Genomic DNA, 57671 nt, shown 5'->3' with positions numbered 1-57671 from the left:
GGGGGGAATGAGAAAACGCGCCGTTAAAAATCCGCCCAACGCCAATAGGACCGTCAGACAGATCACCACCGCCGCCTTGGGGCGGAGGTACTCTATGCACTTCCAAAAATCCAGTTTTATGGACTTTTTCTCATCCATAATGCAGATTCGTCCCCTTAAATCACAGGCAATGCCTTCGGCCCCAGCGGGCTGCGCCGGACAAGTGCCTGTCTCATTTTGCCGAATAAACGAAAGATTTTACGGTCTAATTATAACATATAAGAATAAGTTTACCAGCATTTCCTATATACCTGTTTGTAGATTTTTGTTGCGCTTTTTCGGCAATATACCGAAAAATAAGGGGGATTTATGTGGAATCAATCGTAATTTTTGCAATTCTCCTATTATCGAAATATACGGAAATTTAACACCGGCTAAAAAATCTGCCCCTGTTGCACAGGGGCGGACAGTGTAAGGGAAAAGGTGAATTTGTATAACCTCCTCTTTATTTTTGCAACCATTGTAGCAGGAGAATTAGCAGAAAGCGAATGTGCGGATAGTAAAAAAGCGCCGTCTCGGGATCACTTCCAAGACGGCGTTTTTCTGTTGCGGATCAGAGCGAACATTTCACGGCGAAACCACCGCTGAAGAAATAGGTGTTCGTCCGAACCTTGTTTGTGGTAGGACTATAAAATAGATTTTTTCGCCTTTTTGGGGGTAGTATTTGTTCCCTTATGAAAAATCTTGAGCTTTCAAGGTTAGGGGCAGCGGTGAGCCGCTGTCATTTGGTCAGCGGCTGCACCGATTTGAGACCGCCTTTGAATATTGCGGTAATCTGTTCTTTTGAGTCCACCACTACACATTCGAGCAGTTGGCGGACGATTCGGTCATCGTATTCCATCGGGCGGTTCTTTATGCCGTCGAGTATTGTGTGATTGCTCACAGGTTTTGCTGCCCGTGCGCACTCCTGTATATCGCAAGGAAAGGAATGTATGCAAGGGAAACCTTAGTCGGGTTTCCCTTGCATGTTAAATCGCCCGCCCGCAGGCGACCACTTTTGCGGAGCAAAAGTGCTGCTCCAAAAAGAAAGACACCCCTGCGGGTGTCTTTCTTTTTGGAGCGGGCGACGAGGCTCGCTGGCGGCCCTGCCGGGCCGCCACACGCACACGGGCACCAAAACATGCCACCGGCATGTTTTTCTCGCTGCGCTCGTGCCCTTTCGAGTCTCTGCCCGACATGACCAAAAAGAAACACCATCCTGACGGATGGTGTTTCTTTTTGGAGCGGGCGACGAGGCTCGAACTCGCTACCTCGACCTTGGCAAGGTCGCGCTCTACCAGATGAGCTACGCCCGCACAACAATGGTTATTATAAGGCATAGAAGGGCTGTTGTCAAGCCCTTTTTCTGCTCCTGCCGATTTTTTTCACCGTTAAGATCATCGTAAAACACAGAAACCGCCACTCTGCCAAGTGACGGTTTCGAGGCTTTGCTTTGAAAATCTAACTTGATAGGGCTAACCGCTTGTCGCAGCACTTTACTATCTTTAGTACACCCATTTTCCCGCCGGTGTCAGGCCTCCGGAGTGGCGGAGTCCAAAATGATTTCCACGATGCCCACGGTGTCAGTGTCCGGGTAAAACTGCACCTGCCAGGGCCGGTCAGCGAGGTGCAGATCAGCCTGAACGGCGTTCACCGTGTCCAGCACCGCCTGACGGGTGCTGCCGGAGGTGCCCATCTGCACCACCAGCTCCTTGCCTCCGTTCTGGGCCGCCGCCCGGAGCAGGTCCGTCAGGGCCGCGCCGCCGGTGGCGTGAACGATGCTCTGTATCTGCTGGAGGGTGCGGCGGTATCCGGCGGTGAAGCGGAGCTGGGTGTAGCCCCGGCCCCCGTCGTCCACGGTGTAGGTGAGATAGTCCAGGGCGTAGGCCCCCAGGGGCGTCTCCTGCTGCACCTCGGCGCAGGCCCGCTGGGCCTCCTGGGACAGGTCGGTCTCCTCCTCTGCGTAGTACCACACGGTGCCCTCCTCCGCGTGGGCGGCCACCAGGAGCAGCAGGTCATTGACCAGATCCTGGTAGCTCTCCGCCCGGAGCACATCCCGCCGGTCGCCCTCGTAATAGGTGGCGCTGTGTGGCTCTGTGCGGGAGTATTCCCGCCGCAGCAGCCCGCATCCGGACAAAAGCAGCGCCCCGCACAGAAGCAGGGGGAGAATTCTTTTTTTCATGGAGCGCTCCTTTCTTCGAGCTCATTTTTTATAAAGGATGTGTAAATCTCCGTCCACAAAGCCGACGCCCACAGCGCGGTATTTTTTCAGCGCCGAAGCATACTTCCCGCCGTCAAGATATTTTTCCAGCAGGGAAACGAACAGGCTCTCCACGGTTTTCCAGTTACTCTCTTTCATGAGGACAAACGGCATATCCCGGGTGGTGTAGACCTCGTGGCAGGCCCAGTCGGAGCTACTTTCGTCAAAGGCGGAGGTGCCCGCCAACTCCGCAGACCACTTGTCCCCGCCGTCTTCATATAAATTGAAGTTGATGGCCTCAACATTGCCGGGAAGCTCTTTGCACAGGGCCGCATCCAGCCAATTGAAAAAGTCGATTTCCTCCTGACTGCGCCGATTCCTGCTGGTCCGCAGCGCCAGCTTTGATAGGGCGCTTATGGTGTGTGCTAAGTCAAATCCCATGTGATCCTTCCTCTTTCTGTCTATTCTGGGGGCAGGCCTTTTGACAGAAAATTCCGTAGGAATTTTCTGCAGATATTTTACAAAAGAGACATCTGCTCCCGGCCCTGGTCCTCCTCCCGGAGCAAGGCCCCGGCGGCGGGGATGCTGCGCACCCGGTAGCGGGCAAGATTCGTGATGCCGCTCTCCTCCGGGGTGCAGACCCGGTCCAGGTGATACCGGGGCTTCATGTTCATCACCGCCACGCCCTGGGTGGCGCGGGTGGTCTTGGGTGCAAGCAGGGCCGTGTGCAGCAGCAGGGCTCTCGGCTCCGTGCTGATGAGGGCCAGCTCCTTGTCCTCCGTCAGCTTCAGCAGAGCCGCCAGGGGACTCTTGTCAGAGTAGGCCCCGGTGAGCTTGCGGCGGTTGGAGGTGGTGGCGTAGGCCGAGAGGGAGACCCTTGCGCACTTGCCGTTTTCAAAGAAAAACAGCACATGCCCGCTGTAATCCCCGGGCAGCACCAGGTCGATGACCTTTTCCTCCTCGTCCATCCCCAGCTTGGTGGGCAGATAGTCCCCCAGCAACGACGCCTTGCCGTCGGCAAAGTCGGCGGCCCGGACCTTATACACCTGCTGGCGGTCGGTGAAGAACATCAGCTCGGTGTTGTTGGTGGCCTCGATTTGGCGGAAAAGCCCGTCGCCCTCCTTGAACTTCTGCTCGCCGCTCATGCGCAGAGACTGGGCGGTGATTTTCTTAAAATACCCCTCCCGGGACAAAAACAGCGTCACGGGATAGTCCGGGGTCTCCTCCGGCTCCTCCTCGTACTCCGCCTCATGGCTGAAAATGATCTCCGTTTTCCGGGGCTGGGCGTACTTTTTCCGCACCTCCTCCAGCTCTCCCACGATGATCTTGCGGATGCGGGCGGGCTTTTGCAGGGTGTCCTCCAGGTCCTCGATTTCCTCGGCCAGGGCGGCGGTCTCCTGCACCCGCTTGAGGATGTATTCCTTATTGATGTTGCGCAGCTTGATCTCCGCCACATACTCCGCCTGGATCTGGTCGATGCCGAAGCCGATCATCAGGTTGGGCACCACCTCCGCCTCCTCCTCGGTCTGGCGGATGATCTCAATGGCCTTGTCAATGTCCAGCAAAATGCGCTTGAGGCCCTGCAAAAGGTGCAGCTTCTCCTGCTTTTTGTGCAGCACGAAGTACACCCGTCTCCGCACGCATTCCGTGCGCCAGGCCAGCCACTCCTCCAGCAGCGCCCGGACCCCCAGCACCCGAGGCATTCCGGCGATGAGGATGTTAAAGTTGCAGCTCACCGTGTCCTGCAGGGGGGTCAGGCGGAAGAGCTTCTGCATGAGCTTGTCCGGGTCTATACCCCGCTTCAGGTCGATGGCCAGCTTCAGGCCCGAGAGGTCCGTCTCGTCCCGCATGTCGCTGATCTCCTTGATTTTCCCGGCCTTCATCAGTTCGGAGACCTTGTCCAAAATGGCCTCCAGGGAGGTGGAATAGGGGATCTCGTAAATTTCGATAATGTTTTCGCTTTTGATATAGCGGTACTTGGCCCGGACCTTCACACCGCCCCGGCCGGTTTCATAAATGCGCCCCAGCTCCTCCGGGTCACAGAGAATTTGCCCCCCGGTGGAAAAATCCGGAGCCAGCAGGGTAGTGGCAATGTCGTGGTCGGGATTTTTCAGCAGCTGGATGGTGGTGTCGCAGACCTCCCCCAGATTAAACCCGCAGATTTGCGATGCCATGCCCACGGCGATGCCCTGATTGGCGCTCACCAGCACATTGGGATAGGTGGTGGGCAGCAGGGCCGGCTCCTTGGTGGTGTTGTCGTAGTTGTCCACAAAGTCCACGGCATCGCAGTCCAGATCCCGGAAAAGCTCCGCGCAGATGGGGGCCAGCTTTGCCTCGGTATAGCGGCTGGCGGCGTAGGCCATGTCCCGGGAGTAGACCTTGCCGAAGTTGCCCTTGCTGTCCACGAAGGGGTGCAGCAGGGACTCGTTGCCCTTGGCCAGGCGCACCATAGTCTCGTAAATGGCCTGGTCGCCGTGGGGATTCAGGCGCATGGTCTGGCCCACGATGTTGGCGGACTTGGTGCGGTTCCCCGTCAGCAGGCCCATCTTGTACATGGTGTACAGGAGCTTGCGGTGGGAGGGCTTGAAGCCGTCGATCTCCGGGATGGCCCGGGAGACGATAACGCTCATGGCGTAGGGCATGTAGTTCTCGTCCAGGGTAGAGGTGATGGGCTGCTCCACCACCGTGCCCCGCAGCCCCATAACATTGGGGTCTGCGGTGGGATGGACGGCTTTCGGTTCTGTTTTCTTCTTTGCCATGAAAGATAATTCCTTTCGTATTCAAACTGGCGGGGAAGGCACGGGCTGTCCCCGCCAAAAAACGATCGATTTTAATTTGCGGCGCAGGGCACGCGGCAGGGCACATGGGCCCTGCCCTACAAAACACTGTGCTGCCGGGGCCGGGCGGACAGGGTCGTCCGCCCCTACAAAATCCTATCGGTAAACGGTGCGTAGGGCCGGCGTCTCCGACGGCCCGAACTGGGCTTATACCGCATTCCTTGCAATGTGTCATTGCGAGGGCGCGCCGCGCCCGTGGCGATCCGTACCCCGTCCCCTACGGAGTGTCTACCGATGGCCGTGTGTAGGGGCCGATGCCCACATCGGCCCGCCGGGTTTTGCGCCGGACTCTCTGTAAACCACCGTGTCATTGCGAAGCCAGTGTGCACACTGGCTGTGGCAATCCGTCCCAAAGCCTCCCTTGCCTAAAGGGAGGGGGACCAGCCGCAGGCTGGTGGAGGGATTCGTGCGGGGAAGAATCCCCCAGTCACGGCTTCGCCGTGCCAGCCCCCTTTAGGCAAGGGGCCATCAACCTCTCCGACGCTTCGAGCATCTCCCCTTACACAGGGGAGGCTTTTTATTCCCTTGCTCCGCCTACCCCCGCCAATTTGCCAAGGGATAGGTGCCGTTTTCCTTCTTATAATCGGCTAACAGCTCATGCTCCCTCTGCTCGCAATTTTCGCAGACTTCGTACTCTAACAGCAGGAGCGGATAGTCCTTCACCTGCCAAATGGCGCGCCCGCCCTTGTGGTTGACAGCGGTGCCCCAGCCGTATTTTACATATTGCAGCACCCGCTGCCGCAGGCCGCCGCGTCCGTTAGCCTTGCCGATGTACAAAACGGTTTTGCCTGTGCATTGGCCGTATTTTTGTTCCAAAATTGCCGCCGGATAACCTTTTGCACGCAAATTGTCGGAGCCCTCAATAAAGGAAATGGGTAGCTTTTCCGGGGCCAGCACTCGGTAAATGCCTGGCTGACACGGAAGCGAACTGCACTTTGTCCGATGGAGTTCTTCCAATGTGGAAACCGTTGGATGTTTTTGGTACAACGTCGGGTCGCGGTCAACACTTTCCAAAAATGAAATATCCTTATCGAATCGGTCCATCTTCAGCTCACATCGATCATATCCAGATACTTATGCCCGTTCTCGGCGATATACTCCTTCCGCCCCGCCAGGTTGTCCCCCAGCAGGAGGTCAAAAATGCGCTCGGTCTCTGCGGCCTCGTCCGGCAGGACCTTTACCAGCCGCCTTGTCTCCGGGTTCATGGTGGTCAGCCACATCATCTCCGGGTCGTTCTCGCCCAGACCCTTGCTGCGGTCCACCTTCACCTTTTTCCCCTCCAGAGACTTGAGAATGTCCGCCTTCTCTTTCTCCGAGTAGGCAAACCAGGTCTTTTCCTTGCAGGTGATCTCAAACAGCGGCGTCTCCGCGATATATACATAGCCCTCCCGGATCAGCGTGGGGCACAGACGATAGAGCATGGTGAGGATCAGGGTGCGAATTTGGAACCCGTCCACATCGCCATCGGTGCAGAGGATGACCTTGCTCCAGCGGAGGTTATTCAGGTCAAACTGATTCAGGTCCTTCACCGCCCGGCCGCTTACCTCCACGCCGCAGCCCAGGACCTTCATCAGGTCGGTGATAATGTCGCTCTTAAAAATGCGGGGATAGTCGGCCTTCAGGCAGTTGAGTATCTTGCCCCGCACGGGCATGAGGCCCTGGAACTCCGCGTCCCGGCTCTGCTTGCAGGCGCCCAGGGCGGAATCGCCCTCCACAATGTAAATCTCCCGCTTGCTCACATCCTTGGTGCGGCAGTCCACGAATTTCTGCACACGGTTGGCAATGTCGATCTTCTCCGTCAGCTTTTTTTTCTGATTGATGCGGGTCTTTTCCGCCGTCTCCCGGCTGCGCTTGTTGATGAGCACCTGGCTGGCGATCTTCTCCGCCGCATCGGGATTTTCAATGAAGTATACCTGCAGCTGCTCCCGCAGGAAGTCGTTCATAGCGTCCTGAATGAACTTATTGGTAATGGACTTTTTGGTCTGGTTTTCGTAGCTGGTCTGGGTGGAGAAGTTGTTGCTCACCAAAATCAGACAGTCCTGCACATCGGGATAGGTGATCTTGCTCTCGTCCTTGGTGTACTTGCCGTGGTCCCGGAGGTACTTGTCAATGGCGTACACAAAGGCCAGGCGGGTGGCCTTTTCCGGGGAGCCGCCATGCTCTAAGAAGCTGGAGTTATGGTAGTGCTCCACCACGGGATGCTTGTTGGAAAAGCAGCAGGCAATGTTCAGCTTCACCTTGTACTCGGCCTTGTCCGCCCGGTCCCGACCCCGGCGCTCGCATTCCCAGCACACCGGCTCGGTGAAGGCGTCCAGCCCCGCCAGCTCCCGGATGTAGTCGGCGATGCCGTTTTCGTAGAGGAAATCCTCCGTGTCAAAGGCTGCGCCGTTTTGATTTCGCAGCCGGAAGGTGACCCCGGCGTTTACCACGGCCTGGCGCTTCATCACATCCCGGTAGTAGTCCGGGGGAATTTGAATGTCCGTAAACACATCCAGGTCCGGCAGCCAGTGGATGCGGGTGCCGGTCTTGCGCTTTTGGCTGTCGGGCAGGGGGCGGGTCTGCAGCTGCCCCACAATTTCGCCCCGTTCAAAGTGCAGGGAATACTCCTTGCCCTCCCGCCACACGGTCACATCCATGTAGCGGCTGGCGTACTGGGTGGCGCAGGAGCCCAGTCCGTTGAGGCCCAGGGAAAACTCGTAGTTTTCGCTGTTTTCGTTGTCATATTTTCCGCCGGCGTACAGCTCGCAGAATACCAGCTCCCAGTTGTAGCGCCCCTCTTTTTCGTTCCAGTCCACCGGGCAGCCCCGGCCCATGTCCTCCACCTGGATGGAGAGGTCGGAAAACCGCGTGACGGTAATGAGCCGGCCGTGACCCTCCCGGGCCTCGTCGATGGCGTTGGACAGTATTTCAAATACAGCGTGCTCACAGCCCTCCAGGCCGTCGGAGCCGAAGATGACCCCCGGGCGCTTGCGTACCCGATCCGCGCCCTTGAGGCTGGAAATGCTTTCGTTGTTGTAGCTTTTTTTCGTTGCCATAGACCCCTCCTGCCGGCGATTCCGGCCATACCTTATTATTTTACCGCATTTTCTCCGTTCTGGCAAGTGCCGCCCCAAAGTCTGACAAAAATCGAAATAAGAATAGAAAATGTTAGACACTTCACCAACTTATAACAAAAAGGCAACCCCATAAAATCAGCCTTCTGCAAAGGGTTTTGCACAATATCCACATAGTTATCCACATTGTTATGTAAACAGAAAAATCCCGAAAAAGTTGCATAATTTTTCTTGTCTACATAAAAAAGGATATGCAGCGTCACAACCCGATGTTTTACGCGAAAAAGCCACTGTTTTGGAGCGGCTTTTTTCTCTACCCTATTGACATCCCTATGACATCGTGCTATATTACTTCAAAATTGAACTATTCATATAAGAACTATTCCGAGGTGAAGCAGTATGGAGCTGAATATCGAGATACCCCGAAAAATATCCCTGGCCTACGGCGTGGCCTGCAAGGACCTCTGCCGGGAGCTGGACCTGCCCCAGACGGCCTTTGACATTCTGATGTTCCTGGGGAATAACCCTGCCTACAAGACCGCCAGCGAGATCGTGGAGCTGCGGCACATTAAGGCCAATCTCATTTCCGTCCATGTGGAGCGTCTGGTGCAGGAGGGGTATCTGATCCGCCGGCCCTCGCCCACGGACCGCCGCAAAACGGAGCTTTTCTGCACCGAGAAGGCCCTCCCGGTCATTCGGCGGGGGCGGCAGCTGCAGGCGGATTTCCTGGAGAAGGTCTTTGCCGACACGGACCAGGAGACCCGCCGGGCCTTTGCAAACCTCATGCGCCGCATCGAGGAAAATCTCGACGGTATCTTAGAAGGGAAGTAATCCGCTATGCATATATTTTTAACCGTTTTAGTCACTTTTTTTGCGGGCATGGGCGCGGGCCTGGGTACGGGCTTTGCGGGCCTGAGCGCCGCCGCCGTCATCAGCCCCATGCTCATCACCTTTTTGAACATGGACCCTTACATGGCTGTGGGCATCGCCCTTTCCTCGGATGTGCTGGCCAGCGCCGTTTCCGCCTACACCTACCACAAAAATAAAAATCTGGATATAAAAAACGGCCTTATCATGATGGTCAGCGTCCTGGCCTTTACGGTGGTGGGCAGCTATGTGGCAAGCCTGGTGCCTGCGGCCACTATGGGCGGCTTCTCGGTGTTCATGACCTTTCTGCTGGGCATTAAATTCATCCTGCGCCCGGTGATGACCACCAAGGAGGCCATGGCCGCCGTCAGCGCAAAAAAGCGGGCTGTCCAGTCCGTTGTCTGCGGTATCGCCATCGGCTTCATCTGCGGCTTTGTGGGTGCCGGTGGCGGCATGATGATGCTGCTGATCCTCACCAGCGTCATGGGCTACGAGCTAAAGACCGCCGTGGGCACCAGCGTGTTCATCATGACCTTCACGGCCCTTACCGGGTCGGTGTCCCACTTCGCCATCGGCGGAATGCCGGATGTGCTCACATGGGTGCTGTGCATCGTGTTCACCCTGGCGTGGGCGCAGATCGCGGCGGTGTTCGCCAATAAGGCCAAGCCCAAGACCCTTAACCGGGCCACCGGCATCGTCCTGGTGGTCCTGGGCGCGGTTATCATGGGCTTCCGGCTGCTACACTGATAAAAGGAGATGTTTCCATGAAAGAAGTTAAATCCCCCAAGAAACCCTTACTCTATTATTACGGCATTACCCTGCTGGTGATCCTGCTCTTTAACCTTCTGGTTGCGCCCCTGATTGCCCGCAATCAGGTCACGGAGACGGACTACGGCACCTTCATGCAGATGATTGAGGACAAGGACATCGGCAAGGTGCAGGTGGAGAGCGACCAGATCATTTTCACCGGGAAGTCGGGCGGCACCGTCTACACCACCGGAGCCATGGACGACCCCACCCTGACCCAGCGCCTCTATGACGCCGGGGCCACCTTCACCAAGGAGGTGCAGCAGACCACCTCGCCGCTGCTGTCCTTCTTTTTGACCATCGTTCTTCCGCTGCTGATTTTTCTCGGCATCGGCCAGTACATGAGCAAGAAGCTTATGGAGCAGGCCGGGGGCAAGAACTCCCTGATGTTCGGCGCCGGAAGGTCCAGTGCCAAGGTCTATGTCCAGTCCTCCCAGGGCATTCGTTTCTCCGATGTGGCCGGGGAGGATGAGGCCAAGGAGAATCTGCAGGAGATCGTCGATTACCTGCACAATCCTCAGAAGTACACCGAGGCCGGGGCCTCCATGCCCAAGGGCATTTTGCTGGTAGGCCCTCCGGGCACCGGCAAAACCATGCTGGCCAAGGCCGTGGCAGGGGAGTCCAATGTGCCCTTCTTCTCCATCTCCGGCTCGGAGTTTGTGGAGATGTTCGTGGGCATGGGCGCCAGTAAGGTCCGGGACCTGTTTAAGCAGGCCAAGGAAAAGGCCCCCTGCATCGTGTTTATCGACGAGATCGACGCCATCGGCCAGAAGCGCAGCGGCGGCAATATGGGCGGCAACGATGAGCGGGAGCAGACCCTCAACCAGCTCCTCACGGAGATGGACGGCTTTGAGGGCAATACCGGGGTCATCATTCTCGCCGCCACCAACCGCCCCGAGTCCCTGGACCCCGCTCTGACCCGCCCCGGCCGTTTTGACCGGCGTGTTCCGGTGGAGCTGCCGGATCTGGCGGGCCGGGAAGCCATTTTGAAGGTCCATGCTAAGAAAATCAAGACCGCCGAGGATGTAAACTTCCACACCATCGCCCGCATGGCCGCCGGTGCCTCCGGCGCGGAGCTGGCCAATATCGTCAACGAGGCCGCCCTGCGGGCTGTGCGCAATGGCCGCGTTATCGTCACCGAGGCCGACCTGGAGGAGAGCATCGAGGTGGTCATCGCCGGGTATCAGAAGAAAAGCGCCGTCCTGTCCGATCAGGAGAAGCGGGTGGTTGCCTATCATGAGATCGGCCACGCCCTGGTGGCCGCCCTGCAGACTCATTCCGCCCCGGTGCAGAAGATCACCATTATTCCCCGCACCTCCGGGGCCCTGGGCTACACCATGCAGGTGGACACCGGCGACAAGTACCTGATGAGCAAGCAGGAGATCGAAAATAAGATCGCCACCCTCACCGGCGGACGGGCCGCCGAGGAGGTAGCCTTCGGGGAGATCACCACCGGTGCCTCCAACGACATCGAGCAGGCCACCAAGCTGGCCCGGGCCATGATCGCCCGCTACGGCATGAGTGACGAGTTCGACATGGTGGCCATGGAGACGGTCACAAACCAGTATCTCGGCGGCGATAGCTCCCTGGCCTGCGCCTCCGACACCCAAAAGCGCATAGATGAAAAGGTGGTGGAGCTGGTGAAGGCCCAGCACGAAAAGGCCCGCAAGCTCCTCACGGATAACCGGCCGAAGCTGGATAAGCTTGCGCAGTACCTCTATGAAAAGGAGACCATCACCGGCGAGGAGTTTATGCACATCTTAAAGGAAGGAGACGATGCCCAATGAAAAAGTGGTCCGGATTTCGCTGGTTTGAGTTTGCGGAGGGTGTCCTCCTGGTGCTGCTGGGGATTTTCACCCTGGCCCGGCCTGCAAGCGCCCTGACGGGGTTCATCGTGGCCTACGGCGCGGTGGCCGTCATCATGGGCGTGGCGGATATTCTGCTCTATGTCCGTATAGCGCATTTCACCGGCTTCGGCCCCATCGTTTCCCTCCTCTCCGGCACCCTCAGCGTCATGGCCGGTGTTATGCTGCTGGTGTACCCCAATGCCGGGAAGCTGATCCTGTCTGTTCTCGTTCCCCTGTGGTTCCTGGCCCACTGCATCTCCCGCCTGTCGAATTTGAATAAGATCCGCTTCTTTGCCGGAGAATTTCCCTATTATTTTACGCTGATACTGAATGCCCTCGGCCTGGTGCTGGGCGGTCTGATGATCCTGAATCCGTGGATATCCCTGCTGTCCGTTCCGCTCGTCATCGGCATTTACCTGCTTCTTCTGGGGGTGGACTGTCTCATCCTCGCCTTCAGTAAGCTGGGCACCCGGTATTGACCCCCTTTGCACAAACGCAGACGGATGCACACGCCGTCCCCGCAGCGCATAAAAAAGCTCGGCTCACGCCGAGCTTTTTTGCGCGCTGCGGGCCCCCGGCTTTTCGCCGTACCACACCCCTTGCCGCGCACCATATCCATGGCCCCCTTGCCTAAAGGGGGCTGGCACGGCAAAGCCGTGACTGGGGGATTCTTTTTCCCCACCGCACCGGCAGGGCACGCGGGCCCTGCCCTACAAAGCGCTGCGTTATCGGGCCGGGCGGACAGAGCCGTCCACCTCAACAAACCATTCCGTAGGGGCCGATGCCTACATCGGTCTGCCCGCCGCATTGCTTGTAACTTGTCATTGTAAGGCCGGTGCGCACACTGGCCGTGGCAATCCGTCTCTTTTTAATTTCTCCCCCTTATCCGCCCCATAACCGACGCCACCAAAAACGCCGCCAGGGAGGTCACCACCACCGACGCGCCCACGGGCAGGCTCAGCAGGTACGACCCCGTCAGCCCCACGCAGAAGCACACCACCGACAGGCACCCTGCCAGCACCACCACGCCCAAAAAGCTCTTTTTCAGCCGCATGGCCGTCAGGGCCGGGAAAATCACCAGGCTGGAGATGAGCATGGCGCCCATGAGCCGCATACCCAGCACGATGGTCAGGGCCGTCAGCACCGCCAGCAGGGTGTTGTACACCCCCACCTTCATCCCCGTGGCCCGGGAAAAGCTCTCGTCAAAGGTGATGGCAAATAATTGATGGTAAAACAGCCCGAACAGCACCAAAACCGCCACAGACACGCCGATGCTCAAGGCCACATCCGCCCGGCTCAGGGCCAGGATGGAGCCGAACATATAGCTGTCCACATCGGTGGTCATGCCGGTGGTAAGGCTAGTGACAATGATGCCGATGGCCAGGGCCGAGGCGGACACCACCGCAATGGCGGCGTCGGCCCCCAGCTTGCTCCGCTCCGTCATCCGCAGCAGCCCCAGGGCCGCAAGGACCACCACCGGGATGGAAACCGGCAGCGGCGCCCACCCGCAGGCCACCGCCACCGACAGCGCCCCGAAGGACACATGGCTCAGGCCGTCGCCGATCATGGAGTACCGCTTCAGCACCAGGGGAACGCCCAAAAGCGCCGCGCATACCGACACCAAAATTCCCACCACGAAGGCCCGGACAATGAACGGATAGGTAAACATTTCCCATAAAATCATGCCCCTGCACCTCCGAATCGCCGCCCCATGGAGGAGTGAAGATATGCCTCCACCGTGCCGAAAAAGTGCTGCTGCTGCCCGGCGTGGAGGATAAAGTCTGCATAGCGCAGGGCGTTTTCTATGTCGTGAGTCACCATGACGATGGCGATGCCCTCGGTCTTGTTGAGGTAGGCCAGGGTACGGTAGAGGTCCTGGGCGGCGGCGGGGTCCAGGCCCGTCACCGGCTCATCCAGGATCAGCAGCTCCCCGGCTGCGCACAGGGCCCGAGCCAGGAGCACCCGCTGCTGCTGGCCGCCGGATAGCTCCCGGTAGCAGCGATCCTTCAGCTCCAGAATGCCCAGCTTCCCCATGTTCATCAGGGCCCGGGCCTTTTGCTCCGGCGTGTAGAGCAGCCGGTGGCCGCCTGCGCCGAGAAAGCCCGAGCGCACCACCTCCGTCACCGTGGCGGGAAAGTCCTTTTGGGCCCGGGTCTGCTGGGGCAGGTAGCCGATGGCCCCGCCGGAAAGGCTCCCGCCCCGCTCAATGCGGCCCGACAGGGGAGGTAGCAGACCCAGCAGGCTTTTGAGCAGCGTGGACTTGCCGGAGCCGTTTTCTCCCACAATGCAGATGTAGTCTCCCCGGCATACCTGGAAATCCAGATGCTCCCAAATGGCCTTGCCCTCGTAGCCCAGGCTGGCGTCCCGGCAGGCCAGTAAAATTTCCTTATTCATTCAGCATATCCCCTCTCGCAGCGCCGCCACATTCCGGCGCATCAGGCTTAAATATCCCTCTCCCGCAGCCCAATCCGACTGGGAAACGGTCTGACAGGAGTAAAAGGTCACCACCTTCGCCCCTGTGGTTTCGGCGATGGCCTCGGCCACCTTTTGACTGCTCAGCTCCAGGGCATACACCACGGGAATTTGCTCCTGGCGCACCTTGTCAATGAGAAATTTCAGGGTGTAGAGAGACGGCTCCGTGTCGGATGAACACCCGTGAAAGGCCGCCCGGTAGTTAAGGCCGTATTCCCGGCAGAAGTAGAGCAGCGGAAAGCGGTCACCGAATACCAACAGATCCCGTTTTTTCTCCCGGCACACCTGGCGAAAATCCGCATCCAGGTCGGAAAGCTCCTGCAAATACGCCGCCAGGTTGGCCTGAAAATCCGCTGCGTGGGCGGGGTCAGCGGCGCACAGGGCGTCGCAGATGGCCCGGCACAGCTTCCCGGCCTCCACCGGGGAGGTCCAGATATGCTCGTCATACTCTATGTCGTCGCTGTCGTGGTCGTGACCGGCGTGGTCGTCGTGGTCGTCGTGGTCGTCGTGGCTGTCGCCGTCCACCGGCTCTTCCTCCAGAGTCTGGGCGTAGTCCATCATCCGCAGCACCGTGGGGATGTTTTCTCCGGCGGAGCTTAGGATCTCATCCACCCATTGCTCCCCCTCGCCGCCGTTGTAGACGAACACATCCGCCCGGCTTACCCGGATCACATCCGCCGGGGTGGGCTCGAAGCTGTGGGCCTCCCGTCCGGCGGCCACCAGCAGCCGGGGCTCCACCCACTCTCCGCCGATTACCCGCACGAAGTCGTAGTAGGGAAACAGGGAGCAGACCACCGAGAGCTTGCCGCTGTCCTCCTCCACCGGGGCGCAGCCGCAAAGCCCCAGGGCCACGGCCCCCGCCAGCAGCAGAGCTAAAAAGCGTTTTCTCATTTCTCCGCCTCCCGGCACTCCCGGCACAGGCCGTAAAACATCGTCCGCCTGGGATTGATGGCGAAGCCGTGCCCCTCCAGCAGATGGTCATACAGCTCCCCCAGATGGGAGCAATCCATGTGGAAAATCGTGCCGCAGCCCTCGCACTGGAGCAGGAAGCAGTCCGTGTGCCGGGTCTTGTCGCAGTATTGATAGCAGGCGCCCTCCTCTGTGAGCAGCTTGTGGATCTTGCCCTGGGAGACCAGCTTTTCCAGCTGCCTGTACACGGTGCTCAGCCCCACAGACTGACCTTCCTGCCGCAGCCTTTGGGCCAGCTCCATGGCCGTAGCCCGTCCGCCGGGACAGGAGGCGATGCACGCCAGCACCGCCCCTTGCTGCCGGGTCATATAGGACATAAGAATCCCTCCGAATTTGAAAATGATTATCGTTTTCAAATTATACCGATTTTTTGACCGTTGTCAAGGGGGAAAATAGGGAAGGAGGCGGTGAAAAGACGGGGATAATATCGTAGGGGCGGACGCCTCTGCCCGCCCGCCGACTTTGCACCGTACCCCACCAAAAAAGCCGCTTCGGACCTCCGAAGCGGCTTTTGCTCTGTATATTCTGTATATATAGTATTTCGTGCCCGTTACCGGTCCTCCTCCGGCCTGCGCACCAGCAGCTTAATGGCCCCGTGGCAGTTGACAATGTTCACCACCGGGGCACTGGGGGCGTATTCACCGTCCAGGGACCAGGGGATGTCGTCCCTTGTCTCCACCGTCACATGGGAGGCGTGGCGGAAGAAAATGCCCGGGTCGTCGTACTGCATCTGCTTCAGCGACACCAGCAGGTTCGTCAGGTCCAGCACCGTCCGGGGCATCCGCAGCAGCACCAGCTCAAACACGCCGTCGTCCATCCGCACCCGGTTGGGGTCCAGCTTCACCAGGCCGGCCAGGGAGGTGGAGTTACACACGCTGCCGAAAATGAAGTCATCCTCCACGGTCTCCTCGTCGGCGGTGACGCGGCAGTGGTAGGGGCGCAGGGAGTCCAGATTCTTCATGCCCTCCAGAATGTAGGCGAAGTGGCCCAGGGCGTTTTTTGTCTCCTGAGGTGCGGAGTAGCTGGCCCGGGTGAAGGCGCCGAAGGAGGCCACATAGGAAAAATACCGCTCATTGTGCCGTCCCACATCCAGGGCAATGGGCGTGCCCTGGGCGATGATGTCCGCAGCCAGGTAGGGCGCCGCGGGGATGTGCAGGGTGGCGGCAAAGTCGTTGGTGCTGCCGGAGGGCAGGTAGCCCAGGGGCGGCTTGCGCTCCAGCTGCATAAGGCCGGAGATGGTCTCATTCAGGGTGCCGTCGCCGCCGTAGCAGACCACGGTGTCAAAATCCGGACCCAGGTCCCGGGCGAAGCGGGTGGCGTCGCCGGGGCCCTTGGTCTCCCGCACATACACCAAATAGCCGCCTGCCGACAGCCGGGCGATGGCGTCATACAGCGGGCCCAGGGACTTGCTCTTCCCGGCCCGGGGATTCACGATCAGCAGCAGTCGTTTCACAATCATCCTCCGTTCTGTACATAGGGAAAATCGCATCGCCATTATACCCTATAAAGGCGAAAATGGCAAGAGTGAAACCGATTTTCGGAAACATACACCCCAAGCCTTGCAAATATGCAAAAAATTATGTATGATAAGGTAGAGTTAAAATAGCTTCGCAGCCTTTGGGCCCGCAGACGGCGAGCCCTTCGAAATAAAAACCAAGTGGATTTTCGACAATAGAGTGAGGGTTTGGCATGAAGGATAAAGCAAAATATGTGCGCTGGGGTCTCACGGCCTTTCTCGTGGGCTGCGCCCTGCTGATATTTTATGATGTGTTTTACCGGGATAATGCCGGTACCGTCCAGGCCTTTTTCGGAAAGCTCTGGTCCATCCTGGCCCCGGTGCTATACGGCCTGGCCATGGCCTACCTGCTGGCCCCCCTCGTAAACCATTTGGAGCGCTGGATCCTCCGGGCCAAGGACGCTCTGGAGAAGAAAAGAGGCCGCTCCGCCCCGGTGCGCAGGGGCCTGCTCCGGGCAGTCAGCATCCTCCTCACCTGGGCGGTGGTGCTGGTGGTGCTGTACCTGCTGTTTGCCATGCTCATTCCCCAGCTGGTAGACAGCGTCACCACCCTGATAAGTAACCTGGAGACCTATTATAACCAGATCTACGCCTGGGTCACCAATCTGCTGGAGAAAAATCCCATCGTCAGCACCTGGCTTTCGGACCTGGTGAACCGCTATTACAGCGAGGCCACCAACTGGCTCACCACGGAGCTGCTGCCGGGCCTGCAAGCCACCCTCACCAGCTTCACCGGGAGCCTTGTCACCGGCGTGTGGAGCGTCATCACCTTCGCCAAGAATTTCATCATCGGCATCATCATCTCCGTTTACCTGCTGGCAGCCAAGGAGAAGAGCCTGGCCCGCTGCTGCAAGCTCCTCTACGGCGTCCTGCCCGAGGATCGGGCCATGTTCGCCGTCCGGGGCTTCCGCCGGGTGGACTATATTTTCAGCGGCTTTGTCCGGGGCAAGCTCCTGGATTCGCTGATTATCGGCATCCTCTGCTTCATCGGCTGCTCGATTTTGAATATGCCCTATACGCCGCTGATCAGTGTGGTGGTGGGCGTTACCAATGTCATCCCCTTCTTCGGGCCCTTCCTGGGCGCCATCCCCAGTGCGCTGCTTATTTTGCTGGTGAGTCCGCTGCAATGTCTGTATTTTGTGCTGTTCATTCTCCTGCTCCAGCAGCTGGACGGCAATGTTATCGGCCCGAAGATCCTCGGCGGCTCCACGGGTATCTCCAGCCTGTGGGTCATCATTGCCATCCTTGTTGGCGGCGGCTTCGGCGGTGTGCTGGGTATGTTCCTGGGCGTGCCCATCTTCGCCTGCCTGCAGGTGCTGGTGCGCTGGCTGGTGAATACAAGGCTTCAAAAGAAGCATATGCCCCTGGAGGCCTCGGCCTATGTAAACCGGGACCACCAAGCCTCCGAGACCCCGCCTGACCCGCCGGAAAGCGAAAACAAATAGTAATATTTTCAGATAATTATACTGTAAGGAATTGAGGAATCCCGCCCATGACCCCGGAACTGAAAGAAAAACTCCTGCGCTATGCCAACGAAAAGGAACCCTTTACCGCACACAATCATATTCGCGTCTGCGATATTGACGAGGGCAGCTCACGGCTGGAGCTGGATCTGACGGAGCAGAGCCTGAACCGCTGGGGCCAGCCCCACGGCGGGGTGCTGTTTACCCTGGCGGACGATGCCTGCGGTCTGGCGCTGTCGGGCCTGCGGCAGGAGACCTGCGTCACCGTCAGCGCCGGCATTGACTTCCTGGCCCCTGCCGGGGAGGCCCGGCGCCTCATAGCCCGGGGCCGGGTGACCCGGGCCGGACGCCGCACCTGCTTCTGCCAGGCGGAAATAACCACCGCCCAGGGAAAGCTCCTGGCCGTGGCCCACAGCGTGTGGGCCTACACGGGTAAACCCCTGCCCCTGGGAGATTGATTCTCCGCAAAGTGCATATAAAAAGTGGATATAAGATATAAAAAGTGGATATAAAAAACCGTAAGGGCGGCCCGCCGGGCCGCCCTTTAGCTGTCGCCCCTGTCCGCCCGCCGCACTTCTTACAACGCCCCCGTAGGGGCCGATGCACACATTGGCCCGCCCCACCGCACTTCTTGTTACACTCCGTAGGGGCGACCCTTGCGGTCGCCCGCGGGAGGGGCAGAGTCCCTCCCCTACGCACCCCTTGTACCCCCCGTAGGGGCCGATGATCCTGTTGCGGTGCCCAAAATTTTCGCGCTGCCTTACGGCGGACGCTTAAAATTTTGACCGCGGCCACTCGCTCATCTCGTTTCATCCGCCACCGGCAGCGCTCAGTTCGCTCCCCACATCGGCCCGCCCATCGCACCCCTTATAACGGGCGCGGGGCGTCGAGGACGCCGCCCCCTACGAAGTTCTATCGGTAAACACTCCGTAGGGGCCGATGCCTACATCGGCCCGCCTCCACCGCACTCCTTGTAATGTGTCATTGCGAAGCCAGTGCGCACACTGGCTGTGGCAATCCGTTCTCCCGTCCCCAGGCCCCCTTGCCTAAAGGGGGCTGGCACGGCGAAGCCGTGACTGGGGGATTCCTCTTTACACCGCACCTCTTGTAACGGACGCGGGGCGATGTGGGCATCGCCCCCTACGAAATCCTATCGGTAAACCCTCCGTAGGGGCGGACGCCCCTGTCCGCCCGCCGATTCCGTATCGCACCCACGGCAAGGCCCGTGTGCCCTGCCCCACAAAAAAGCCATGTAGGGCGGGACCCATGTGTCCCGCCGCCCACCGCACGCCTTGTATGCCTCCGTAAGGGCGGGCGAAAATTATATCCCTCTTTTCGGAAACGAGGAAAGGAATTCCACTCACGCGAAACAAGAAAAGCGTCCTTTCCAAGCCCTGTTTTAAGACAGATTCCTTGTTAAGAAACAGACAGGATTGTTTGTTTCTTAACAAGAACATTATATCGCTGTTCACAAAATGTTAAAAAAGACAAAGAGCCCGCTAAATTTTTATTAAAAATGTCTATTGTGGAGTTTCCGGGAATCCTGTATACTTTTAACATAAGCTTGTGTCGTTTTTTTGAGGATACACAGGCAAAATTTTACCCCATCCGGGGGCGAGTTTCCTGAGAGTAAAAATTCTTAGGAGAGAAACTTATATTTAAGGAGAGAAAAAATGGAAGAAAGAAAAGGCTTTGGATCCACATTTGGATTCCTCATGGCTGCCGTCGGTTCGGCAGTGGGCCTTGGCAACATCTGGGGCTTCCCCAATAAGATGGGTGCCAACGGCGGCTTCACATTCCTCATCATCTACCTGATCCTGGCGGCCCTGTGCGGCTTCATCGTCATGGTGGGTGAGCTGGCCCTGGGCCGTCGCACCGGCCGCGGCGTGGTCAGCGCGTACTATGTCCTCAGCAAGAAGTTTAAGTGGCTGGGCTGGCTGGGCATCATCGCCCCGTTCCTGATCCTGGGCTTCTACTGCGCTCTGGGCGGCTACTGCATGAAGTATGTGGTCCTGAATGTGGGCAACATCTTCGGCGCCGGCTTCGGCAACAACGGCTTGGGCAGCGGCGAGGTCTTCGGCAATATGCTTACCAATCAGCTTGAGTCCGTGATCTACGGCCTCATCTTCGTGCTGCTGACCCTGGTCATCGTCATGGGCGGCGTGTCCAGCGGCATCGAGAAGTTCTGCTCCATCGGTATGCCCTGCCTGTTCTTCATGCTGGTCATCGTTATCATCCGCGCCTGCACCCTGGGCGGCAACGATTTTGCCGTGGCCGTGCTGCAGCCCGACGGAAGCACCGTGGAGCAGCTCATTCACAGCAGCTCCCTGGACGGCCTCAAATATATGTTCCAGCCCGGCTATGTTACCGGCACGGGCTACTATGTGCCCGCCACCGCAGAGGTGGCCGGTCAGGTGGTCAGCGCCATCAACGGCGTGCCCGTTGTGAAGTTCATCAACGAGATCCCCAACTTCATCAGCATCCTTTCCACCGCCGGCGGTCAGATGTTCTTCTCCCTGTCCCTGGGCATGGGCATCATGATCACCTACGGCTCCTACCTGGATAAGAAGCAGAACATTGAGAAGAACGCACTGGTCATCGTTATCTGCGATACCCTCATCGCTCTGATGGCCGGTCTGGCGGTTATGCCCGCCCGCTTCTCCCTGGACGCTACCGGTGCAATCGGCGGCCCCAAGCTGCTGTTCATCACCATGCAGAATGTGTTTAACTCCATGGGCACCGTGGGTTATGTATTCGGCATTATCTTCTATCTGCTGGTCATCCTGGCCGCCGTCTCCTCCTCCATCTCTCTGCTGGAGGTCATCGTGGCCCACTTCGTGGACAAGGCCCGTGATGCCGGCAAGGGCGACAAGCGCAAGTCCTATTCCGCCATCGCCGCCGTGGCCGCAGGCCTACTGTGCGTGCTGGTGTGCATGGACGGCCTGGGCTCCAACGGTATGGCTCCCTTCGACATCCTGAAGATCGAGGCCAACGGCTGGAGTGACTGCTGGCTGGACTTCCTGGACATGGTCTCTGAGGGTGTCCTGATGCCTTTGGGCGCCCTGCTCATGAGCATCTGCATCGGCTATGAGCTGAAGCCGCAGTTTGTGGACGAGGAGTGCTGCCTGGAGGGTAATGCCTTCAAGTCCAAGACCTTCTTCAACATCTGCATCAAGAGCATCACCCCCATCCTGATGGTGCTGGTGCTGCTGGGTCAGCTGGATTCCTTCTTCGGCCTGGGCCTGTTCTCCTGACGGAGAGTGCCGCCGAGCGCAATGAAAATAGAATGCATCAAGAAAGCCGGAGCAACCGCTCCGGCTTTCTTTGAGACTGTCGAAAAACCCTCCGGGTTTTTCCGACAAAAGGTTTGCGGTCTGCTGCGCGCATAATTTTTACGCCATGCGCAAAAATTCCACACTGGCAGCCCGAGCTGTATTTTCTCTCACGCACATGTCGCGAGAGAAAATGATTTTATTTCTTTGCCGCCTGCGGGCGGCAAACTCTGCGAGGCTTTCTTCCGCATCATCTCAATTTCAGTTCCGCATTATCCAACCTTAACGCCCTGCATTCTCACCGTCCGACAGGATCCCGTCGCTGTCCCGGACACGGCCGTTTTCCACCCTGTCCTTGTAGGGGGACCCGGGGCGGTCTGCCTCCCCGGCTGTAACATCACCGGTGCCATCGTATACCGTGGGCGGAAACTGCTCCACCTGGGCGTCGGGCCTATCGCTGCAGGCGGATAGGCCCAGCAGCACCGTGGTCGTCAGCAGCAGCGCAAAAAACTTTTCCATAGTCTTACTCCTTCTCACCTTCAAAAAATTTGCGATACCCATTATAGTATCTGCAAACTTTTCGCCGATAGCGGCTGCAACATTTGCCATTGGCGCGGCGGTTGCATTTTGCGGCAAAACAAGGTATACTACTAAATAAGTCACAAAAGGAGGCCAAGCCTATGCAAAAATTGGAAAAGCAATTTCACATTCACTGTAAAGCTGGCGATGTGGGACGCTATTGCATCCTCCCCGGCGATCCGGGCCGCTGCAAGGCCATAGCGGCGCTGTTTGACGATGCACAGTTTGTCTCCAGCAATCGGGAGTTCACCATCTACACCGGTACGCTCCTGGGCGAAAAAGTTTCCGTCTGCTCCACCGGCATCGGCGGGCCCTCCGCCTCCATCGCCATGGAGGAGCTGCACAATATCGGCGCGGATACCTTCCTCCGGGTGGGCACCTGCGGCGGCATCCATTTGGATGTGCAGTCCGGCGACATCGTCATCGCCACCGGCGCCATCCGCTTTGAGCATACCAGCCGGGAGTACGCCCCCATCGAGTATCCCGCCGTGGCGGATTTTCAGGTGACCACCGCTCTGGTGGAGGCCGCCCGGGAGGGTGGATACCGCTACCACACCGGCGTGGTCCAGTGCAAGGACGCTTTCTACGGCCAGCACAGCCCGGCCCGGATGCCTGTGTCCTACGAGCTGCTGAATAAGTGGGAGGCCTGGAAGCGCCTGGGCGTAAAGGCCAGCGAAATGGAGTCGGCGGCGCTGTTTGTGGTGGCCGACGCCCTGGGCTGCCGCTGCGGCTCCTGCTTCCATGTGATCTGGAATCAGGAGCGGGAGGCTGCGGGCCTGGATCAGAAAATGACCGAGGACACCAGCTCTGCCGTCCGCCTGGGGGTAGAGGCGCTGAAGAAGCTGATCCTGGCCGACCGGGCGAAGTGAGCTTTTATTTAAGCCCCTGAGAGCCTCTTTCCATTTTTTCAAACTGTCACAAGTAGAAAAAGAGCGCCCCCGCTTCCTTTGCTATATCGGAAGCGGGGCCGCTTTATATTTTATAGAAACTGTCGATAAAAGGGCATGGGAAGGAAGCGGACGGCCCACCGGCCCATCATACCTCCTGCGCATCCCGGCCTGTGTGGCTCCCGACTCCGGCAGGCACGGCGTTCAACTCCTTCACCCAGCAGCGGCGGCGCTTGTGCTGCTCCAGGGGGAAGTTCTGCCACTGGGTCTGGACCTTCTCATTCTCCTCCAGCATGGGGCCGGTCTCGGCGTAGTGAATGCCCATTTTCCGGCAGCCCTCCATCACCTCGCTGAGGATGATGGCGTTGACACCCTTGCCCTGCAGGTCAGGGCGTACGGCAATGAGCAGCAGGTCGATGGTGTCATTTTTGCGGAAGGCGTGCAGCACCCGGACCCAGCCGGTGGGAAACAGCCGTCCCCGGCTCTTTTTCATCGCCTCAGCAATGCTGGGAGCGCTGACACCGAAGGCCACCAGCTCATTTTGCTCATTCATCACGAAGCAGGTCAGCTGGGGATTGATGAGGGGGGCGAACTTCATGCTGTACTTTTTGATCTGCTCCGGGGTCAGGTCCACGGTGCCGTAGAGGGGGGCGTAGGCCTCGTTTACCAGCTGGAAAAAGGGCTTGAGCAGCGGGAAATAGTCCAGCCGTGTGCGCACCCGCAGGGTGTGCAGCTTTTGCCGGTGCTTCACATAGTCGGAGAGCTTTCTCCACCGGGCAAAGACTTTTTCGTCCTGGGGCGCGGTGATGAGATTTTCCACCCAGTCCACATCCTTCACATAGCCCAGGGCCGCCATGTGCTGCATATAGTAGGGGTGATTATAGTAGGTAAAGAAGCAGCCCCGGCGGTCAAAGCCCTCCACCAACATCCCCTCCCGGTCCATGTCCGTGAAGCCCAGGGGACCGTGGACGGCGGTGCAGCCCAGCTCCCGGGCCCAGTTTTCCACGGTTTCAAAGAGGGCCCCGGAGACCTCCGGGTCGTCGATGAAGTCCACTTGGGTGAAGCGCAGACGGTTGGTGCCCCACTTGTCGTTAGACTTGCGGCTCAAAATGGCGCCGATGCGCCCCACGATTTCGCCCTCCCGCAGGGCCAGCCAGCAGCGGGCCTCGCAGTAGGAAAAGGCGGGGTTTTTCTTTCTGTCCCAGTCGTCCAGGTCGTCGCCGTAGGTGGCGGGGACGAACTGAGGTACATCCTTATATAACTGATTCGGGAAGTCCACAAACCGGCGCAGCTGCTGCCGGGTGGTCACTTCTACGATGGAAACCATGGGCAATATCCTCCTATTTTCTGGCCGCTGACGGACAAAAATGCCGGCCGTCCCGCAGCAAAAACCATTCTACCCTCAATGCCGAAAAATAGCAACCCCTATTTTGCTAAGCCTCCGAAAAGGAAAATCCCCGTGAAAATCGGAAAAATTTCTAAAAAAAGTCTTTCCCTTGGCGAAAATCTTTGTTATAATCCATGGTAGGTAACTATATTTGTGTGGATATATCTGCGAGAGGATCACAAGGAGGCATTCATATGGTCAAAATCGGAGTCATCGGCTGCGGCAAGATTGCCCAGACCCGGCATCTGCCGGAGTACGCTACCAACCCCCATGCCAAGCTGGTGGGCTATTACGACAAGATCCGCGAGCGCTCGGTACAAATGGCGGAGCTGTACGGCGGCAAGGTGTACGAGACCTATTATGATATGATCAACGACCCGGAGATCGACGCCGTGTCCATCTGCGTGGAAAACCGTAACCATGCCGAGATCACCAACGCCGCCCTCTATGCCGGCAAGCATGTCCTGGTGGAAAAGCCCATGGCCGTGACCCTGGCCGAGTGCGAGTCCATGGTGGCCGCCGCGGAGTTTAACGGCAAGCACCTGATGGTGGGCCATAATATGCGCTTTGACCCGGTCCATCGCCGGGCCAAGGAGCTGCTGCAGGCGGGTGTCATCGGCGACATCATCACCTTCCGCACCACCATCGGCAACGCCGGGCCCGAGGGCTGGTCCCCGGACCGCGACGCCTGGTTCTTCGATAAGGACAAGGCGGCCATGGGCGCCCTCAGTGACCTGGGCATCCACAAGCTGGATCTGATGCAGTACCTCACCGGCCAAACGGTCATTGAGACCACCGCCAAGGTGATGACCCTGAATAAGCACGACGACCACGGCAACTTCATCGGCGTGGATGATAATGCCCTGTGCATCCTGCGTATGAACGGCGGCGCCGTGGGCACCCTGGCCGCCAGCTGGACGGTCTACGGCAAGGAGTGCAACTCCACCTGCCTCTACGGCACCAAGGGCATCATGCTCATTTATAGCGATCCCGGCGCTCCCATTGTGGTTCGGGACATGAGCAACACCTCCACCGCTTACAGCTTCGAGCCCACTACCCGCTCCGGCGTCATCGACGAGTTTGTGGACGCCCTGGAGCACGATCGGGAGCCGGAGATCGACGGCAAGAAGGCGCTGACCATCATGAGCACCGTCTTTGCCAGCATTAAGTCCTCCGAAATCAGCCGCACCGTAGCTGTGAACAGTTCCTTTGTCACACACCTGTAAGATACGCCTGCAAAAACCGAATCCTATCATGCCGAGGGGCGGACAATACAGTCCGCCCCTTTTTTGGTATATAAACATATAAAAAGGCAGCCGCTTCAAGCGGCTGCCTCAGCGCGTCAAAAGAGCCTCGCAGAGTTTGCCGCCCGCAGGCGGCAAAGAAATAAAATCATTTTCTCTCGCGACATGTGCGTGAGAGAAAATACCTCTCAGGCTGCCAGTGTGGAATTTTGAGCCATGGGCTCAAAATTATGCGCGCAGCAGACTGTAAGCCTTTTGTCGGAAAAACCCGGAGGGTTTTTCGACAGTCACAGGCAGCCGCTTGAAGCGGCTGCCTTAGTCTGTTGAGAAAGTTTTTCACCTTGCCGGGTTGTGATTTTTACCGCTTCAGGCGGCGAAGGATTTTTTGAACAGGGGAGGAGAACAGCTCCCGCTCGTATTTATCCAGGCCAAACAGCCACATGCTCCCACCGTATACGGCTACGAACACGCAGAGAACCAGCGCGATCTGCCCATAGCCCGTGGGGCGCAGCAGCACAGCGGCCAGAATGGCGGCGAGGCCCGGCAGGAGCATGGCCGGGACCAAGTGCCGAATGCGCAGCCAAAACCGGGGGATGTCCAGCCCCACCCGGTAGCGGTAATAGCGGTTCATAATGAGCATTCCCGCGCCGGTGGCGATGGCTGTGCCGATGGCCGCGCCCAAAACGCCCCATTTCATGCACAGGGGGATGCTGAGGACAATGTTGGCCAGGGCGATGATGAGATATACCAGGGAGCTGAATTTGTGCATATTCTTAGCCCGGAGGATTTCATAGCCCAGCATCTGTATGTTGGCCCAGAGGGTGGCTCCGAACAGGAGCAGGGTCACGGCGTAGTCCACCTCAAATTTGGCGTCGCCGCCCCAAAGTACCACAAAGGTGCGGCCCACGGCCACGAAGCCCCAGAAAATACAGCCCAGGAAGATAAATTGCAGCCGCCCCACCCGGATAAAGAGCCGATCCAGCTCCCGAATGGGCCGGTCCTCCGCCACAATGCGGTTGACCCGGGGAATGAGGAGGTTGGAAATGGCCGTAGCAAAGGACTGGTAATACACATTGAGCTGGGCCGCCACGGTGTAGACCGTCACGGCGGTGGTGCCGTGAATCCAGGCCAGCAGCAGCCGGTCAACGCTCCAGTTAAGATTGTCCACCACAATGCCGATGAAAACAAAGGCGGTAAAGCCCACCATCTCCCGCATGAGCTTAAAGTCGTAGTGACGGAAGGAGAAGGGCATTTTCAGCTTCACCAGGCAGAAAGCGATGTTCATCACGCCGCTGACGGCGGTAAAAATCAGGGATACCACCGTAAGGGTCACGCTGCGGTAGCCCAAAATCAGCAGCGGGATCATAATAAGGGGGTTGAGGACCTGACGGCCCAGAGCCACCACCTTTTGGAAGATGTACTCCTCGTTGATGGTGACATGGGACTCAAAGACGCTGATGGGAAAGGCCAGGGCGGCGTTGACGGTCATAATGCGCAGGAGCTTTTCCCCCAGAGCAATCTCATCCGCCGTCAGCTTTTTTCCGAAGATGATCTCCCCGTGGCCCGCCAGGAGGAAGCCGATGCCCAGCACCAGGGTGCCCAGCACCGCATAGGTGAGAAAGAACATCCCGTTGAGCTTGGCCATGCCGGCCTTGTCGTCTGCGGACTTGGCCCGGGAATAGTAGCGGATGTAGGCGCTGCCCAGACCGAAGCTCAGCAGGTTTAGATATGAGATAATAGGCAGAACGGTTTGGTATACGCCAAATTCGCTGTCGCCCAGCCGCTGGATCATAATGGGCGTATATACCAGGGAGATAACGGTGCTCAAACCCATGGACAGGTACGACAGGATCGCACCGATCTTGATCTGGCTTCCTTGCAAGCTGCGCCCACCCCTTTCTTTCTTCAATGGCATATTTCTACAAATACCTATTTTACAGCACCTTTGGTAAACTGTAAACCCATTTTGTGTAAATGGGTGGGAAAATGTGGGCAGTCCGCAAGTTGACAGCGCCCCATAAAGTGGGTAAAATAACCGTATGCTTTTATATGCGAGGTAAGAGTAGCTATGAATCTTCGTTTTCTGTTTGCCTTAACGGTGAGTAAGGCCGTGTACCACGGGATGCGCCTGCTGGGCCGTCAGGCGTCGTATCTGCCGGGCTGGTTCGCCGTGAAGCTGTGCCCGGACTATTTGCGCCACATCCGCAAGGCCGAGACTGTCATCTGCGTCACCGGCACTGACGGCAAGACCACCACGGCCAATCTCCTCAGCGATCTGCTCACGGCCAGCGGGCGCAAGGTGGCTAATAACCGCATCGGCAGCAACACCGAGTTCGGCATCGCCACGGCCATGACCTGCTCCGTGACTCTGGGAAATCGCTGCCGGGTGGACGCGGTGGTGCTGGAGGTGGACGAGCACTATGCCCGCATCGTCTGCCCCAAGGTCCGCAGCGATTATATTGTTATCACCAATGTGCTCCGGGACTCTCTGCAGCGCAACGCCCATCCGGAGTATGTGGCCGGGAAGCTGTCGCAGATCGACTGTCCCCATGCCAAGCTGATCCTCAATGCCGACGAACTGTGCTCGGCTCTGCTGCTGCCCAAGAATCCCCGGGTATACTACGCCATCGCCCGGCAGGAGGGGGACGGGGTGATCCCGCCCAACCGGGTCAACGACTGTCCCGATTGTCCCCGCTGCGGTGCGGCCCTGGACTACGACTATGTGCGCTATGCCCATGTGGGCCATGTCCACTGCGAGAAGTGCGGCTTTGCCTCCCCGGCGGCGGACTGGCTGGCGGAGGGCCTGGACACGAAAAACCGCCGCCTGACCCTGCGCCATGGGGACAGGGTGTATGACCTGCCTATGCTCCATGACAGCGTGTTTAATATTTATAACGAGCTGGCCGCCGTGGCGGTGCTTTGTGAAATGGGCCTTTCCGCAGATGCCATCCGCGCCGCTCTGGAGGCCACGGCCCTGACCAAGACCCGCCTCACCGAGATGCAGGTGGGCGGCGTGACCGTGGTGAGCATGATGGCTAAGAGCAATAACTCCCTGCCCGTTTCCATGGTCTTTGACTATATCCGCAAAAAGCCCGGGAAGAAGGCGGTGATCCTGGCTCTGGATGACCTGGACGAGAGCAAGTCCTCCGAGCGCATCGGCTGGATCTATGACACGGACTATGCGTTTTTAAATGACGAGAACATCGTGCAGATCATAGCCACCGGCGTGCGCTGCTGGGATCACGAGGTGCGCCTGCTGCTGGCGGGTGTGCCCCGGGAGAAGCTGGTGTGTATGCAGGACGAGCTGGCGGCCATAGAGCAGCTGCATCGGTCCGGTACGGAGAGCGTGTATCTGCTCCATGATATGTCCAGCTACAGCCGCTCCGTGGCGGCGCTGGAGAAGATCCGCAAGGTATTGGAGGGTGCGCTATGACGGTGGAAATTTTGTATCCCGAGCTGTGTAATCTCTACGGCGACCGGGGGAATATAGACTATCTGCGCCGCTGCCTGCCGGCAGACTACCACCAGACGCATATAGGAGACGAGCCCTGGTTTGTGCAGCATGAGGTGGATTTAATTTATCTATGCTCCATGACGGAGCGCAGCCAGGAGCGTGTGATCCGGGCACTGACGCCCTACCGGGAGCGCCTGGCGGAGCTGGTGGCGGCGGGGAAGCACTTCCTGCTCACCGGCAATGCCATGGAGGTGTTCGGCAAGACCATTCAGGACGGGGAAAAGACCATCTCGGGCCTGGGCCTGCTGGACCTGACCGCCCGGCGTATTCTGCCCAAGCGGGCCAACTCCCTGTTTCTGGGAGATTTTCAGGGGACAAAGATCGTGGGCTATACCAGCCGCTTCAGCCATATGGAGAGCGCTCTGCCGCCCCTGTTCACCGTAGAAAAGGGCCTGGGCCGCAGTGAGGGGGCCACGGTAGAGGGCATCCGCTCCGGCGGGGTCCTGGGTACCTACCTGCTGGGGCCGCTGCTGGTGCTGAACCCGGACTTTACCCGTTGGCTTTTGGACGATCTGGGCGCCGCAGACACACCGCTGGCCTTTGAGACGGAGGTGCGCCGGGCTTATCAGGCACGGTTAGAGCAGTTTCAGGGGAATATCGAATTCTAAAATAAAAAACGCACCCATGCGGGTGCGTTTTTTCCAGCGTGTCAAAAAAGCCTCGCAGAGTTTGCCGCCCGCAGGCGGCAAAGAAATGAAATCATTTTCTCTCGCGACATGTGCGTGAGAGAAAATACCTCTCAGGTTGCCAGTGTGGAATTTTGAGCCAAGGGCTCAAAATTATGCGCGCAGCAGACTGCAAGCCTTTTGTCGGAAAAACCCGGAGGGTTTTTCGACAGTCACTAAAAAACGCACCCGTGCGGGTGCGTTTTTCTGCTATCAGTCCATCATAGCCACGGCGCGGCAGGAGCAGCCGTCGGCGTTTTCAAATTTCAGGGGCAGGGTGATAAAGGTGAATTCCTTGCCCAGCAGGGCGTCCAGGTCTTTCAGGTTTTCCGTGTTCACCAGGCCCGCGCCCAGGAGCGTTATGTGGTTGGGGAAGTCTACGCTGTCGCAGGGGTCGATGGAGATGCAGTCCTCACCGATGCCCTTCAGGGACAGAGTCGCCACGAAGGCCGCCGCCTCCGGTGTCAGGCAGGGAAAGTCCTCGTAGTATTCCGCCCGGCCCCAGCGTTTATCCCAGCCGGTGCAAAAGAGCAGAAAGTCCGCCCGTCGTATTTCGCCCTCATGGGCCCGGAGCAGGGACAGGGGAATTTCCCGCAGCCCCCGGCAGTCCAGCACGAAGCCGGGGCCCGCGAAGGTCTCCGCCGGGAAAGCGTCCAGGGTCCGGCCGCCCTCTATCATGTGGGCCGGAGCATCCATGTGGGTACCGGTGTGAGAATACATGTGCAGAATGGTCTCCCGGTAGCCCGCCTCCCGGATGGTGCAGGCGGTGGTGAGAATCGGCTGCTCCGTGCCGGGATACACAGGCATTTCCGGGGAAATGCAGTGGGTCAGGTCGAGAATCATAGAAACGCCTCCGAAATAAGATGAAAGAGGAAAGATGGTGGGAGCGGATAAATTTGCGTAGGGGCGACCCTTGCGGTCGCCCGCGTCCTCCGTAATACCCTCGCACAAATCCAAAGGGGGACGGATTGCCACAACCAGTGACATCGGTCACTGGTTTCGCAATGACAGGCGGTTTTACAAGGGGCGCGGTGCAACTCCCGGCGGCGGGCTGGGGGCAGCCCGCCCTACGGCGTGGCTTGTAGGGGCGGACGACCCTGTCCGCCCGGGCCCGACAACGCAACACCTTGTAGGGCAGGGCCCGTGTGCCCTGCCGCGTGGGTGCTGTAAGGCCAATTCTCACCCGTGCAGCCAGATCATCAGCACGCCGATATCCGCCGGGGAAACACCGGAAATGCGGCTGGCCTGGCCCAGATTCAGCGGGCGCACGGCGCTGAGCTTTTCCCGGGCCTCCAGGCGCAGACCCCGGATAGCGGTGTAGTCCGCGTCCGGAGGCAGATCGTGCTGCTCCAGCTTTTCAAACTCCTCCACCTGGCTCAGTTGGCGGCGGATATAGCCCTCGTATTTCACAGAGATCTCCACCTGCTCCCGCACAGCTTTGGGCAGGCTCGGCGCGCTGGGGTCAAAGGTCATCAGCTCGTCATAGGTCATCTGGGGTCGGCGCAGCAGGTCAATGAGCCGGGCCCCGTCCGTCACCGCTGCGGAGCCCCGCTCCGTCAGCAGTTGGTTCAGCGCCTCGCTGCCGGGGATGCCCGTGTGCTCCAGGCGGCGAATTTCCGCATCCACAGCGGCGTATTTTTCCTCCACCGCCTGCATCCGCTCCCGGGACACCAGACCCAGCTTGTAGCCGATGTGTGTCAGGCGCTTGTCGGCGTTGTCCTGGCGCAGCAGGAGACGGTACTCTGAGCGGCTGGTCATCATGCGGTAGGGCTCCTCCGTCCCCTTGGTCACCAGGTCATCGATGAGGGTGCCGATGTAGCTCTCGCTGCGCTTCAGGAGCATGGGCTCCCGTCCCAGGAGCTTCAGCGCCGCGTTGACCCCGGCCACAAAGCCCTGGACCGCCGCCTCCTCGTAGCCGGAGGAGCCGTTAAACTGCCCCGCGCCGTAAAGGCCCTCTATGGATTTTACCTCCAGTGTGGGCTGTAGGGCCAGGGGGTCGATGCAGTCGTACTCAATGGCGTAGGCCGGGCGCATCATCACCGCCTGCTCCAGGCCCGGCACCGAGTGGAGCATCTTGAGCTGCACCTCCTCCGGCATGGAGGAGGAGAAGCCCTGGATGTACATCTCCTCCGTGTCCAGGCCCATGGGCTCAATGAAAAGCTGGTGCCGGGGCTTATCCCGAAATCGAACGATTTTGGTCTCAATAGACGGGCAGTACCGGGGACCCACCCCCTCAATGACCCCGGAATAGATAGGGCTGCGGTCCAAATTTTCCAGGATGATACGGTGGGTCTCCTCCGTGGTGTAGGTGAGCCAGCAGACAGCCCGGTTTTCCGGTACCTGCTCCGTGGAAAAGCTGAAGGGCAGGGGGTCCTCGTCACCCCGCTGCACCTCCATTTTGGAAAAATCAATGCTCCGGGCGTTGATGCGAGGGGGCGTGCCGGTCTTAAAACGGCGCAGAGGCAGACCCAGCCGCGTCAAAGCCTCCGTCAGGGGCCCGGCGGCGTGCATCCCGTCGGGGCCGGAGTCCTCAATGCACTCCCCCACAATGGTGCGCCCCTGCAAATAGGTTCCGGTGCAGAGGATGGCCGCCCGGACCTCATACACGGCCCCGGTGCGCAGCACAACCTGCCGCACCCGGCCCCCTTCGGCACGCAGATCCACGATCTCCCCCTGCCGCACGGTGAGCCGCTCCTGCCTCTCCAGGGTGTGCTTCATCACCTGCTGGTACTTGCGCCGGTCGGCCTGGGCCCGCAGGGAGTGGACCGCCGGGCCCTTGCCCCGGTTGAGCATCCGGTACTGGATGCAGGCCCGGTCTGCGGCCTTACCCATCTCACCGCCCAGGGCGTCCAGCTCTCGGACCAAATGGCCCTTGCCGGTGCCGCCGATGGCCGGGTTGCAGGGCATGTTGCCCACAGCGTCCAGGTTGATGGTGAAAATAACGGTCTCCAGGCCCATCCGGGCCGCTGCCAGGGCCGCCTCGATGCCTGCGTGTCCCGCGCCTATGACGGCTATATCAAATTTTCCCGCCAGGAATTCCTTCATCTACAAAACCTCGGTCTTTGTAAAAAGTTACAAATAATAAATGTTAAACTTGTGTAAACTTCCGAAAAAACTCTTGCATTTGCTGTGGGGCTGTGCTATACTTCGTCATGGAAAACAAGAGAAGAAAGGAGCGTGATACAGTATGATGAACAACTGGATCTTGGGTGATCTGGACGACATGATCTTCGCCGACTGCGATTGGCAGCCCAGCGAGCGGTAAGCCGGAGCCCCACAGAAGCCACGCGGTAAGCGTGGGTATTTTTTTTGTAAAAGCGCTGCAACGCGCTTTATTTTTTTTGCCTGCGGCCCCTGAGAATAAGCACCAGGCATAAAAGCAGCAGGGAAGCGGCGATGGCGATGGCGCAGTTGCGGAAGAATTCCTCCGGCAGCAGCAAGATCACCGGGTCCGTGGCCGGGTCAAAGAGCCAGTTTCCTTTCCCCGGGAAAAAGATGCCGTGAAAGACGGTAAAGGCCCGGTTAAAGTCCGTGGCAGCCAGGGCAGCCGCGATCAATATGACGCCGCCCAGGGCGCAGGCGGCCCAGAAGCCCGGGGTCCGTCCGGCCAGGCGGGGGAGCTTTGTTTTTTGCCGCAGGCAGGCTACCCGCAGCGAAGACAAGACGGCCACCGACAGGGCTAAAAATGCCAGATTCAGGATAAACAGCACTCGCACATCCGCGAAGTGGCTGGCCCCCTCCGCCGAAAAGGGCAGCACCCCGGCGGCAAAGTCCGGCCGCAGACCCAGGCAGTAGTCCATCACATCGTTGTAGGCGGCCCGGGCTTGGGCGGCGGTGAGTCCGCTGGCCTGGCACACACCCAGGGGCCCGATCTGCACATAGTAAAACGGCCGCAGCAGCACCACCCAGGCGACAGACCCGGTCAAAACGGCCAATGCCGTGGCGGGGATGGCAACATAAGACCAGAGCTTTTGCATAAACTCAGACCTCCCACAGGCTATTCTCCGAGGAGGACACGCATAAGGCCCCGGCGGCCAGGGCGGCCAGAATGTCCTCCTTTTCCGCCATGAGCCCCCCGGCGATGAGGGGGATGGGCAGCCTTCGGGAGAGCTTTTCGATGACCTTGGGCAGGGTGCCCGGGAGGATCTCTATCACATCCGGCGTCACCATCTCCGTCTCCTTTTGCAGGTTTCCCACGGCCTTGGAGTCGATGGCGAATACCCGCAGCACCGTCAGCATCCCCAGCTCTCTGCCCCGGCGAATGAGGTGGGGCCGGGTAGAGAGAATGCCGTCGGCCCCCTGGTGCAGTAGCCAGTCCACGGCCACCTCCTTGGGAGCCAGGCCGTTCACCAGGTCGATGTGTACCACCGCCTGCTTGCCTGCCTCGTGGGTCCGGGCGATCCAGCCGGGGATGGTCAGCAGGTCGCCGCCCAGCAGGAAAAGCACCCGGCTTTCACACCCGGCGGCCCGGGTCAGGGCGGTCTCGTCCTTTACCGCCGGGATCACCGGAGACTGCTCCAAAAGACCGATAAGCTTGTGGCGCATGGGGTTCCCTCCTTTTATGGAATGGAATAGAGTAAAAAGCCTCGCAGAGTTTTCCGCCCGCAGGCGGAAAAAATTAAAATCATTTTTCACCGCGACATGCGCGTGGGGAAAAATACCTCTCAGGCTGCCAGTGTGGAATTTTGCCGTAAGCGGCAAAATTATGCGCGCAGCAGACGGCAAATCCCTTTGGCAGAAAAAACGAAGTTTTTTCGCCAGCTAAAGAAATATCCTCCTGCCTATCATACCACGGGCAGGAGGATATTTACAATATACAATATGCTTATTTTGCGCTCTTGGTGGCCACTACACAAACGCCTGTGCCGCACACATCGGGGATAACCACATCCCCGGCGGCAATGGGCAGCCGGGCCAGAGCGGTGTTCAGAGCGTGAGCCACCTGAAAGACCTTCTCCTTGGGTACCTCGCCCGCTGTGCGCACGGATACCACTGCCGCCTCGCCGCCGGTGCAGCGGACGGTGCCGGTAACGGTGCGCGCCGGGGCCACGCACTCTTTCCGGGCGTAGCTGTCGCCTCGCTTGCAGGTGTTGCCGGTGACGGCGGTGACCACGCCGCCCTCCAGGGTGGCGGTGAGCTGGCAGCCCATGGGGCAGCCGATGCAGGTCAGTTGACGCTGGTTCATTTTGCCACCTCCTCTACGGTAAAGGTAATGGTTTTGCAGCCTGCGGGCAGCTCCGCTTTGCGCAGGGGGAACTGCTCCATCTCGCCCGGGGTGAGAATGCGCTTGGGGATGCGCCGCAGAAGCACGCCGTCTGCATAGGCGGCCAGGGCGGCGTCCCGGTAGGGCTGCGCCACCCGGAAGCGCACGGTAACGGTTTCGTCCATGTTCTCCGGATCCATGGACTGGGGCACGGTGTAGCGCACGCCGTTTTTGCCCTCCAGACGCACGGAGCGGCTGCCCGCCCGGGCGCCCTGCAGGTACAGAGCGGCGTTTTCTCCGGCCTTTTGGGCCTCCTGGCTCACAAAGTCCACCAGGTCGTGAACATGGAGCACATTGCCGCAGGCAAACACCCCGGGAATAGAGGTGGCCAGCCGGTCCGTCACCTCCGGGCCGCCGGTAACGCCGCTCAGGCGCACCCCTGCGGCGGAGGACAGCTCATTTTCCGGCAGCAGGCCCACAGACAGCAGCAGCGTGTCGCAGGGGATGTGCTGCTCCGTGCCGGGGATGGGACGGCGATTCTCGTCCACCCGGGCCAGGGTCACACCCTCCAGCCGCTCCCGGCCGTGGATGTCCACCACGGTGGTGGAGAGATACAGGGGGATGTCAAAATCCTCCAGGCACTGGACAATGTTGCGTTTCAGTCCGCCGGAGTAGGGGAGGACCTCCGCCACTGCGTGGACCTTGGCGCCCTCCAGAGTCATGCGCCGGGCCATAATAAGCCCGATGTCGCCGCTTCCGAGGATCACCACATTTTTTCCGGGCATAAAGCCCTCCATATTCACCAGGCGCTGGGCGGTACCGGCGGAATAGATACCCGCCGGACGGTAGCCGGGGATGTTCAGCGCGCCCCGGGGCCGCTCCCGGCAGCCCATAGCCAGAATCACCGCCTGGGCCTGGATTTGAATGAGTCCCGTCTCCGGCCCGGTGACGGTAAGCACCCGGTCCTCGGAAAGATCCAGCACCATGGTGCGCAGCAGATAGGGAATGTGCATCTGCTGCACCCGGTCAATGAATCGCCCGGCGTACTCGGGGCCCGTCAGCTCCTGGCCGAAGGTGTGCAGGCCGAAGCCTGCGTGGATGCACTGGTTGAGGATGCCCCCCAGCTCCTTGTCCCGCTCGATAATGAGGATGTCCTCCACGCCCTTTTCCCGGGCAGCGATAGCGGCGGCCAGGCCCGCGGGGCCTCCGCCGATGATGGCAAGCTGTACCTGTTTCATGCCTGCACCTCCTTGGTATAGCCGACCAGGAGCCTGCTGTCTCCGCCGGACTTGGTCAGCTCTGTTTGCGCAATACCCAGCTCACGGCTGAGAATTTCCATCACTCTCGGGGAGCAGAAGCCGCCCTGGCAGCGGCCCATGCCGGCCCGGACCCGGCGCTTCACCCCGTCCAGAGACCGGGCGCCGGGCACCCGGTGGATGGCGTCCACGATCTCCCCCTCGCTGATCTGCTCACAGCGGCAGATGATGTTGCCGTAGGCGGCGTTCTCCCGCACCAGAGCCTGGCGCTCTTCAAAGGGCAGCTCCCGCAGATGGGGAATGTCCTTGCGGGTGGGAACAAAGGTCAGCTTCTCCGCGGCATCCAGCTTTTGGGCCACGCACTGGGCCAAATACTGCCCGATGGCCGGAGCGGAGGACAGACCCGGGGACTCGATCCCCACGGCGTCGAAGAAGCCGTCGGCACTCTCACCGATAATAAAGTCGTCCGCATCCCCCTCCAGGTGGGCCCGGAGACCGCAGAAGCTGGTAATGGTGTCCCGCATGGGCAGGTTCGGTACGCTGCGCCCGGCCATCTCGATGGCATAGGCCAGGCCGCCCGAGGTGGTGTTGGTGGCCTCCTTGTCGCTGCGGTCCACGGCGGTGGGGCCGATAAGGAGGTTCCCGTGTACCGTGGGCGTCACCAGCACGCCCTTGCCGAATTTGCCCGGCAGCTGAAAGACCGTCCGCTCCACCAGATGCCCGTCCTTCTTGTCCAGCAAGCAGTATTCGCCGCTGCGGGGTACGATGGAGAGCTTGTGCTCACAGACCATGTTGTGCAGGGTGTCGCTGTATACCCCGGCGGCGTTCACCACCGTGCGGGTCTGAAAAATTTTATCCCCGGCGGTGATCTCGTACAGGCCGTCCCGGCGGACGATGCTTGTCACGGGGCTGTCCAGGAAGAAGTCCACCCCGTTCTGGGCGGCGTTTTCTGCCAGGGCGATGGTCATGCCGAAGGGACAGACAATGGCGCTGGTGGGGGCGTACAGGGCCGCCACCGCCTCCGAGGACAGAGCACCCTCCAGGGCGTGCAGCTCGTCTCCGCTAACAATGCGCAGACCCTCCACGCCGTTCTTCTCGCCCCGCTCCCGCAGCTCCTCCAGCCGGGGCAGGTCCTTCTCGTTAAAGCACAGCACCAGGGCGCCGTTACGCCTATAGGAAAAGTCCAGCTCCCGGCTGAGGCCCTCCATCATGCGGCTGCCCGCCACATTGAAGTGGGCTTTTTTCGTTCCCGGCACGGCGTCGAAGCCGGCGTGGACGATGGCGGAGTTGGCCTTGCTGGTGCCCGCGCACACATCCTCGTTCTTTTCGCACAGGGCCAGGCGCAGGTCGTAGCGGCTCAGCTCCCGGGCTGTGGCGCAGCCCACGGCACCGCCGCCGATGACAATGGCGTCATAGATCATGGTTTACCTCTCCTTTACATAAAAAAGCCATGCAAACCCACGCACAGGCTCCCCTGTGCGTTCGCTGCATGACTCAAATTCTCATTGCACAATATTTTATTATATATGTATCATAGCAAGGTCGGCGGCTTCTGTCAAGAGGAAACCTTTGGAATTTTCTCTTAACGAATTCTTGACAATTTCTTAACGGCCATGTATGGTATACTTAACAGTAAATTAGATGATAAATAAAGCCCCGCAGAGCTTGCCGCCTGCGTGCGGCAAAATGGAGAGCCTGTTTGCCAAAAAATTTCGAGAAAATGTTTTACAGGCCTGATAGGGGGACACTGCATGAAAAAACGGCTCAAAATACCCTGGCCCGAGCAGTGGAGAAGGCAGACTCGCCTGCCCGCCAGCGGCAATAATCTCATTTACACGCCCAAGGACTTCATCATCTCCTTTACCCTGTATATTGTCACGGTCATCGCCTGTATGCTGCTGCGCTGCCTGGACGAGACCGAGGACACCAGCTATGTGGCCATGCTGTTTTTGACGGATGTGTTCTTTACGGCGGTGCTTACAGATGGATATTTATTCAGCATTCTCTGTGCGGTTTTGGGCGTATTCAGTGTGGACTACATCTTCACCGAGCCCTACTGGCACATCAGCTTCACTCTGGCGGGCTTTCCCCTGACCTTTCTGGTGATGATGACCATTTCCATCCTGGCTGGCGCCTTGGCCAGCCGTGCCAAGCAGATGGAGGCCACCCAGCGGCAGATGATCCGGGAGAAAATGCGCGGAAACCTTCTGCGGGGCATGGGCCACGACATCCGCACCCCCCTTACGGGTATCATAGGGGCCACGGACGTACTTTTGAAGCAGGACGAGACCCTCACGCCACAGCAGCGCCGGGAGCTGCTGCAGTCCATAAACGAGGAGGCCAAGTGGCTCATGCGGGTGTCGGAAAACCTTCTCTCCATCACCCGTATCGACGGCGAGAACGCCGGCGTGAAAAAGACCCCGGAGCTGGTGGAGGAGATCATCGAGGGTGCGGTGAGTAAGTTCCTTCGGCACTATCAGGGCATTGCCGTGCAGGTGCATTTGCCGGAGGAGCCCATGCTGGTGCCCATGGACCCGCTGCTGATGCAGCAGGTGCTGTTTAATCTCATGGAAAACGCTGCCCGCCACGGGGAGACCGTGAAGCAGATCGACATTTTCCTCTATCAAAAGGAGGATAAGGCGATCCTGGAGGTGGCGGATGACGGCGTGGGCATCGCCCACAGCCGCCTGGAGCATCTCTTTGACGGAACGCTCCACCCGGAGGAGGGCCGCGAGGACGCCCGCCGGGACATGGGCATCGGCCTTTCCGTCTGCCGCACCATCGTGGTGGCCCACGGCGGCAGCATCACCGCAAGTAATCAAAAAAATGGGGGGGCTCTGTTTCGCATCGCCCTGCCTATGGAAAAGGAGGAAACACATGAAAATTAAGGACAAGGTGCTCATTGTAGAGGATGAGCAGAGCATCAGCAATTTCATCTCCATGATTCTGCAGGCCAGCGATTTCGACACCATCGTTGTGCGCACCGGCGAGGAGGCCCTGACCATGATCTCCTCCCACTGCCCGGATCTGATCGTGCTGGACCTGGGTCTGCCGGATATGGACGGCATGGAGGTCCTCAAGTCCGTGCGCAAGTGGTCCAATCTTCCTGTGGTGGTGGTTTCTGCCCGGAACCATGAGCATGATAAGGTGGAGGCTCTGGACTACGGCGCCGATGATTACCTGGTCAAGCCCTTCGGCACCTCCGAGCTGCTGGCCCGCATCCGCACGGCCATTCGCCATACCCGCACGGCCCTGCCCAATAGCGGCATCGCCCAGTCCGGCAAGTTTACAACCGGCGAGCTTACCATCGATTACGATAAGCACCAGGTGCTGCTCCGGGGCGAGAACGCCAAGCTCACCGTCAACGAGTATAAGATCGTCGCCCTCCTGGGCAAGTACGCCGGAAAGGTGCTGACCTATGACTTCATCATCCGGGAGCTCTGGGGGCCCAAGGCCAAGACCGATAACCAGATCCTCCGGGTGAACATGGCCAATATCCGCCGTAAGATCGAGAAAAATCCCGGCCAGCCGGAGTACATATTCACCGAGGTGGGCGTGGGGTACCGTATGCGCGAGGACGACTAAAACTCCTGTCAAAAATTCCTTCGGAATTTTTCGACAAAAGGCTTGCAGCCTGCTGCGCGCATAATTTTTGCGCGGAGCGCAAAAATTCCACACTTGCAGTCTGAGAGGTATTTTTCCCCACGCACATGTCGCGGTGAAAAATGATCCCAATTTTTTGCCGCCTGCGGGCGGCAAACTCTGCGAGGCTTTTTAGAGCTCATATATTGCCAAAAACGAAGGAAAATTCTTTCCGAATTCACAATAAGGCTAAAGGACAGCGGGAAACCGCTGTCCTTTTTTTACACCGACCCTCAGGCATGGAAAGGCTCTGCTGCGCATAAAATAAGCACAGAAATCGTGATATGTTTCACAAAAAGAACTTTTGCAGGAGGGAGGTTTCGTTAAAATAGTGTCAATGCGTAAGCGTCCGATAAAGAAAACCGGAAGTCGCGCAAAGAGAGCGTTAAGGACAAGCGAAATCTATTTACATAGGAAAAGGGAAATGTTAAGGTGCAAATAGACCTCTTGGGAGAGAGGACAAACAATAATAAAGGAGAGAAAACTATGGAAGAAAGAAAAGGCTTTGGATCCAATTTTGGATTCCTGATGGCCGCCGTTGGTTCGGCAGTCGGCCTGGGTAACATCTGGGGTTTCCCCAATAAGATGGGTGCAAACGGCGGATTTACCTTCCTCGTTATTTATCTGATCCTGGCGGCCTGCTGCGGCATCATCGTCATGGTGGGCGAGCTGGCTCTGGGCCGTAAGACGGGCCGTGGCGCCGTGGGTGCGTACCGGGTCCTGTCCAAGAAGTTCAAGTGGCTGGGCTGGCTGGGCATTCTGTCCGCCTTCCTGATCCTGTTCTTCTACTGCGCCCTGGGCGGCTACTGCATCAAGTATGTGGTGCTGAATGTGGGCGATCTGTTCGGCGCCGGCTTCGGCTCCAACGGCCTGAACGGCGCGGAAGTGTTTGGCGCCTTCATGGGTAATCAAATGGAGGCCGTGATCTACGGTCTGATCTTCGTCCTGCTGACCATGATCATCGTCATGGGCGGTATCGGCGGCGGTATCGAGAAGGTCTGCTCCGTGGGTATGCCCGCTCTGTTCGTCATCCTCCTCATCTGCATCGTCCGCGCCTGCACCCTGCCCGGCGCTGTGGACGGCCTGAAGTATATGTTCGTTCCCGGCTGGGCTCTGGAAAACGGTGTTATTAAGGAAGCCCCCGATTTCCTCACCGTTCTGTCCACGGCCGGCGGCCAGATGTTCTTCTCTCTGTCCCTGGGCATGGGCGCCATGATCACCTACGGCTCCTATCTGCATAAAAAGGAAAACATCGAAAAGAACGCCCTGCTCATCGTGATCATGGATACTCTGGTGGCCCTGATGGCAGGTCTCTGCGTTATCCCTGGTCGTTTCGCCCTGGACCCCACCGGCTCCCTGGGCGGCCCGTCCCTGCTGTTTGTGACCATGCAGAATGTGTTCCACAAAATGCCCCTGGGCGCTCTGTTCGGCATCCTGTTCTATCTGCTGGTGGTGTTTGCCGCCATCTCCTCCTCCATCTCTCTGCTGGAGGTCATCGTGGCCCACTTCTGCGATAAGGCCCGTGACGCCGGCAAGGGCGACAAGCGCAAGACCTATTCCCTCATCGCTGCCGTATTCGTTGGCCTGGGCTGCATCCTCATCTGCCTGGATTCTCTGGGCGGCGCCGGCATCTCCCCCTTCAACATTCTGGGCATCGAAAAGGATGTCAACGGCAACCTGCCCATGTGGTGTGACTGCTGGCTGGACTTCTTCGACTGCATCTCCGAGGGTATCCTCATGCCGCTGGGCGCGCTGCTCATGTGCCTGTGTATCGGCTGGGAGCTGGGCCCCAAGATGGTGGACGACGAGTGCTGCCTGGAGGGTCAGAGCTTCAAGATGAAGGGCTTCTTCAACATCTGCGTCAAGTTCATCACCCCCCTGTGCATGCTGCTGGTGCTGTACGGCCAGATCAGAGAGTTCTTCTTCTAAACCGACTTACATATAATATAGATGGTGTCTCGCCGCGCCGCAAGCGCACAAGACCCATACCTGAAACGCCGGGGCCATCCCCGGCGTTTTTCTGTGCGCAGATAAGAATACATAAACATCTCCGCCCGGGCTTGCACAAATTTCCTTGTCATCCGTAGGGGCGGACGCCTCTGTCCGCCCGCCGATGCTGTACCGCACCTCTTGTAAAAGGTGTCATTGCGAGGGCGCACCGCGCCCGTGGCAATCCGAATCCCCCGTCCCCTCGGCCCCCTTGCCTAAAGGAGGCTGGCACGGCAAAGCCGTGACTGGGGGATTCCTCACCTCACCGCGCCTCTTGTAACCCCTCCGTAGGGGCGACCCTTGCGGTCGCCCGCGGGCGGGGCAGAGCCCCTCCCCTATGCACCCCATGATACGATTCCGTAGGGGCCGATGCCTACATCGGCCCGCCGTACCAGCCACCAAGCTGTCCGTAGGGGCGGGGTTCTCTTGCCCACCGTCGCGCCAACTGATTCCCGGCCGACCTCCGTATTCTCAATATCGGAAGAAAATTTCTGCCTATAATCCCTCTTTTTTCAAAAATTTTTTGTGAGAAAAGAAAAAAAGTTTGTACACAATTTGTTAAAAAAATGGAATCGTCTGACAAGAACTTGACAATATGGCGATTAAAGAATAATATAGGCTTACCAAAACTTGAGGAGGTAAATCACTCACTATGGAAAAGAAAAGCACTAAAATAGCGTATTTTATTGCGCTGGCGGTCGTGATTGTCGCTCTGGTCATCGCAAAAGTGACCAACGACGGTTCCGGCTTCGTGGCCACCGGTTGGGCCCTGTTCCCCCCCGTGGTCGCTATCGCCCTGGCCCTGATCAGTAAGGAAGTGTATTCCTCTCTGTTCCTGGGCTGCCTGGTGGGCGCTCTGCTGCTGGCTGACTTCAGCCCCTGGCAGACCGTCGTAAACTTCATCGGCGCCGGTGAGGGTGTTGGCATGATCAACGCCATCGACATCTCCATCCTGATCTTCCTGGTCATCCTGGGCATCATGGTGGACCTGATGAACAAGGCCGGCGGCTCCGCAGCCTTTGGCCGCTGGGCATCCAAGTCCGTGAAGACCCGTTCCGGCGCACAGCTGATGACCATGCTCCTGGGCGTGCTGATCTTCATCGATGACTACTTCAACTGCCTGACCGTAGGCGCTGTTATGCGTCCCGTTACCGAGAGCCACAAGATCTCCCGGGCGAAGCTGGCTTACGTCATCGACGCTACCGCCGCTCCCGTGTGTATGCTGGCTCCCGTGTCCTCCTGGGCCGCTGCCGTGGCCTCCTATGTGCCCGATGGCTTCCCCGGCTCCCGTATCAGCATGTTCCTGAGCCAGATCCCCTTCAACTATTACTGCATCCTGACCCTGGTGATGGTCATTGTCACCTCCGTGCTGAACATCGACTACGGCCCCATGCTGAAGCATGAGTACAACGCTCAGGTCAAGGACGATCTGTTCACCACTCCCGAGCGTCCCTTCGCCGGTGCCGACGATTATGAGGAAGGTGACAAGCACTCCTCCGTTCTGGACCTGCTGCTCCCCGTTATCGTTCTGATCGCCCTGTGCATCGTCGGCCTGATCTGGACCGGTGGCATGTGGGATGCCGAGAGCGACAACTACCACAACTTCGTCATGTCCTTCTCCGATGCCACCGCCGGTACCGGCCTGTGCCTGGGCTCCATCGTGGCCATCGTTGTGACCTTCATTTACTACTGGCTCCGCGGCCTCATCTCCTTCAATAAGTCCATGGAGTCCATCCCCAACGGCTTCATTCAGATGATCTCCCCCATCCTGATCCTCTGCTTCGCCTGGACCCTGTGCGGCCTGTGCCGTGACAACGGTCTGCAGGTGGGTGCCTTCGTGGAGGGCGTCATGGCTAACACCGGCAGCCTTGCCAAGTTCCTGCCTGCGGTTATCTTCATCGTGGCCTGCTTCATCGGCTTCGCCACCGGTACCTCCTGGGGCACCATCGGCATCATGGTTCCCCTGGTCTGTGCCGTGTTCGATTGGAATAGCCAGATCACCCTGCTGTCCATCGGCCTGGCAGCTTCCTGCGCCGGCGGCGTGTGCGGCGACCACCTGTCCCCCATCTCCGATACCACCATCATGGCCTCTGCCGGTGCCCACTGCTTCCACCTGAACCATGTGGCAACGCAGATCCCCTACGGTGTGACCGTGGCTGCCGTTTCCTTCGTCAGCTTCATCATCGCTGGCCTGCTGCAGAATGTTGTGATCTGCATGATTATCGCTATCGTCCTGATGATCGCTACTCTGCTGGTGATTCGTGTTGTTGTTGGTAAGAAGCACGCAGGTATCTTTGCCGAGATGGCTGCCGCCGATAAGGCCCTGTACAACAAGTAAGATACAGCCTACTTACAACAAAAAAGAGACGCCTCCGGGCGTCTCTTTTTTTGCGGTATTGCGTAACAAGGAGTGCGTAGGGGAGGGGCTTTGCCCCTCCCGTGGGCGGGGTAGAACCCCGCCCCTACAACACATTTTCGTAGGGGCGGACGCCTCTGTCCGCCCGCCCCACTGCACTTCATGTAACCCTCCGTAGGGGTGACCCTTGCGGCCGCCCGCCTGTCTTGCACTGCACCCCTTATAACGCTTTCGTAGGGGTGACCCTTGCGGTCGCCCCACCCGGTCACGCACCACGCCTCTTATCGCTCCGTAGGGGCGGACGCCTCTGTCCGCCCGCCCTACCGCACTACTTGCAACCTCTCCGTAGGGCAGGATGCCCTCACCCCGCCGTACGCCTGCGCCGCACCTCTTATAACCCGCCCACCCTACCGCACTTCATGTAACCCTCCGTAGGGGCCGATGCCTACATCGGCCCGCCCATCGGCACTTCTTGTAACGCTTCCGTAGGGGCGGGGTTCTACCCCGCCCGCGGGAGGGGCAGAGCCCCTCCCCTACGCACCCCATGATACGCTTCCGTAGGGGCCGATGATCCTGTTGCGGTGCCCAAAATTTCTGCGCTGCCTTGCGGCGAACGCTTAAAATTTTGACCGCGGCCACTCGCTCACTTCGCTTCCTCTGCCACTGGCAGCGCTCAGTTCGCTCCCCACATCGGCCCGCCAATGGCACCCCTTGCAGCGGTGTCATTGCGAGGGCGCAAAGCGCCCGTGGCAATCCGTCCTCCCGTCCCCTTGGCCCCTTGCCTAAAGGGGGCTGGCACGGCGAAGCCGTGACTGGGGGATTATTTCCCCACACTCCTTGCGGACTTTCATAGGGGCGACCCTTGCGGCCACCCGGCGTACACGCACCTTATAATAATATAGAAGGAAAAAATTGCCTCTGAGATTGCCTCGCCCAAACAATCCGTTAACAGCATCTTGATACGATATGCAAACTCGTATAACGAAATAACGATAACACCGGTTTGGAGAACGCAGGAGTAATTTTCCTGTAACGAAAGAAATGCCCGCTTAATAACCGTTAAGAAAAAAATATAAATTAACAAAAAAAGTATAAAGAACCCGTTAATACACTGGCTTTAACCGCAAAAAATATATAAAAGCGACAGAAATTTGACGATTTGAGCAAAAAGGGGATTCATAATTTGTTCAAAATTAAGAGATAAAGGTGAAAACGAAATATTGACAATTCAGCCAATTCAGGGTAGGATAAAAGAACCAAAACTTGAGGAGGTAAATCACACACTATGGAAAAGAAAAGTACCAAAATAGCGTATTTTATTGCGCTGGCGGTCGTGGTCATCGCCCTGGTCATCGCTAAGGTGGCCAACGATGGTTCCGGCTTCGTGGCCACCGGTTGGGCCCTGTTCCCCCCCGTGGTCGCTATCGCCCTGGCCCTGATCAGCAAGGAAGTGTATTCGTCCCTGTTCCTGGGCTGCCTGGTGGGCGCTCTGCTGCTGGCTGACTTCAGCCCCTGGCAGACCGTCGTAAACTTCATCGGTGCCGGCGAGAGTGTCGGCATGATCAACGCCATCGACATCTCCATCCTGATCTTCCTGGTCATCCTGGGTATCATGGTGGACCTGATGAACAAGGCCGGCGGCTCCGCAGCCTTTGGCCGCTGGGCTACCAAGTCCGTTAAGACCCGCTCCGGCGCGCAGATGATGACCATGCTCCTGGGTGTGCTGATCTTCATCGACGACTACTTCAACTGCCTGACCGTGGGTGCCGTGATGCGTCCCGTCACCGAGAGCCATCACATCTCCCGGGCTAAGCTGGCCTACATCATCGATGCTACCGCCGCTCCCGTCTGCATGCTGGCTCCCGTGTCCTCCTGGGCCGCCGCCGTTGCCTCCTATGTGCCCGATGGTTTCCCCGGCTCCCGTATCAGCATGTTCCTGAGCCAGATCCCCTTCAACTATTACTGCATCCTGACCCTGGTGATGGTCATTGTCACCTCTCTGCTGAACATCGACTACGGTCCCATGCTCAAGCATGAGTACAATGCCCAGGTCAAGAACGACCTGTTCACCACCCCCGAGCGTCCCTTCGCCGGTGCCGACGATTATGAGGAAGGTGCCAAGCACTCCTCCGTTCTGGACCTGTTGCTCCCCGTTATCATTCTGATTGCTCTGTGTATCGTCGGCCTGATTTGGACCGGTGGTATGTGGGATGCCGAGAGCGACAACTACCACAACTTCATTATGTCCTTCTCCGACGCTGCCGCCGGTAACGGCCTGTGCCTGGGCTCCATCGTGGCCCTGGTGTTCACCTTCATTTATTACTGGCTGCGCGGCCTGATTAAGTTTGAGAAGTCCATGGAGTCCATCCCCAACGGCTTCATTCAGATGATCTCCCCCATCCTGATCCTCTGCTTCGCCTGGACCCTGTGCGGCCTGTGCCGTGACGACGGTCTGCAGGTGGGTACCTTCGTGGAGGGCGTCATGGCGAACACCGGCAGCCTTGCCAAGTTCCTGCCCTGCGTCATCTTCATCGTGGCCTGCTTCATCGGCTTCGCCACCGGTACCTCCTGGGGCACCATCGGCATCATGGTCCCGCTGGTCTGCGCCGTGTTCGATTGGAATAGCCAGATCACCCTGCTGTCCATCGGCCTGGCAGCTTCCTGCGCCGGCGGCGTGTGCGGCGACCACCTGTCCCCCATCTCCGATACCACCATCATGGCTTCTGCCGGTGCCCACTGCTTCCACCTGAACCATGTGTCCACCCAGATTCCCTACGGCGTGACCGTGGCTGCCGTTTCCTTCGTCAGCTTCCTCATCGCCGGTCTGGTGCAGAATGTTGTGATCTGCATGATTATCGCTATCGTCCTGATGATCGCCACTCTGCTGGTCATCAAGGCTGTGGTGTCCAAGAAGCACGCCGGTATCTTCGCCGAAATGGCCGAGGCCAACAAGGCCATGGCCGGCAAGTAAGATACAGCCTACATACGACAGAAAAGAGACGCCTCCGGGCGTCTCTTTTTTTACTGGCAGAAAATTCCTACGGAATTTTCTGCCAAAGGGGTTTGCAGTCTGCTGCGCGCATAATTTTGTCGCAAGCGACAAAATTCCACACTGGCAGCCTGAGAGGTATTTTTCCCCACGCACATGTCGCGGTGAAAAATGATTTGAATTTTTTTGCCGCCTGCGGGCGGCAAACTCTGCGAGGCTTTTGCGGGTGTATATAGTGTATATGCGTATGTATGCGTATACGGCATGCCACGACCAACCACGCCTCTTATCGTTTCGTAGGGGCGGACGCCTCTGTCCGCCCGCCCCACCGCACTTTCTGTGTAACCCTGTCACTGCCACAGCCGGTGCGCACACTGGCTGTGGCAATTCGCATCCCTGCCGCACCAACGAAAAAAGGCGGTACGCTTTCGCGTACCGCCCTCTGCCGTTTCATCTCAGAACATCTTTTTCACATATTGGTCGTACTTGCTCTTGTTCATAACGCTTTGGTAGGTGTTCTTAAAGCGGGAGACGGTGAGACTGTTGAACTCCAAAATGCGCCGATATTTCAGCACACCGGCGATGGCGGCAATGCCGCAGCTAAAGAACCCATAGGGCGCGGTCCGGGCGGCCACGGCCACCAACGCGCCAACCAAGATTACCGAAATGACCACGCCTGCGATCTGCTTTTTCGGCTGGAGCAGACGCCGATCCGCCTCCGTGATGACACCCTCCTCCACCATGGTCTTGGCCAGCCGAGCCTGCACGGTAAAGGTGGAGATGGCATTCAGCACACAGGGTGCTGCCACAAAGAAGGTGAACAGGGCCAGGGCCGCCTGCACGATAAAAATGGAAATACTACTTTCGTTCAATGGACTATCCTCCTAATAAAATTTTGCAAACAATATATTTGCGAAAGGGTGATGCTGTCATGCGCCGTTAAAAACCACCGCTATGTCCGTCCGGCCGGTGGCGTAGAGCATATGGCTGTAGCTCAGGTCAAAGGACACCACATCCCCCACCCGCAGGGCCCGGGGGCAATCCTCCACATCCAAAATACAGTGGTCCGAGGAGCCGCCTATGACCGTCATACCCGGCTCCCGGCAGAGAAGGGTCTCCACCTGCCCCACATCCGCTCGGCCAAAGGCCGCCAGGGCTCGCAGTCGCATACCCCGATCCACAAAGGTGGGGCGGTTGCCAAAGGCGTCTATGACCGTCTCTCCCACAGGATGGGTGGGCTTTTTCCGCAGCTCGATGATCTCCGCCTCCAGGCGCATGGTGCCCCGGAGCAGGTAATCCATGTCGCTGATGCCCCAATCCACCTGCAGGTCCTTGGCCAGTAAGGCCGTCTCGCCGATGCGCAGATGGTTGATGCCCTGGGGCATAGTACCCCAGTGGACCAGGGTGTAGCTGCTGGTGGCGCCGCCGGAGACGATCTCCAGCTGTCGGCCGATCCGTGCCTCCACGGCCCGGGCAATGTCCACCAGCTGCCCCATATTCTCCGGCGTAGGCTTCACCGCGCCGTAGCAGCCCAGGTTTACCCCCACACCGGCCAGGTGCAGGTGGTCAAGCCCCTGCTCCACATGGCAGCAGACCTCCACCATCTCCGTCTTATCCCAAAAGCCTTCCCGCAGATCCCCCAGATCAGCCATAATGATCACCCGATGGGTGACGCCCTGCTCGGCGCAGACGCTGTTCAGCGCATCCAGGGTGGTGGCATCGCTCTGCAGGGAGTAGCCCGCCAGCCGAGCCACCTCCGGCAGCTCCGAAAGCCCCGGCACCCGCAGCAGCATATACGGCCCCGGGATACCCTCCCGACGCCACAGCTCCATCTGCTCCAGGCGGCTGGTGGCAAGCTGCGCTGCGCCGCAGCTGCGGTACAGCCGGGCAATCTCCGGCAGTCCGCCTGCCCCCTTTATCACACCGGCCACGGCTATGCCCCGGGCCTCACAGTGCTTGACGATTTGGGTGCAGTTGTTGCGCAGCTTGTCCCGATCTATTACAATGCGGGGAAATTTTCTATCCATGATCCTACCTCGATCTTTCACAGATAAAGACAGTATACCATATTCTCCGGGGAATTGCCATTATTTTTTTGGCTGTGCGCCCCCTGAAATGCGAAAAAACCTTGTCCAATTCACAAAGCACGAGGTGATAAATTTTTCTTTTTTAGAAAAAATGACAAAATGTGAAAAACCCGGTTGACAGATGCGCCCTCCGGGTGTACTATGCCAACAACAAAAAACAGACGAAAGGAGAAAGCAGTATGAAGCAGTTTGGCCGCAGCATGATGATGATGCAGATGTGCATGCCCATGTGCATGTGCATGTTTTCTTGCGCGCAAAACAGCCATCTGCTTTCCCAAAACGCCTGAGCGGTCATTAGGGCCGCGGGTATCGCTTACCACAGCGGGAAGTCATTTGGCTTCCCGCTGTATTATTTTTGGCAAAGGAGGATGACCCCATGAAAAAGCTCTACCGTCTCTTCGCCACGGGTCACCGAATGTGTCCTCCGGGCACGATTCGATAAAAGCAAGTGTAACCGAGGCAATAGCCCCATTTCCCATAAAATCCGACATCATTATATTATTAAAAAGGAGAATAAAACCATGAAAAAGACTACCAAGCTCACCGCTCTGGTCCTGGCCCTTGTGCTGACCCTGGCCCTGGCCCTCACCGGCTGCGGCAAGAAGACCACCACCATTCAGATCGCCGTTCCCAACGACACGACCAACGAGGCCCGTGCCCTCCTTCTGCTGGAGCAGCAGGGCATCATCAAGCTGAAGGACGGCGCCGGCATCACTGCCACCAAGAACGACATCGTGGAAAATCCCCACAATGTGGAGATCGTAGAGGCTGAGGCCGCCCAGCTGCCCAATGTGAAGCAGGATGTGGACTACGCCGTTATCAACTCCAACTACGCCATCAACGCCGGCCTCAATCCCCTGAAGGATGCTCTGGCCATCGAGGGCTCCTCCTCCGCCTACGGCAACATCCTCTGCGTCAAGGAAGGCAATGAGAACCTGCCCAAGATCCTGGCCCTGAAGGCTGCTCTGGAGAGCAAGCAGGTGGCTGACTTCATCACCGAGAAGTATGCCGGCTCCGTGGTCAGCACCGTTACCAACCCCACCGACGGCTATGATTCCTCCCTTGACTACGCTGCACTGAACGGCACCACCATCACCATCGCTGCCTCCCCCACCCCCCACGCCGAGATCCTGGAGGTTGCCAAGACCATCCTGGCCGCTAAGGGCATCACCTTGGATATCCAGAGCTACAATGACTATGTTGTGCCCAACACCGTGGTAGACGACGGCACCGTGGACGCCAACTACTTCCAGCACCTGCCCTACCTGGAGGACTTCAATAAGGAGCAGGGCACCCACATCGTGTCCATCGCCACCATCCATGTGGAGCCCATGGGCCTCTACGGCGGCAAGCAGACCTCTCTGGACGCCCTGACCAAGTAATTTTGAAACGAGGGAAACAAACATGATCGAGCTCAAGCATATATGCAAAACATTTGACTCCGGTGGGGGAGAAGTGGAAGCGCTGAAGGATGTTTCCCTCACGATAGAAAAGGGCGAAATTTACGGCATCATCGGCATGAGCGGCGCCGGCAAAAGCACCCTGGTTCGGTGCATGAACCTGCTGGAGCGGCCCACCTCCGGGGAGATTTGGGTGGACGGTCAGGAGCTGGAGCAGATGTCCGCCAAGGACCTGCGCCGGGCTCGCCGGGAGATCACCATGATCTTCCAGCACTTCAACCTCCTCATGCAGCGCACCTGCCTGCGCAATGTGTGCTTCCCCATGGAGCTGAGCGGCATGAAGAAGGCCGATGCGGAAAAGCGCGCCCGGGAGCTTCTGGACCTGGTAGGCCTGCCGGATAAGGCCAATGCTTACCCGGCCCAGCTCTCCGGCGGCCAGCAGCAGCGCATCGCCATCGCCCGGGCTCTTGCCACCAATCCCAAGGTGCTGCTGTGCGATGAAGCCACCAGCGCCCTGGACCCCAACACCACCCACCAGATTCTCCAGCTGATCCGGGAGCTGAACCGGGAGCTGGGCATCACCGTGGTCATCATCACCCACCAGATGAGCGTGGTGAAGGAAATTTGCGATAAGGTCGCCATCCTGGACGGCGGCGAGGTGGCCGAGGAGGGCCTGGTGTCGGCGGTGTTTGCCGCCCCCAAGTCCGCAGCCGGCCGCCGGCTGGTGTTCCCCGGCGGGGCCGACGCCCTGGTGTCCGATCCCGCCTCGGAGCGCCGTGTGCGCCTCATTTTCCGTGATAGCCAGACCACCGGTATTCCCTTGGTTGCCCGGCTGGCGGCGGAGGAGAGCATCTACTGCAATGTCATCTCCGCCAGCACCCAAAAGCTGTCCCGGGAGGTCTACGGCAGTATGCTCCTGGGCATCCCCAGCGCCCACTTTGACCGGGCCGTGGACTTCATTAAGGCCTATCCCAATATTCAGGTAGAGGAGGTGGAGCACCATGTACAGTGATTTGTTTTCCCCGTCGTCCCTGGCGGATCTGCAGGCGGTCCTGCCGCAGATACCCTTTGCTATTTGGGAAACGCTCTATGTGACCCTGCTCTCCACCCTCCTGGCCACTGTTATCGGCCTGCCTTTGGGCGTGCTGCTGGTGGTGGGAGAAAAGGGCGGCGTGCTGCCCCTGCCTAAGGGCGTTCTCCATGTGCTGAATGTGCTCATCAATCTGCTGCGGTCTGTGCCGTTTCTGATTTTGATGATCATGGTGTTTCCTCTGTCCCGGCTTATCATCGGCACCGCCGTGGGCACAGCGGCCACCATTGTGCCTTTGGTGGTAGCGGCCTTCCCGTTTATCGCCAGATTGGTGGAGGGCAGTCTCCGGGAGGTGGACCCCAATATCATCGAGGCCGCCCAGAGCATGGGCGCCACCCCCCTGCAGATCATCTGCCGGGTGATGATTCCCGAGAGCGTCCCCAGCCTGCTGCAAAATGTGACCATCGCCCTGACCACCATTCTGGGCTACTCGGCCATGAGCGGCATCATCGGCGGCGGCGGCCTGGGCAAGATCGCCATCGACTACGGCTATTACCGCTATAAGTACCTGGTGATGCTGGTGGCGGTGATCCTGCTGGTGCTGCTGGTGCAGGTGCTGCAAACCATCGGCACGAAGCTGGCTATCCGCTGCGACAAGCGCCTAAAAAAATAACGCGGAAAGAAAAATAACCGAAAAACCACGGGCCGTCCTTTCGATGCCCCGTGGTTTTTTCCGTACCGACGCCTTTTTTTATCATTGTCAGGAGAGTATAGGGTGTAAAAACACCGTACAGATTGCCCCATCATCGGCGGAACGGCTTGCATTTCTCTACGCTATCCTCTATAATGGCGTTAAAAATAAAAGGAGGTCGATCAATTTTATGGAAGCCGGAGACAGTTGCCCTGCCCCTGACCGAAACAACGCCATTTTGTTCAAATACAGATGTTAGGCACGACCCGTGCGGAACGGTTTCCGCTTGGGCTGTGTTTTTTGCTATTTTGAAGAATTTGAAAGATATAATGGATATAGAAAGGTCAAAATAAATGTTAGGATTGATTATTTTACAGCTGGTACTGATCGCACTGAATGCCGTTTTTGCATCTGCGGAGCTGGCGGTACTCTCTATAAACGAAACAAAACTGGAACGAATGGCGGACGGGGGAGATAAACGGGCCGGGCGCTTATACAAGCTGACCCGTGAGCCAGCCCGGTTCCTTGCAACCATTCAGGTGGCCATTACCCTGTCCGGCTTCCTGGGCTCTGCATTTGCCGCCGACAATTTTTCCGACCCGCTGGTGGACTGGCTGCTGGGCCTGGGCGTGAACATTCCCAGGGCAACCCTGGACTCTATCGCCGTTGTGGTCATCACGCTGATCCTGTCCTACTTTACCCTGGTGTTTGGCGAGCTGGTTCCCAAGCGAATTGCGCTGAAGAGGGCGGAGGCCCTTGGCCTGCGTATCTCCGGGCTGGTCAACGGCATTTCCGTTGTGTTCCGTCCCATCGTGTGGCTCCTGTCCGTGTCCACCAATAGCATTTTGCGGCTGCTGGGCATTGACCCCAACGAAGTGGAGGAGTCGGTCAACGAGGAGGAGATTCTCCTGATGGTAGATGCCGGCAGCGAAAAGGGTGCTATTGACGAGGAGGAAAAGACATTTATTCGGAATATCTTCGCATTTGACGATCTGACCGCCGAGGAGATTGCGGTCCATCGCACGGATGTCGCTATTCTTTGGCTGGAGGACCCCATGGAGGAGTGGGCCCGGGTCATCCATGACAGCCGCTATACCCTCTATCCCGTGTGCCGGGACTCCACCGACAATATCATCGGCATTCTCAATGCCAAGGACTATTTCCGGCTGGATGACAAGAGCCGGGAGAATGTCATGCAGCGTGCCGTGAAGCCGCCCTTCTTTGTGCCGGAAACCATCAAGGCGGATGTGCTGTTCCGGAAGATGAAGAAAACCCGCAATGCCATGGCCGTTGTGCTGGACGAGCATGGCGGCTTAGAGGGGATTATCACCCTGAATGATTTGGTGCAGCGGTTGGTAGGCGACCTGGGGGAGGATACCGCGGAAGAGGGCGCCGCCGAACCCCATGTGGAACGGTTGGATGAGAACACCTGGGCCATCGTTGGCAATGTGGAGCTCCACGACATCGAGCAGGCATTGGATGTGGAGATAGGCAGGGAGGAGGTAGACACCTTCACCGGCCTTGTCTTTGGCGAGCTTGACATGATCCCCCATGACGGGGAGCAAAGCATAGAACTGGACTTCAAGGGATTGCATATACATATCAAAGAAGTCAAGGAGCATCAGATCTCCTATGCCACGGTAACGAAGCTGTCAGTGCCGGATGACAGGGCAGAAAAGGCACAATAAAAATTCTTCGGAGCCATATAGGCCGCACACGAGCATCGGTTTGCGGCCAAAAAGCGGTGAATTTTGCTTGCACTTTGGTGCAGTTTGTGGCAAAATCGGAGACAAGAAGGTGACATAAAGGGGGACATAAAATGGACCTATATCGCGATCCGGACACCATGGACCCGGAGGAGCTACGGGCGTATCTCTCGGACATCCGTCAGGAGCTGGAGGCCATGGATGAGGATGAGCCGGAGGATGAGACCAGCGAGGAATTTGTGGACTGGGCCGAGGAGCATGAAGTCCTGGAGGATCTGGTGGATGAAATCATAGACCGCCTGGAAGCTCTGGGCGAGGCGCTGGAGTGAGACAATAAAAAATATAGGGGCGGGATTTATCCCGCCCCTATATTTTTAAAATGTCACGATGTCCGCGCCGCCCAGGGCGGCGGCGTCCTCTCGGTCATGGGTCACGCACAAAATCGCGGCGGCCCCTCGGTGCCGGAGAATGTAGTCCGCCGTTTGCTGCCGGGCCTCGTCATCCAGTCCCTTGAAGGGCTCGTCCAGCAGCAGAAGGTCGGCGCCGAAGCAAACCGCCCGGGAAATAACCACCCGCCGCCGCATACCGCCGGAAAGCTCCCGGACCGGCTGGTCCAGGCTCCCCGCCAGCCCCAGCTCCTCCAGATGCCGGCGAATTTCGCCCTCGCCCAGAGCCTTGCCCGTGACCAGGCGGATATTGTCCACAGCGGAAAATCCGTCACACAGACGGTCCTCCTGAAACACATAGGCAATACGCTCCGGCAGGTCCGTAATTTGCCCGCTGTCGGGCGTCTCCAGCCCGGCGATGCACCGCAGCAGGGTGGTCTTGCCCCGGCCCGAGGGGGCCATAAGGCAGGCCGTCCCACCGCTCTCCAGAGTCAGAGACACATGATCCAAAACCATCTTGCCGTCAAAGGCTTTGCACAGATGCTGAATTTTCATGCCGGCACACCTCCTATCTGGCGAAGGATGCGCCGAAGCAGCCACAAAACCAGCTTTTCAAACCCGGCACTCAGGGCCACAATGACCACCGTCCAGGCCAGAAGGTCCGCGGTCATCAGGTAGATCTTCGCGTCATACAGCCGCTCCCCCAGGGAGCCGCCTACCACGCCGATGACCTCCGCCGCCACCCCGGCCTTCCAGCTCATGCCCAGGGATGTGGCGCAGCCTGCCAGCAAAAACGGCTCCACCGCCGGCAGGTAGATCATCCGCACCCGCCGCTTCCAGGGGACCCGGAACACCCGGGCCATCTCCAAAAGCTGCCTGTCTGCGCTGCGGATGCCCGCCAGCGCATTGGTGTAAAGCACCGGAAAAACCATGAGAAAGGAGATAAACAGCGACAGCTGGGAGGTTTGCAGCCATATCAGCGCTAAAATGATGAATGACGCCACCGGCACGGACTTAATGGCCAGCACATAGGGCCGCAGCAGGATTTCCAGCAGGGAAAACCGTCCTGCCCCGAAGGCCAGCACCGTGGCCGCCGCCAGCGCCAGGAGAAAGCCCCCGGCAATGCGCAGCAGACTAAAGCCGACGGTGCCCCAAAAATCCGCCGTGACCACCAGCGCACGCAGGCGTCCTGCCACCTGCAGGGGGGAGGGCAGCAGGATGGGGGCGTGGACCAGCAGCGCCGCCCCCTGCCACACGGCCAGGGCCAGCAGGGCGGCGAAAAGCTTTTGCAGCCGGGCTCGACTCATGCGCCCAGCCAGTAGAAGCCATCCGTGGGCATGGCGCCGCCTACGGACTCACTCTTCAGGTCATACAGGGTCTGGAGATAGCCGTTTACGGCGGTTTTCATCTCCTTGCCGGTGATGCAGACCAGGTTGCACCCGGGCAGGGCCTTCTCCGCCACGGCGGCGCTGACGATGCCCATTTTCTCTACCAAGGCAGCCGTCTCGGCGGCGTGGGTGTTGGCATAGTCGGTGCTGGCGGCGTACTCCTCCAGGAACTTAGCCACAGCCTGGGGATGCTCGTCGGCAAAGGCCTTGCGCACCAGCAGGCCCGCTGTGACCAGGCGGCTGTCAACGCCCAGCTTGTCCCACTGGGCGGAGAGGTCCAGGGACACCTGCAGACCCTCCAGCTTGCCCTGGGCCACGGTGACGAAGGGCTGGGGCAGCATGGCGATGGCGTGTTCCTCCTGGGCCATAAGGGCCACGATCTCCGAGGGCTCGCTCTTCCACTCCACGGTTACATCCCGGCCCAGGGTCAGTCCGTTTTGGGCCAGCAAATAGGTCAGAGCGTATTCCGGAGTGGCCCCCTTGCCGGTGGCGTAGAGGGTCTTACCGGCCAGGGACTTCACATCCGTCACGGTCTGGCCGCCCTTTTCCACAATGTACAGCACGCCCAAGGTGCTGGCGGCAATAAGCTCCACCTGGCCCTGGGTCTGGTTATAGAGAATGGCTCCCACATTGGCGGGCACGGCCAAAATGTCCAGCTCCCCCTTGATGAGCTGGGGGGTCAGCTCGCTGGCGGAGGCGGCCATGGTAAAGGCATAGGTGTTGGCGGTGAGGCCGTTTTCGGCGTCGTCCAGCAGCTTGGCCATGCCCATGGAGGTGGGACCCTTCAGGCCGCCCAGGCGAACATTCACGGACTGATAGTCCTCCTGACGGGGCTGCACGGTGCAGGCGGCCAGGCTCAGAACCAGCAGCAGGGCCAGGAGCAGGGAAGTGATCTTTTTCATAGCGGGATTCCTTTCTTTTGCCTTAGTTTTCTCCGGGGGTGATGACATGGGAATACTGGGTCTTGGCGCTGACCCCCTCCAGGCGGCCGATTTTACCGCTGAGGGCGGAGATGGCGTCCTGGGGCGCGTCCAGCACCACGGAGATGATGTTCACGCCCTTTTCCCGGTAGGGAAGTCCCATGCGGCCGATGATGTAGTGGCCGTACTGGTGCAGCAGCTCGTTCAGGGCCGCTACCGACGACTCCTGCGTTACGATGATGCCGATAAGGGCGACTCTGGTTTCCATGTGATTACCTCCCGGATGGATTTTTCGCGGCAAAAAAGCCGCATCGCTTCTTCGACGCGGCCAAAAGACCCACCGTGGGGTGGGCAATTCTCTCTATGGCGCATCTTCCGCCGCAAGAAAAGACTTTTGGCGTCAGGAGCTTGGCTGTATTGTAGGATAAAACCGGGCGGATGTCAAGGGCGGAGGGCCTTAAAGGCCCAACTGCTCCATGCAAAATGCTTTCGATGCGGGAATATCCGTGGTTGCCGTCTCCCAAATGATCTGGCGGTCCATCTTCCCGTAGCCGTGGGCGACCATGTTCCGCATGGCTTTCATGGGTCCCCACTGCACCCGGCTGGCCGTCTCCCGGCGGTACTCCTCGGACAGGCCGCCGCCCGGCTCGCCGATCTGCAAAAGGCAGAAGGACAGGGCGTGCTGAAAATCTTCGTCGCTGTCAAAGGCTTCAAAACCATTGCCAAACCGCCCAATGGCGTTTTCGATGGACACGCAGTATTCGTAAATATGCGTTAGTCTCTGCCTGTCAGCTTGCTGCATCATAAATTCGCACCCTCTCTTTCTGCACCGCGTCTCGAAACAGGGCATCGGACGCGCTTTGACTGCCCTGCTCCAGGGAGCTGACCGGGAGGAGGTCGATGCTCTTGCCCAGCGCCGATTCCAGGTCGCAGTAGACGCTGCCCAGGGCCAGCAGCGACCGAATGTTCGTGCCCGTCAGGTCCACCAGCAGGTCGATGTCGCTGTCGGCGTCCGCCTCGCCCCGGGCGTA

At 58.7% G+C, this 57671-nt stretch carries 50 protein-coding genes and 1 tRNA gene (2 of these 51 running past the window's edge); 21 read left to right on the top strand and 30 right to left on the bottom strand.

Translation table 11 applies throughout. The features are described from left to right. From KI236_RS07945 to KI236_RS07915, 7 genes are all read right to left on the bottom strand, one after another. Window positions 1-138 carry the beginning of a YveK family protein gene (locus KI236_RS07945; protein WP_212820933.1) on the bottom strand. It extends 522 nt beyond the left edge of the window, so the window shows 138 of its 660 coding nt (coding positions 1-138); its start codon is at window positions 136-138; the stop codon falls past the left edge of the window. Window positions 139-1258: 1120 nt separating this feature from the next. Next, a tRNA-Gly gene (locus tag KI236_RS07940) sits at window positions 1259-1334 on the bottom strand. A 215-nt stretch (window positions 1335-1549) separates the two neighbouring features. Further along, entirely contained in the window at window positions 1550-2200 is a 651-nt protein-coding gene (locus KI236_RS07935) for a hypothetical protein (RefSeq protein WP_212820931.1), read from the bottom strand. A gap of 21 nt (window positions 2201-2221) precedes the next feature. Beyond that, window positions 2222-2659 carry a hypothetical protein gene (locus KI236_RS07930; RefSeq protein WP_212820929.1) on the bottom strand — a complete coding sequence of 146 codons (438 nt, stop codon included), beginning with the start codon at window positions 2657-2659 and terminating at the stop codon, window positions 2222-2224. 77 nt (window positions 2660-2736) lie between these two features. Next, window positions 2737-4977, bottom strand: coding sequence for a DNA gyrase/topoisomerase IV subunit A (locus tag KI236_RS07925; protein ID WP_212820927.1), 2241 nt, complete (start codon window positions 4975-4977; stop codon window positions 2737-2739). A 612-nt stretch (window positions 4978-5589) separates the two neighbouring features. Beyond that, window positions 5590-5871, bottom strand: a complete 282-nt coding sequence (locus KI236_RS07920) for a GIY-YIG nuclease family protein (protein WP_212820925.1) — start codon at window positions 5869-5871, stop codon at window positions 5590-5592. Between the two features lie 230 nt (window positions 5872-6101). Then, window positions 6102-8090 (bottom strand): DNA gyrase/topoisomerase IV subunit B, encoded by a 1989-nt coding sequence (locus KI236_RS07915; RefSeq protein ID WP_212820923.1) that lies wholly within the window; start codon window positions 8088-8090, stop codon window positions 6102-6104. Between the two features lie 417 nt (window positions 8091-8507). Here KI236_RS07915 and KI236_RS07910 point away from each other — a divergent pair, with 417 nt between their 5' ends. From KI236_RS07910 to KI236_RS07895, 4 genes are read left to right on the top strand one after another with little or no spacing between them, the layout of a single operon-like run. Continuing rightward, window positions 8508-8939: a MarR family winged helix-turn-helix transcriptional regulator gene (locus KI236_RS07910; RefSeq protein ID WP_212820921.1), complete on the top strand. Its 432-nt coding sequence runs from the start codon at window positions 8508-8510 to the stop codon at window positions 8937-8939. Between the two features lie 6 nt (window positions 8940-8945). Next, window positions 8946-9722 carry a sulfite exporter TauE/SafE family protein gene (locus KI236_RS07905; protein ID WP_212820919.1) on the top strand — a complete coding sequence of 259 codons (777 nt, stop codon included), beginning with the start codon at window positions 8946-8948 and terminating at the stop codon, window positions 9720-9722. Between the two features lie 17 nt (window positions 9723-9739). Then, window positions 9740-11569, top strand: coding sequence for an ATP-dependent zinc metalloprotease FtsH (gene ftsH, locus KI236_RS07900; RefSeq protein ID WP_212820917.1), 1830 nt, complete (start codon window positions 9740-9742; stop codon window positions 11567-11569). After that, the gene (locus KI236_RS07895; RefSeq protein ID WP_212820915.1) at window positions 11566-12108 is read left to right on the top strand and encodes an HdeD family acid-resistance protein; all 543 of its coding nucleotides are present in this window, start codon (window positions 11566-11568) and stop codon (window positions 12106-12108) included. Before ftsH ends, KI236_RS07895 begins: the two co-directional genes overlap by 4 nt. A 389-nt stretch (window positions 12109-12497) precedes the next feature. Here KI236_RS07895 and KI236_RS07890 read toward each other — a convergent pair whose 3' ends face one another. From KI236_RS07890 to KI236_RS07870, 5 genes are all read right to left on the bottom strand, one after another. Beyond that, complete coding sequence (locus KI236_RS07890) at window positions 12498-13313, bottom strand: metal ABC transporter permease (RefSeq protein ID WP_212820913.1); 816 nt, start codon at window positions 13311-13313, stop codon at window positions 12498-12500. Next, window positions 13310-14023 (bottom strand): metal ABC transporter ATP-binding protein, encoded by a 714-nt coding sequence (locus KI236_RS07885; protein ID WP_212820911.1) that lies wholly within the window; start codon window positions 14021-14023, stop codon window positions 13310-13312. Before KI236_RS07885 ends, KI236_RS07890 begins: the two co-directional genes overlap by 4 nt. Continuing rightward, a complete protein-coding gene (locus tag KI236_RS07880) occupies window positions 14024-14992 on the bottom strand; it encodes a metal ABC transporter substrate-binding protein (RefSeq protein WP_212820909.1) in 969 nt (322 codons plus the stop codon). Then, complete coding sequence (locus KI236_RS07875; protein ID WP_212820906.1) at window positions 14989-15387, bottom strand: Fur family transcriptional regulator; 399 nt, start codon at window positions 15385-15387, stop codon at window positions 14989-14991. Before KI236_RS07875 ends, KI236_RS07880 begins: the two co-directional genes overlap by 4 nt. Window positions 15388-15620: 233 nt before the next feature. Further along, a complete protein-coding gene (locus tag KI236_RS07870) occupies window positions 15621-16523 on the bottom strand; it encodes a diacylglycerol/lipid kinase family protein (protein WP_408059059.1) in 903 nt (300 codons plus the stop codon). 236 nt (window positions 16524-16759) lie between these two features. On the opposite strand from KI236_RS07870, the gene KI236_RS07865 reads away from it, so the two are divergent. The 3 genes from KI236_RS07865 to KI236_RS07855 all read left to right on the top strand — a co-directional run bounded on the left by KI236_RS07865 (window position 16760) and on the right by KI236_RS07855 (window position 21303). Next, entirely contained in the window at window positions 16760-18031 is a 1272-nt protein-coding gene (locus KI236_RS07865; RefSeq protein WP_212820902.1) for an AI-2E family transporter, read from the top strand. A 47-nt stretch (window positions 18032-18078) separates the two neighbouring features. Next, window positions 18079-18507 (top strand): PaaI family thioesterase, encoded by a 429-nt coding sequence (locus tag KI236_RS07860; RefSeq protein WP_212820900.1) that lies wholly within the window; start codon window positions 18079-18081, stop codon window positions 18505-18507. 1215 nt (window positions 18508-19722) lie between these two features. Beyond that, complete coding sequence (locus tag KI236_RS07855) at window positions 19723-21303, top strand: sodium-dependent transporter (protein ID WP_212820898.1); 1581 nt, start codon at window positions 19723-19725, stop codon at window positions 21301-21303. 300 nt (window positions 21304-21603) lie between these two features. Here the strand turns inward: KI236_RS07855 and KI236_RS07850 are convergent, their stop codons facing one another. Then, the gene (locus KI236_RS07850; RefSeq protein WP_212820896.1) at window positions 21604-21840 is read right to left on the bottom strand and encodes a hypothetical protein; all 237 of its coding nucleotides are present in this window, start codon (window positions 21838-21840) and stop codon (window positions 21604-21606) included. 161 nt (window positions 21841-22001) lie between these two features. Between KI236_RS07850 and udp the strand changes: the two genes are divergently transcribed. Next, on the top strand, window positions 22002-22769 hold the full coding sequence (gene udp, locus KI236_RS07845) for a uridine phosphorylase (protein ID WP_212820894.1): 768 nt from the start codon (window positions 22002-22004) through the stop codon (window positions 22767-22769). 166 nt (window positions 22770-22935) lie between these two features. On the opposite strand, the gene KI236_RS07840 is transcribed toward udp, so the two are convergent. After that, the gene (locus KI236_RS07840) at window positions 22936-24114 is read right to left on the bottom strand and encodes a GNAT family N-acetyltransferase (protein WP_212820892.1); all 1179 of its coding nucleotides are present in this window, start codon (window positions 24112-24114) and stop codon (window positions 22936-22938) included. Between the two features lie 254 nt (window positions 24115-24368). Between KI236_RS07840 and KI236_RS07835 the strand changes: the two genes are divergently transcribed. Then, window positions 24369-25400, top strand: a complete 1032-nt coding sequence (locus KI236_RS07835) for a Gfo/Idh/MocA family protein (protein WP_212820890.1) — start codon at window positions 24369-24371, stop codon at window positions 25398-25400. Between the two features lie 376 nt (window positions 25401-25776). On the opposite strand, the gene KI236_RS07830 is transcribed toward KI236_RS07835, so the two are convergent. Further along, window positions 25777-27300 carry an oligosaccharide flippase family protein gene (locus KI236_RS07830; RefSeq protein WP_212820888.1) on the bottom strand — a complete coding sequence of 508 codons (1524 nt, stop codon included), beginning with the start codon at window positions 27298-27300 and terminating at the stop codon, window positions 25777-25779. 186 nt (window positions 27301-27486) lie between these two features. On the opposite strand from KI236_RS07830, the gene KI236_RS07825 reads away from it, so the two are divergent. Both KI236_RS07825 and KI236_RS07820 read left to right on the top strand, forming a co-directional pair. Beyond that, the gene (locus tag KI236_RS07825) at window positions 27487-28851 is read left to right on the top strand and encodes a Mur ligase family protein (RefSeq protein ID WP_212820886.1); all 1365 of its coding nucleotides are present in this window, start codon (window positions 27487-27489) and stop codon (window positions 28849-28851) included. Next, window positions 28848-29540 (top strand): hypothetical protein, encoded by a 693-nt coding sequence (locus KI236_RS07820; RefSeq protein WP_212820884.1) that lies wholly within the window; start codon window positions 28848-28850, stop codon window positions 29538-29540. The genes KI236_RS07825 and KI236_RS07820 overlap by 4 nt, the downstream gene beginning before the upstream one ends. Window positions 29541-29810: 270 nt before the next feature. Here KI236_RS07820 and KI236_RS07815 read toward each other — a convergent pair whose 3' ends face one another. The 7 genes from KI236_RS07815 to KI236_RS07785 all read right to left on the bottom strand — a co-directional run bounded on the left by KI236_RS07815 (window position 29811) and on the right by KI236_RS07785 (window position 37477). Next, a complete protein-coding gene (locus KI236_RS07815) occupies window positions 29811-30440 on the bottom strand; it encodes a cyclase family protein (protein ID WP_212820882.1) in 630 nt (209 codons plus the stop codon). Window positions 30441-30776: 336 nt separating this feature from the next. Beyond that, window positions 30777-32642: a tRNA uridine-5-carboxymethylaminomethyl(34) synthesis enzyme MnmG gene (gene mnmG, locus KI236_RS07810; RefSeq protein ID WP_212820880.1), complete on the bottom strand. Its 1866-nt coding sequence runs from the start codon at window positions 32640-32642 to the stop codon at window positions 30777-30779. A gap of 287 nt (window positions 32643-32929) precedes the next feature. Further along, complete coding sequence (locus KI236_RS07805) at window positions 32930-33574, bottom strand: TIGR01906 family membrane protein (protein WP_212820877.1); 645 nt, start codon at window positions 33572-33574, stop codon at window positions 32930-32932. 4 nt (window positions 33575-33578) lie between these two features. Next, a complete protein-coding gene (locus tag KI236_RS07800; protein ID WP_212820875.1) occupies window positions 33579-34142 on the bottom strand; it encodes a glycerol-3-phosphate responsive antiterminator in 564 nt (187 codons plus the stop codon). Between the two features lie 280 nt (window positions 34143-34422). Continuing rightward, window positions 34423-34782: a DUF1667 domain-containing protein gene (locus KI236_RS07795; protein ID WP_212820873.1), complete on the bottom strand. Its 360-nt coding sequence runs from the start codon at window positions 34780-34782 to the stop codon at window positions 34423-34425. Next, window positions 34779-36038, bottom strand: coding sequence for an NAD(P)/FAD-dependent oxidoreductase (locus tag KI236_RS07790; protein ID WP_212820871.1), 1260 nt, complete (start codon window positions 36036-36038; stop codon window positions 34779-34781). The genes KI236_RS07795 and KI236_RS07790 overlap by 4 nt, the downstream gene beginning before the upstream one ends. Further along, entirely contained in the window at window positions 36035-37477 is a 1443-nt protein-coding gene (locus tag KI236_RS07785; protein ID WP_212820869.1) for an NAD(P)/FAD-dependent oxidoreductase, read from the bottom strand. Before KI236_RS07785 ends, KI236_RS07790 begins: the two co-directional genes overlap by 4 nt. A 330-nt stretch (window positions 37478-37807) precedes the next feature. Here KI236_RS07785 and KI236_RS07780 point away from each other — a divergent pair, with 330 nt between their 5' ends. The 5 genes from KI236_RS07780 to KI236_RS07760 all read left to right on the top strand — a co-directional run bounded on the left by KI236_RS07780 (window position 37808) and on the right by KI236_RS07760 (window position 47014). Next, window positions 37808-38944 carry a sensor histidine kinase gene (locus KI236_RS07780; protein ID WP_212820867.1) on the top strand — a complete coding sequence of 379 codons (1137 nt, stop codon included), beginning with the start codon at window positions 37808-37810 and terminating at the stop codon, window positions 38942-38944. Next, window positions 38934-39641, top strand: a complete 708-nt coding sequence (locus tag KI236_RS07775) for a response regulator transcription factor (RefSeq protein ID WP_212820865.1) — start codon at window positions 38934-38936, stop codon at window positions 39639-39641. The genes KI236_RS07780 and KI236_RS07775 overlap by 11 nt, the downstream gene beginning before the upstream one ends. Before the next feature lie 543 nt (window positions 39642-40184). After that, window positions 40185-41627, top strand: a complete 1443-nt coding sequence (locus KI236_RS07770) for a sodium-dependent transporter (RefSeq protein WP_212820863.1) — start codon at window positions 40185-40187, stop codon at window positions 41625-41627. Window positions 41628-42339: 712 nt separating this feature from the next. Then, entirely contained in the window at window positions 42340-44025 is a 1686-nt protein-coding gene (locus KI236_RS07765) for a Na+/H+ antiporter NhaC family protein (protein ID WP_212820861.1), read from the top strand. A 1303-nt stretch (window positions 44026-45328) separates the two neighbouring features. Continuing rightward, a complete protein-coding gene (locus KI236_RS07760; RefSeq protein WP_212820859.1) occupies window positions 45329-47014 on the top strand; it encodes a Na+/H+ antiporter NhaC family protein in 1686 nt (561 codons plus the stop codon). 473 nt (window positions 47015-47487) lie between these two features. Here KI236_RS07760 and KI236_RS07755 read toward each other — a convergent pair whose 3' ends face one another. Together KI236_RS07755 and KI236_RS07750 are read right to left on the bottom strand one after the other, a co-directional pair. Then, window positions 47488-47904: a hypothetical protein gene (locus tag KI236_RS07755; protein WP_212820857.1), complete on the bottom strand. Its 417-nt coding sequence runs from the start codon at window positions 47902-47904 to the stop codon at window positions 47488-47490. Window positions 47905-47961: 57 nt separating this feature from the next. Further along, entirely contained in the window at window positions 47962-49059 is a 1098-nt protein-coding gene (locus tag KI236_RS07750; protein WP_212820855.1) for an alanine racemase, read from the bottom strand. A gap of 581 nt (window positions 49060-49640) precedes the next feature. Here KI236_RS07750 and KI236_RS07745 point away from each other — a divergent pair. The 5 genes from KI236_RS07745 (at window position 49641) to KI236_RS07725 (ending at window position 54275) form a co-directional block, all read left to right on the top strand. Further along, entirely contained in the window at window positions 49641-50501 is an 861-nt protein-coding gene (locus tag KI236_RS07745; protein WP_212820853.1) for a MetQ/NlpA family ABC transporter substrate-binding protein, read from the top strand. Window positions 50502-50523: 22 nt separating this feature from the next. Continuing rightward, complete coding sequence (locus KI236_RS07740; protein WP_212820851.1) at window positions 50524-51531, top strand: methionine ABC transporter ATP-binding protein; 1008 nt, start codon at window positions 50524-50526, stop codon at window positions 51529-51531. Next, window positions 51521-52222 (top strand): methionine ABC transporter permease, encoded by a 702-nt coding sequence (locus KI236_RS07735; protein ID WP_212820849.1) that lies wholly within the window; start codon window positions 51521-51523, stop codon window positions 52220-52222. The genes KI236_RS07740 and KI236_RS07735 overlap by 11 nt, the downstream gene beginning before the upstream one ends. 371 nt (window positions 52223-52593) lie before the next feature. After that, complete coding sequence (locus KI236_RS07730) at window positions 52594-53928, top strand: hemolysin family protein (protein ID WP_212820848.1); 1335 nt, start codon at window positions 52594-52596, stop codon at window positions 53926-53928. Window positions 53929-54059: 131 nt separating this feature from the next. Further along, on the top strand, window positions 54060-54275 hold the full coding sequence (locus KI236_RS07725; protein WP_212820845.1) for a hypothetical protein: 216 nt from the start codon (window positions 54060-54062) through the stop codon (window positions 54273-54275). A 45-nt stretch (window positions 54276-54320) separates the two neighbouring features. Here the strand turns inward: KI236_RS07725 and KI236_RS07720 are convergent, their stop codons facing one another. The 6 genes from KI236_RS07720 to KI236_RS07695 form a co-directional block, all read right to left on the bottom strand. Then, a complete protein-coding gene (locus KI236_RS07720) occupies window positions 54321-54887 on the bottom strand; it encodes an ATP-binding cassette domain-containing protein (protein ID WP_212820843.1) in 567 nt (188 codons plus the stop codon). Then, on the bottom strand, window positions 54884-55639 hold the full coding sequence (locus KI236_RS07715) for an ABC transporter permease (protein ID WP_212820841.1): 756 nt from the start codon (window positions 55637-55639) through the stop codon (window positions 54884-54886). The genes KI236_RS07720 and KI236_RS07715 overlap by 4 nt, the downstream gene beginning before the upstream one ends. Next, complete coding sequence (locus tag KI236_RS07710) at window positions 55636-56622, bottom strand: ABC transporter substrate-binding protein (protein WP_212820839.1); 987 nt, start codon at window positions 56620-56622, stop codon at window positions 55636-55638. Before KI236_RS07710 ends, KI236_RS07715 begins: the two co-directional genes overlap by 4 nt. 22 nt (window positions 56623-56644) lie before the next feature. Next, entirely contained in the window at window positions 56645-56908 is a 264-nt protein-coding gene (locus KI236_RS07705) for a TM1266 family iron-only hydrogenase system putative regulator (RefSeq protein WP_212820837.1), read from the bottom strand. A gap of 189 nt (window positions 56909-57097) precedes the next feature. Continuing rightward, the gene (locus KI236_RS07700) at window positions 57098-57445 is read right to left on the bottom strand and encodes a HepT-like ribonuclease domain-containing protein (protein ID WP_228738126.1); all 348 of its coding nucleotides are present in this window, start codon (window positions 57443-57445) and stop codon (window positions 57098-57100) included. Beyond that, window positions 57429-57671, bottom strand: partial view of a nucleotidyltransferase family protein gene (locus KI236_RS07695; protein ID WP_212820835.1) — the 3' portion only. 87 nt of this gene lie beyond the right edge of the window; 243 of the gene's 330 nt are visible here — the last part of the coding sequence; the start codon falls outside the window, past its right edge — the gene reads right to left on this strand; its stop codon occupies window positions 57429-57431. Before KI236_RS07695 ends, KI236_RS07700 begins: the two co-directional genes overlap by 17 nt.

Source organism: Vescimonas fastidiosa (assembly GCF_018326305.1).
Taxonomy (GTDB): Bacteria; Bacillota; Clostridia; order Oscillospirales; family Oscillospiraceae; genus Vescimonas; species Vescimonas fastidiosa.
The sequence above is the reverse complement of the archived record's forward strand: the minus strand, read 5'-3'. Positions and strand labels throughout refer to the sequence as shown.

Bases quoted from the DNA above. Each gene is read 5' to 3' on its own strand.
- KI236_RS07905 (WP_212820919.1), top strand. From the start codon at position 8,946: ATGCATATATTTTTAACCGTTTTAGTCACTTTTTTTGCGGGCATGGGC.
- KI236_RS07915 (WP_212820923.1), bottom strand. From the start codon at position 8,090: ATGGCAACGAAAAAAAGCTACAACAACGAAAGCATTTCCAGCCTCAAG.
- KI236_RS07785 (WP_212820869.1), bottom strand. From the start codon at position 37,477: ATGATCTATGACGCCATTGTCATCGGCGGCGGTGCCGTGGGCTGCGCC.
- KI236_RS07855 (WP_212820898.1), top strand. From the start codon at position 19,723: ATGGAAGAAAGAAAAGGCTTTGGATCCACATTTGGATTCCTCATGGCT.
- KI236_RS07885 (WP_212820911.1), bottom strand. From the start codon at position 14,023: ATGAATAAGGAAATTTTACTGGCCTGCCGGGACGCCAGCCTGGGCTAC.
- KI236_RS07760 (WP_212820859.1), top strand. From the start codon at position 45,329: ATGGAAAAGAAAAGTACCAAAATAGCGTATTTTATTGCGCTGGCGGTC.
- KI236_RS07825 (WP_212820886.1), top strand. From the start codon at position 27,487: ATGAATCTTCGTTTTCTGTTTGCCTTAACGGTGAGTAAGGCCGTGTAC.
- KI236_RS07770 (WP_212820863.1), top strand. From the start codon at position 40,185: ATGGAAGAAAGAAAAGGCTTTGGATCCAATTTTGGATTCCTGATGGCC.
- KI236_RS07780 (WP_212820867.1), top strand. From the start codon at position 37,808: ATGAAAAAACGGCTCAAAATACCCTGGCCCGAGCAGTGGAGAAGGCAG.
- KI236_RS07710 (WP_212820839.1), bottom strand. From the start codon at position 56,622: ATGAAAAAGATCACTTCCCTGCTCCTGGCCCTGCTGCTGGTTCTGAGC.
- KI236_RS07790 (WP_212820871.1), bottom strand. From the start codon at position 36,038: ATGAAACAGGTACAGCTTGCCATCATCGGCGGAGGCCCCGCGGGCCTG.
- KI236_RS07910 (WP_212820921.1), top strand. From the start codon at position 8,508: ATGGAGCTGAATATCGAGATACCCCGAAAAATATCCCTGGCCTACGGC.
- KI236_RS07860 (WP_212820900.1), top strand. From the start codon at position 18,079: ATGACCCCGGAACTGAAAGAAAAACTCCTGCGCTATGCCAACGAAAAG.
- KI236_RS07720 (WP_212820843.1), bottom strand. From the start codon at position 54,887: ATGAAAATTCAGCATCTGTGCAAAGCCTTTGACGGCAAGATGGTTTTG.
- KI236_RS07725 (WP_212820845.1), top strand. From the start codon at position 54,060: ATGGACCTATATCGCGATCCGGACACCATGGACCCGGAGGAGCTACGG.
- KI236_RS07935 (WP_212820931.1), bottom strand. From the start codon at position 2,200: ATGAAAAAAAGAATTCTCCCCCTGCTTCTGTGCGGGGCGCTGCTTTTG.
- KI236_RS07865 (WP_212820902.1), top strand. From the start codon at position 16,760: ATGAAGGATAAAGCAAAATATGTGCGCTGGGGTCTCACGGCCTTTCTC.
- KI236_RS07775 (WP_212820865.1), top strand. From the start codon at position 38,934: ATGAAAATTAAGGACAAGGTGCTCATTGTAGAGGATGAGCAGAGCATC.
- KI236_RS07705 (WP_212820837.1), bottom strand. From the start codon at position 56,908: ATGGAAACCAGAGTCGCCCTTATCGGCATCATCGTAACGCAGGAGTCG.
- KI236_RS07820 (WP_212820884.1), top strand. From the start codon at position 28,848: ATGACGGTGGAAATTTTGTATCCCGAGCTGTGTAATCTCTACGGCGAC.
- KI236_RS07925 (WP_212820927.1), bottom strand. From the start codon at position 4,977: ATGGCAAAGAAGAAAACAGAACCGAAAGCCGTCCATCCCACCGCAGAC.
- KI236_RS07765 (WP_212820861.1), top strand. From the start codon at position 42,340: ATGGAAAAGAAAAGCACTAAAATAGCGTATTTTATTGCGCTGGCGGTC.
- KI236_RS07930 (WP_212820929.1), bottom strand. From the start codon at position 2,659: ATGGGATTTGACTTAGCACACACCATAAGCGCCCTATCAAAGCTGGCG.
- mnmG (WP_212820880.1), bottom strand. From the start codon at position 32,642: ATGAAGGAATTCCTGGCGGGAAAATTTGATATAGCCGTCATAGGCGCG.
- KI236_RS07805 (WP_212820877.1), bottom strand. From the start codon at position 33,574: ATGCAAAAGCTCTGGTCTTATGTTGCCATCCCCGCCACGGCATTGGCC.
- KI236_RS07700 (WP_228738126.1), bottom strand. From the start codon at position 57,445: ATGATGCAGCAAGCTGACAGGCAGAGACTAACGCATATTTACGAATAC.
- KI236_RS07800 (WP_212820875.1), bottom strand. From the start codon at position 34,142: ATGCGCCACAAGCTTATCGGTCTTTTGGAGCAGTCTCCGGTGATCCCG.
- ftsH (WP_212820917.1), top strand. From the start codon at position 9,740: ATGAAAGAAGTTAAATCCCCCAAGAAACCCTTACTCTATTATTACGGC.
- KI236_RS07730 (WP_212820848.1), top strand. From the start codon at position 52,594: ATGTTAGGATTGATTATTTTACAGCTGGTACTGATCGCACTGAATGCC.
- KI236_RS07895 (WP_212820915.1), top strand. From the start codon at position 11,566: ATGAAAAAGTGGTCCGGATTTCGCTGGTTTGAGTTTGCGGAGGGTGTC.
- KI236_RS07715 (WP_212820841.1), bottom strand. From the start codon at position 55,639: ATGAGTCGAGCCCGGCTGCAAAAGCTTTTCGCCGCCCTGCTGGCCCTG.
- KI236_RS07875 (WP_212820906.1), bottom strand. From the start codon at position 15,387: ATGTCCTATATGACCCGGCAGCAAGGGGCGGTGCTGGCGTGCATCGCC.
- KI236_RS07815 (WP_212820882.1), bottom strand. From the start codon at position 30,440: ATGATTCTCGACCTGACCCACTGCATTTCCCCGGAAATGCCTGTGTAT.
- KI236_RS07750 (WP_212820855.1), bottom strand. From the start codon at position 49,059: ATGGATAGAAAATTTCCCCGCATTGTAATAGATCGGGACAAGCTGCGC.
- KI236_RS07835 (WP_212820890.1), top strand. From the start codon at position 24,369: ATGGTCAAAATCGGAGTCATCGGCTGCGGCAAGATTGCCCAGACCCGG.
- KI236_RS07890 (WP_212820913.1), bottom strand. From the start codon at position 13,313: ATGATTTTATGGGAAATGTTTACCTATCCGTTCATTGTCCGGGCCTTC.
- KI236_RS07840 (WP_212820892.1), bottom strand. From the start codon at position 24,114: ATGGTTTCCATCGTAGAAGTGACCACCCGGCAGCAGCTGCGCCGGTTT.
- KI236_RS07735 (WP_212820849.1), top strand. From the start codon at position 51,521: ATGTACAGTGATTTGTTTTCCCCGTCGTCCCTGGCGGATCTGCAGGCG.
- KI236_RS07745 (WP_212820853.1), top strand. From the start codon at position 49,641: ATGAAAAAGACTACCAAGCTCACCGCTCTGGTCCTGGCCCTTGTGCTG.
- KI236_RS07850 (WP_212820896.1), bottom strand. From the start codon at position 21,840: ATGGAAAAGTTTTTTGCGCTGCTGCTGACGACCACGGTGCTGCTGGGC.
- udp (WP_212820894.1), top strand. From the start codon at position 22,002: ATGCAAAAATTGGAAAAGCAATTTCACATTCACTGTAAAGCTGGCGAT.
- KI236_RS07795 (WP_212820873.1), bottom strand. From the start codon at position 34,782: ATGAACCAGCGTCAACTGACCTGCATCGGCTGCCCCATGGGCTGCCAG.
- KI236_RS07740 (WP_212820851.1), top strand. From the start codon at position 50,524: ATGATCGAGCTCAAGCATATATGCAAAACATTTGACTCCGGTGGGGGA.
- KI236_RS07880 (WP_212820909.1), bottom strand. From the start codon at position 14,992: ATGAGAAAACGCTTTTTAGCTCTGCTGCTGGCGGGGGCCGTGGCCCTG.